Origin of the sequence: Pantoea sp. UBA4549 (genome assembly GCF_002387285.1) — a bacterium.
Classification (GTDB): domain Bacteria; phylum Pseudomonadota; class Gammaproteobacteria; order Enterobacterales; family Enterobacteriaceae; genus Pantoea; species Pantoea borealis.
The window spans coordinates 1-57,478 of record NZ_DGLH01000014.1; the positions used below are offsets into that span (position 1 = coordinate 1).

The 57,478-nt window shown below is 54.5% G+C and carries 56 protein-coding genes, 1 tRNA gene and 1 pseudogene (1 of these 58 cut by a window edge); 21 read left to right on the top strand and 37 right to left on the bottom strand.

The window, feature by feature from the left end; all coding sequences use genetic code 11:
• Positions 1–23 precede the first annotated feature (23 nt).
• Positions 24–443 carry a YhbP family protein gene (locus B3041_RS13640; RefSeq protein WP_065650261.1) on the bottom strand — a complete coding sequence of 140 codons (420 nt, stop codon included), beginning with the start codon at positions 441–443 and terminating at the stop codon, positions 24–26.
• A gap of 74 nt (positions 444–517) precedes the next feature.
• On the opposite strand from B3041_RS13640, the gene B3041_RS13645 reads away from it, so the two are divergent.
• Positions 518–805: a GIY-YIG nuclease family protein gene (locus tag B3041_RS13645; protein ID WP_065650262.1), complete on the top strand. Its 288-nt coding sequence runs from the start codon at positions 518–520 to the stop codon at positions 803–805.
• Here the strand turns inward: B3041_RS13645 and B3041_RS13650 are convergent.
• Both B3041_RS13650 and B3041_RS16930 read right to left on the bottom strand, forming a co-directional pair.
• Positions 789–1,295, bottom strand: a complete 507-nt coding sequence (locus B3041_RS13650; RefSeq protein WP_065650263.1) for a GNAT family N-acetyltransferase — start codon at positions 1,293–1,295, stop codon at positions 789–791. The genes B3041_RS13645 and B3041_RS13650 overlap by 17 nt on opposite strands.
• Before the next feature lie 59 nt (positions 1,296–1,354).
• Positions 1,355–1,602, bottom strand: a pseudogene (locus B3041_RS16930) (SCP2 domain-containing protein); the annotation flags it as partial.
• Positions 1,603–1,903: 301 nt separating this feature from the next.
• Between B3041_RS16930 and B3041_RS13655 the strand changes: the two are divergent.
• Positions 1,904–2,914 (top strand): luciferase-like monooxygenase, encoded by a 1,011-nt coding sequence (locus B3041_RS13655; protein WP_292975680.1) that lies wholly within the window; start codon positions 1,904–1,906, stop codon positions 2,912–2,914.
• A 69-nt stretch (positions 2,915–2,983) separates the two neighbouring features.
• On the opposite strand, the gene B3041_RS13660 is transcribed toward B3041_RS13655, so the two are convergent.
• From B3041_RS13660 to rlmE, 16 genes are all read right to left on the bottom strand, one after another.
• Positions 2,984–4,885 (bottom strand): DEAD/DEAH family ATP-dependent RNA helicase, encoded by a 1,902-nt coding sequence (locus tag B3041_RS13660; RefSeq protein ID WP_065650265.1) that lies wholly within the window; start codon positions 4,883–4,885, stop codon positions 2,984–2,986.
• Positions 4,886–4,901: 16 nt separating this feature from the next.
• Entirely contained in the window at positions 4,902–4,958 is a 57-nt protein-coding gene (yrbN, locus tag B3041_RS16935) for a protein YrbN (RefSeq protein ID WP_100229640.1), read from the bottom strand.
• 105 nt (positions 4,959–5,063) lie between these two features.
• Positions 5,064–5,948 carry a lipoprotein NlpI gene (gene nlpI / locus B3041_RS13665; protein WP_065650266.1) on the bottom strand — a complete coding sequence of 295 codons (885 nt, stop codon included), beginning with the start codon at positions 5,946–5,948 and terminating at the stop codon, positions 5,064–5,066.
• A 185-nt stretch (positions 5,949–6,133) separates the two neighbouring features.
• Complete coding sequence (pnp, locus tag B3041_RS13670) at positions 6,134–8,266, bottom strand: polyribonucleotide nucleotidyltransferase (protein ID WP_065650267.1); 2,133 nt, start codon at positions 8,264–8,266, stop codon at positions 6,134–6,136.
• Positions 8,267–8,573: 307 nt separating this feature from the next.
• Positions 8,574–8,843, bottom strand: a complete 270-nt coding sequence (gene rpsO / locus B3041_RS13675; protein ID WP_010615981.1) for a 30S ribosomal protein S15 — start codon at positions 8,841–8,843, stop codon at positions 8,574–8,576.
• 134 nt (positions 8,844–8,977) lie between these two features.
• Positions 8,978–9,922, bottom strand: a complete 945-nt coding sequence (truB, locus tag B3041_RS13680; RefSeq protein WP_065650268.1) for a tRNA pseudouridine(55) synthase TruB — start codon at positions 9,920–9,922, stop codon at positions 8,978–8,980.
• A complete protein-coding gene (gene rbfA, locus B3041_RS13685) occupies positions 9,922–10,329 on the bottom strand; it encodes a 30S ribosome-binding factor RbfA (protein WP_039382283.1) in 408 nt (135 codons plus the stop codon). Before rbfA ends, truB begins: the two co-directional genes overlap by 1 nt.
• A 66-nt stretch (positions 10,330–10,395) precedes the next feature.
• On the bottom strand, positions 10,396–13,092 hold the full coding sequence (gene infB / locus B3041_RS13690; RefSeq protein ID WP_292975751.1) for a translation initiation factor IF-2: 2,697 nt from the start codon (positions 13,090–13,092) through the stop codon (positions 10,396–10,398).
• A 17-nt stretch (positions 13,093–13,109) separates the two neighbouring features.
• Positions 13,110–14,597 (bottom strand): transcription termination factor NusA, encoded by a 1,488-nt coding sequence (gene nusA / locus B3041_RS13695; RefSeq protein ID WP_065650270.1) that lies wholly within the window; start codon positions 14,595–14,597, stop codon positions 13,110–13,112.
• 24 nt (positions 14,598–14,621) lie between these two features.
• Positions 14,622–15,074, bottom strand: a complete 453-nt coding sequence (rimP, locus tag B3041_RS13700; RefSeq protein ID WP_065650271.1) for a ribosome maturation factor RimP — start codon at positions 15,072–15,074, stop codon at positions 14,622–14,624.
• 322 nt (positions 15,075–15,396) lie between these two features.
• Positions 15,397–15,483 (bottom strand) — tRNA-Leu (locus tag B3041_RS13705).
• 53 nt (positions 15,484–15,536) lie between these two features.
• Positions 15,537–15,872: a preprotein translocase subunit SecG gene (gene secG / locus B3041_RS13710; protein ID WP_292975755.1), complete on the bottom strand. Its 336-nt coding sequence runs from the start codon at positions 15,870–15,872 to the stop codon at positions 15,537–15,539.
• Positions 15,873–16,088: 216 nt separating this feature from the next.
• Complete coding sequence (gene glmM / locus B3041_RS13715; protein WP_065650272.1) at positions 16,089–17,423, bottom strand: phosphoglucosamine mutase; 1,335 nt, start codon at positions 17,421–17,423, stop codon at positions 16,089–16,091.
• Positions 17,424–17,428: 5 nt separating this feature from the next.
• Positions 17,429–18,262: a dihydropteroate synthase gene (gene folP / locus B3041_RS13720; protein ID WP_065650273.1), complete on the bottom strand. Its 834-nt coding sequence runs from the start codon at positions 18,260–18,262 to the stop codon at positions 17,429–17,431.
• Positions 18,263–18,344: 82 nt separating this feature from the next.
• Positions 18,345–20,273: an ATP-dependent zinc metalloprotease FtsH gene (gene ftsH / locus B3041_RS13725; RefSeq protein WP_065650274.1), complete on the bottom strand. Its 1,929-nt coding sequence runs from the start codon at positions 20,271–20,273 to the stop codon at positions 18,345–18,347.
• A gap of 173 nt (positions 20,274–20,446) precedes the next feature.
• Complete coding sequence (gene rlmE, locus B3041_RS13730; protein ID WP_039382266.1) at positions 20,447–21,076, bottom strand: 23S rRNA (uridine(2552)-2'-O)-methyltransferase RlmE; 630 nt, start codon at positions 21,074–21,076, stop codon at positions 20,447–20,449.
• Positions 21,077–21,202: 126 nt separating this feature from the next.
• Here rlmE and yhbY point away from each other — a divergent pair, with 126 nt between their 5' ends.
• Positions 21,203–21,496 carry a ribosome assembly RNA-binding protein YhbY gene (yhbY, locus tag B3041_RS13735; RefSeq protein WP_065650275.1) on the top strand — a complete coding sequence of 98 codons (294 nt, stop codon included), beginning with the start codon at positions 21,203–21,205 and terminating at the stop codon, positions 21,494–21,496.
• 121 nt (positions 21,497–21,617) lie between these two features.
• On the opposite strand, the gene greA is transcribed toward yhbY, so the two are convergent.
• Entirely contained in the window at positions 21,618–22,094 is a 477-nt protein-coding gene (gene greA / locus B3041_RS13740) for a transcription elongation factor GreA (protein WP_039382260.1), read from the bottom strand.
• Positions 22,095–22,340: 246 nt separating this feature from the next.
• Between greA and dacB the strand changes: the two genes are divergently transcribed.
• From dacB to pmrB, 3 genes are read left to right on the top strand one after another with little or no spacing between them, the layout of a single operon-like run.
• Entirely contained in the window at positions 22,341–23,774 is a 1,434-nt protein-coding gene (dacB, locus tag B3041_RS13745) for a serine-type D-Ala-D-Ala carboxypeptidase (RefSeq protein ID WP_065650276.1), read from the top strand.
• The gene (gene pmrA, locus B3041_RS13750; RefSeq protein ID WP_065650277.1) at positions 23,774–24,436 is read left to right on the top strand and encodes a two-component system response regulator PmrA; all 663 of its coding nucleotides are present in this window, start codon (positions 23,774–23,776) and stop codon (positions 24,434–24,436) included. Before dacB ends, pmrA begins: the two co-directional genes overlap by 1 nt.
• Positions 24,433–25,494 (top strand): two-component system sensor histidine kinase PmrB, encoded by a 1,062-nt coding sequence (gene pmrB, locus B3041_RS13755; protein ID WP_065650278.1) that lies wholly within the window; start codon positions 24,433–24,435, stop codon positions 25,492–25,494. The genes pmrA and pmrB overlap by 4 nt, the downstream gene beginning before the upstream one ends.
• Positions 25,495–25,548: 54 nt before the next feature.
• On the opposite strand, the gene cgtA is transcribed toward pmrB, so the two are convergent.
• The 3 genes from cgtA to rplU form a co-directional block, all read right to left on the bottom strand.
• On the bottom strand, positions 25,549–26,724 hold the full coding sequence (gene cgtA / locus B3041_RS13760; RefSeq protein WP_065650279.1) for an Obg family GTPase CgtA: 1,176 nt from the start codon (positions 26,722–26,724) through the stop codon (positions 25,549–25,551).
• A 248-nt stretch (positions 26,725–26,972) separates the two neighbouring features.
• Complete coding sequence (rpmA, locus tag B3041_RS13765; protein WP_006121751.1) at positions 26,973–27,230, bottom strand: 50S ribosomal protein L27; 258 nt, start codon at positions 27,228–27,230, stop codon at positions 26,973–26,975.
• A 15-nt stretch (positions 27,231–27,245) separates the two neighbouring features.
• Positions 27,246–27,557, bottom strand: a complete 312-nt coding sequence (gene rplU / locus B3041_RS13770; RefSeq protein ID WP_039382246.1) for a 50S ribosomal protein L21 — start codon at positions 27,555–27,557, stop codon at positions 27,246–27,248.
• Positions 27,558–27,811: 254 nt separating this feature from the next.
• Here rplU and ispB point away from each other — a divergent pair, with 254 nt between their 5' ends.
• Both ispB and B3041_RS13780 read left to right on the top strand, forming a co-directional pair.
• Entirely contained in the window at positions 27,812–28,783 is a 972-nt protein-coding gene (ispB, locus tag B3041_RS13775; RefSeq protein WP_065650280.1) for an octaprenyl diphosphate synthase, read from the top strand.
• Positions 28,784–29,011: 228 nt separating this feature from the next.
• Entirely contained in the window at positions 29,012–29,305 is a 294-nt protein-coding gene (locus B3041_RS13780) for a helix-turn-helix domain-containing protein (RefSeq protein WP_065650281.1), read from the top strand.
• A gap of 55 nt (positions 29,306–29,360) precedes the next feature.
• Here the strand turns inward: B3041_RS13780 and murA are convergent, their stop codons facing one another.
• From murA to mlaF, 7 genes are all read right to left on the bottom strand, one after another.
• Positions 29,361–30,620, bottom strand: coding sequence for a UDP-N-acetylglucosamine 1-carboxyvinyltransferase (gene murA / locus B3041_RS13785; protein ID WP_065650282.1), 1,260 nt, complete (start codon positions 30,618–30,620; stop codon positions 29,361–29,363).
• Between the two features lie 46 nt (positions 30,621–30,666).
• A complete protein-coding gene (gene ibaG / locus B3041_RS13790; RefSeq protein ID WP_039382236.1) occupies positions 30,667–30,924 on the bottom strand; it encodes a BolA family iron metabolism protein IbaG in 258 nt (85 codons plus the stop codon).
• A gap of 114 nt (positions 30,925–31,038) precedes the next feature.
• Positions 31,039–31,344, bottom strand: coding sequence for a lipid asymmetry maintenance protein MlaB (mlaB, locus tag B3041_RS13795; protein ID WP_065650284.1), 306 nt, complete (start codon positions 31,342–31,344; stop codon positions 31,039–31,041).
• A complete protein-coding gene (gene mlaC, locus B3041_RS13800) occupies positions 31,344–31,982 on the bottom strand; it encodes a phospholipid-binding protein MlaC (RefSeq protein ID WP_065650285.1) in 639 nt (212 codons plus the stop codon). Before mlaC ends, mlaB begins: the two co-directional genes overlap by 1 nt.
• Before the next feature lie 19 nt (positions 31,983–32,001).
• Positions 32,002–32,535, bottom strand: coding sequence for an outer membrane lipid asymmetry maintenance protein MlaD (gene mlaD, locus B3041_RS13805; protein WP_065650286.1), 534 nt, complete (start codon positions 32,533–32,535; stop codon positions 32,002–32,004).
• A gap of 4 nt (positions 32,536–32,539) precedes the next feature.
• Positions 32,540–33,322, bottom strand: a complete 783-nt coding sequence (gene mlaE / locus B3041_RS13810) for a lipid asymmetry maintenance ABC transporter permease subunit MlaE (protein WP_065650287.1) — start codon at positions 33,320–33,322, stop codon at positions 32,540–32,542.
• 4 nt (positions 33,323–33,326) lie between these two features.
• Entirely contained in the window at positions 33,327–34,142 is an 816-nt protein-coding gene (gene mlaF, locus B3041_RS13815; RefSeq protein WP_065650288.1) for a phospholipid ABC transporter ATP-binding protein MlaF, read from the bottom strand.
• 225 nt (positions 34,143–34,367) lie between these two features.
• On the opposite strand from mlaF, the gene B3041_RS13820 reads away from it, so the two are divergent.
• The 11 genes from B3041_RS13820 (at position 34,368) to npr (ending at position 42,339) form a co-directional block, all read left to right on the top strand.
• Positions 34,368–35,351: a calcium/sodium antiporter gene (locus B3041_RS13820; RefSeq protein ID WP_065650289.1), complete on the top strand. Its 984-nt coding sequence runs from the start codon at positions 34,368–34,370 to the stop codon at positions 35,349–35,351.
• A gap of 12 nt (positions 35,352–35,363) precedes the next feature.
• Positions 35,364–36,344: an arabinose-5-phosphate isomerase KdsD gene (gene kdsD / locus B3041_RS13825; RefSeq protein WP_065650290.1), complete on the top strand. Its 981-nt coding sequence runs from the start codon at positions 35,364–35,366 to the stop codon at positions 36,342–36,344.
• Between the two features lie 13 nt (positions 36,345–36,357).
• Positions 36,358–36,924, top strand: a complete 567-nt coding sequence (gene kdsC / locus B3041_RS13830; RefSeq protein WP_065650291.1) for a 3-deoxy-manno-octulosonate-8-phosphatase KdsC — start codon at positions 36,358–36,360, stop codon at positions 36,922–36,924.
• Positions 36,921–37,493 carry an LPS export ABC transporter periplasmic protein LptC gene (gene lptC / locus B3041_RS13835; RefSeq protein WP_065650292.1) on the top strand — a complete coding sequence of 191 codons (573 nt, stop codon included), beginning with the start codon at positions 36,921–36,923 and terminating at the stop codon, positions 37,491–37,493. The genes kdsC and lptC overlap by 4 nt, the downstream gene beginning before the upstream one ends.
• The gene (gene lptA / locus B3041_RS13840) at positions 37,468–38,022 is read left to right on the top strand and encodes a lipopolysaccharide ABC transporter substrate-binding protein LptA (protein ID WP_065650293.1); all 555 of its coding nucleotides are present in this window, start codon (positions 37,468–37,470) and stop codon (positions 38,020–38,022) included. Before lptC ends, lptA begins: the two co-directional genes overlap by 26 nt.
• Before the next feature lie 3 nt (positions 38,023–38,025).
• Positions 38,026–38,751 (top strand): LPS export ABC transporter ATP-binding protein, encoded by a 726-nt coding sequence (gene lptB, locus B3041_RS13845; protein WP_039382204.1) that lies wholly within the window; start codon positions 38,026–38,028, stop codon positions 38,749–38,751.
• Between the two features lie 48 nt (positions 38,752–38,799).
• Entirely contained in the window at positions 38,800–40,233 is a 1,434-nt protein-coding gene (gene rpoN, locus B3041_RS13850) for an RNA polymerase factor sigma-54 (RefSeq protein ID WP_065650294.1), read from the top strand.
• Positions 40,234–40,254: 21 nt separating this feature from the next.
• On the top strand, positions 40,255–40,542 hold the full coding sequence (gene hpf, locus B3041_RS13855) for a ribosome hibernation promoting factor (RefSeq protein ID WP_065650295.1): 288 nt from the start codon (positions 40,255–40,257) through the stop codon (positions 40,540–40,542).
• A 137-nt stretch (positions 40,543–40,679) separates the two neighbouring features.
• Positions 40,680–41,162, top strand: a complete 483-nt coding sequence (gene ptsN / locus B3041_RS13860) for a PTS IIA-like nitrogen regulatory protein PtsN (RefSeq protein WP_039382195.1) — start codon at positions 40,680–40,682, stop codon at positions 41,160–41,162.
• 53 nt (positions 41,163–41,215) lie between these two features.
• Positions 41,216–42,070: an RNase adapter RapZ gene (gene rapZ, locus B3041_RS13865; protein ID WP_039382191.1), complete on the top strand. Its 855-nt coding sequence runs from the start codon at positions 41,216–41,218 to the stop codon at positions 42,068–42,070.
• On the top strand, positions 42,067–42,339 hold the full coding sequence (npr, locus tag B3041_RS13870) for a PTS phosphocarrier protein NPr (RefSeq protein ID WP_292975852.1): 273 nt from the start codon (positions 42,067–42,069) through the stop codon (positions 42,337–42,339). The genes rapZ and npr overlap by 4 nt, the downstream gene beginning before the upstream one ends.
• A gap of 5 nt (positions 42,340–42,344) precedes the next feature.
• Here the strand turns inward: npr and mtgA are convergent, their stop codons facing one another.
• Both mtgA and arcB read right to left on the bottom strand, forming a co-directional pair.
• On the bottom strand, positions 42,345–43,067 hold the full coding sequence (mtgA, locus tag B3041_RS13875) for a monofunctional biosynthetic peptidoglycan transglycosylase (RefSeq protein ID WP_292975855.1): 723 nt from the start codon (positions 43,065–43,067) through the stop codon (positions 42,345–42,347).
• Positions 43,068–43,952: 885 nt separating this feature from the next.
• Positions 43,953–46,295 carry an aerobic respiration two-component sensor histidine kinase ArcB gene (gene arcB, locus B3041_RS13880; RefSeq protein WP_292975858.1) on the bottom strand — a complete coding sequence of 781 codons (2,343 nt, stop codon included), beginning with the start codon at positions 46,293–46,295 and terminating at the stop codon, positions 43,953–43,955.
• 887 nt (positions 46,296–47,182) lie between these two features.
• Here arcB and B3041_RS13885 point away from each other — a divergent pair.
• Positions 47,183–52,714, top strand: a complete 5,532-nt coding sequence (locus B3041_RS13885) for a glutamate synthase-related protein (protein ID WP_292975861.1) — start codon at positions 47,183–47,185, stop codon at positions 52,712–52,714.
• Positions 52,715–52,778: 64 nt separating this feature from the next.
• Positions 52,779–54,533 carry a sulfite reductase subunit alpha gene (locus B3041_RS13890; RefSeq protein ID WP_065650300.1) on the top strand — a complete coding sequence of 585 codons (1,755 nt, stop codon included), beginning with the start codon at positions 52,779–52,781 and terminating at the stop codon, positions 54,531–54,533.
• Positions 54,534–54,585: 52 nt separating this feature from the next.
• Here the strand turns inward: B3041_RS13890 and sspB are convergent, their stop codons facing one another.
• The 5 genes from sspB to zapE all read right to left on the bottom strand — a co-directional run.
• Positions 54,586–55,071, bottom strand: coding sequence for a ClpXP protease specificity-enhancing factor (gene sspB, locus B3041_RS13895; protein WP_065650301.1), 486 nt, complete (start codon positions 55,069–55,071; stop codon positions 54,586–54,588).
• Between the two features lie 2 nt (positions 55,072–55,073).
• Positions 55,074–55,715: a stringent starvation protein SspA gene (gene sspA, locus B3041_RS13900; RefSeq protein ID WP_039382163.1), complete on the bottom strand. Its 642-nt coding sequence runs from the start codon at positions 55,713–55,715 to the stop codon at positions 55,074–55,076.
• 327 nt (positions 55,716–56,042) lie between these two features.
• Positions 56,043–56,435: a 30S ribosomal protein S9 gene (rpsI, locus tag B3041_RS13905; protein WP_039382160.1), complete on the bottom strand. Its 393-nt coding sequence runs from the start codon at positions 56,433–56,435 to the stop codon at positions 56,043–56,045.
• Between the two features lie 15 nt (positions 56,436–56,450).
• Positions 56,451–56,879: a 50S ribosomal protein L13 gene (gene rplM, locus B3041_RS13910; RefSeq protein ID WP_039382157.1), complete on the bottom strand. Its 429-nt coding sequence runs from the start codon at positions 56,877–56,879 to the stop codon at positions 56,451–56,453.
• Positions 56,880–57,117: 238 nt separating this feature from the next.
• A protein-coding gene (gene zapE / locus B3041_RS13915; RefSeq protein ID WP_292975871.1) for a cell division protein ZapE crosses the window boundary here: on the bottom strand, positions 57,118–57,478 show its 3' end. Its footprint extends 767 nt past the window's final position; the window shows 361 of its 1,128 coding nt (coding positions 768–1,128); its start codon lies off the right edge, out of view; its stop codon occupies positions 57,118–57,120.

Genomic DNA, 57,478 nt, shown 5'->3' on the forward strand with positions numbered 1-57,478 from the left:
GGCGCATTCATGCGCCCCTGTCATTATGCGGTACGCTGCCAGCTGATTTTCTTCCCAAAACCCAGCGTGTTATCCGTCATCTTCAGCTCATCTATCGTGAGCTGCCAGAGCGGAGCAATCCTTTTTTTAGCTACCGGAAAACGGCGCTGATAGGCGCTTAATGCCTGCGCGTCCTCGCTGAGTTGCACCCGTCCACGATATTGCACACCTTTAAGCAGCTGAACACTTTTTGGCTGGCCATTGATGGTGCCTGCGACCTGCGGGTTATGCAGCATCATTGCACCATGCCGCGTGGCGGTGTCGCTCATCAGCCAGAATGCCATCTGTGCTTCATCAAACAGATAGTAGCAATTAGCGCACCACAGCTCTTCCGGTGCGCTGGCACAGATCGAAAGCACATGCTGTTTCTTCAGATAACGCAGTAAATGAGACAGATCGGACAAAGGTCGCTCCCTGCACATAGCCGTGAACGCGGCGGCGCGTTACACTGCCGGTGCTTTGTTTTGAGGTCTGAGAAATGGAACAGAACTGGCAGCTTTATATGCTGCAAACCGCTGCCGGGATGATCTATACCGGAATTACTACCGATGTGGCGCGCCGGCTGCAGCAGCATCAGCAGGGACGCGGCGCCCGCTCGCTGCGCGGCAAGGGACCACTGACGCTGATGTTTCACTGCCCCGCCGGGGACCGCGCTGCGGCCTCACGCCTGGAGTATCAGGTCAAGCAACTCGCCCGTACCCATAAACTGCTGCTGATCGCGCAGCAGCCGGCGTGTCTGACGACCTGGTTTACTCAGCGTGGTTGAACGGCGCAGCAAATACGACTAACCCTTCCGCGCCGCTGAACGCATCGTCAGCCAGCTTATAAACCTGAAATGCGCTTTCGCTGTCGGGCCAGCGGCAGTGCAGCCCATGGCGCGCCGCCGGCTCGAAACCCAGCGGCTGGTAAAAAGCGGGATCGCCCAGCACCACGACCGCGCTGTAGCTGAATTCGTTCAGGGAATCGAGACCCTCATAAACCAGCTGCTTTGCAAGACCCTGCCCGCGCAACGAGCTGTCAACAGCCAGCGGGGCCAGCGCCACCCAGTTACGATCTTCACCCTGCAGCGTCACCGGACTGAAAGCAGCGTAGCCCAGCACCTGACCTTCATCGTCGGTCGCCACCACGCCCAGCGTGAGCAATCCATCTTCGCGCAGCTGCTGTACCCGTTCAGCCTCAGCTGTCGTCGCAAAACTGCGTTTTAGCAGGCTATCGATGCCGGCAGCATCAACGCCAATCTCAGTACGAATTAACATGGCATCCCCGTGCGTGACGCATAAGCCTGCGCCTCCTGTTTCCTTTCTGCTTTAGCCAGAGCAGCTACCAGCAGCAAGTCATTGGCTTCGCCGCGAAACCCGGCATCTGCTTCGGCATCGCGTGAAACGGTCAGACGCCGCCTGCAGCGTAGCGATGCGGCAAAACTGACTCGCAGCAATCCCGATCGCCCAGGCCGCGCCCTTGCAGAAAGTCTAACTCACCTTTGACGAAAACATGACGAAATTGCGCGTTTAAGAGTTGTTGCAAAAGACTTTTTTCCGTCCGATTTCCGGTTACGCCCGCAATAAACGCGTAATCAGAATACTTTTTCCGCCAACAGGCAGTGTACAGACGCGAACAGTGTAGCGCAGCGCATTCTGTAAAATGTGATCAATTATGCCACGTCAGTCGCACGGGGTTATGTGCTGAGATCAACAAGGTGGTCACTGCGCATCAGGAAAAGCGGGAGACCCTGCGGGAAATGGTTAATAAAGGCACAATCCGGCTATATCCCTGCCCGTAATAGCAGTTTTAATATGGGTAATGTTGCGTAATACTTATGGCAGCAGGCTGCTCAACGCCTGCGCCATCATTTGCTGGAGTACTCATGTCTGAGAAAAAACCTGTTCGCCTGTCCGTGCTGGATCTGGCTCCTATTCCGCAAGGCGCGTCTGCGCGCGACGCCTTTCACAACTCACTGGCGCTGGCGCGCCAGGCGGAAGCGCTGGATTTCCACCGCTACTGGCTCGCTGAGCATCACAACATGACCGGCATTGCCAGCGCAGCAACTTCGGTACTGATTGGTTATCTCGCAGCAAACACTGAAACTCTGCGGCTTGGCTCCGGCGGGATTATGCTGCCCAATCATGCGCCGCTGGTGATCGCCGAACAGTTTGGTACCCTGGAGTCGCTCTACCCTGGCCGTATCGATCTCGGGCTGGGCCGTGCACCGGGTTCCGATCAGCGCACGATGATGGCGCTGCGCCGTCATCTCTCCAGCGCTCAGGCTGACAGCTTCCCGGAAGATGTCGCTGAACTGCTGCGCTGGTTTGACGCTGAAGAGGGCGAACATCATCCGGTACAGCCTGTGCCGGGACTCGGCCTGAAAATTCCGGTATGGCTGCTCGGTTCAAGCCTCTATAGCGCCCAGCTGGCGGCGAAGCTCGGGCTGCCGTTTGCCTTTGCCTCGCATTTTGCTCCGGATCTTCTGCTGCAGGCGCTGCACCTGTATCGGGAAAAATTCCAGCCTTCAGCGCGGCTGGCAAAGCCATACGCTATGGTGTGTGTGAATATAGTCGCGGCGGATAGCGAACGCGACGCGCGCTTCCTGTTTACCTCTATGCAGCAGCAGTTTATCAACCTGCGCCGCGGTAAACCGGGCCCGCTGCCTGCGCCGGTGGAAAATATGGACAACCTCTGGTCACCGTCAGAGCAGTATGGGGTGCAGCAGGCGCTGAGCATGTCGATAGTGGGCGACAGCGAAAAGGTGCGTCACGGTCTGGCTGCGCTGCAGCGTGAAACGCAGGCGGATGAGATCATGGTTAACGGTCAGATCTTTGATTCCAGCGCGCGGCTGCGCTCCTTTGCACTGGCAATGGAAGCCGCCAGCACGCTGTAACGGCTGAGCCAAAAAGATAAAAAAAGGGACGCCATATGGCGTCCCTTTTTACTGCTTAACGTTTAGCGATTATGCATCACGACGACGTGAGGTGCCTTCGTCGCGACGTGGGCCACGGCCCGCTTCACGGCTAAAGCGTCCGCCTTCGCGGCCACCTTCACGACGCTCTGAGAAGCGACGCGGTGCGCCTTCACCACGTGGTGCACTGTCGCCACGCGGTGCGCTGCTGCGACGCTCGCCACCGAAGTCACGACCGCCACTGCGGCGCTCAGTACGTTCGTGCGGCTGCGCATCACCCAGCAGCTGCATATTCATCGGCTTGTTCAGAATACGCGTGCGGGTAAAGTGCTGCAGAACCTCACCCGGCATGCCTTTTGGCAGCTCGATGGTGGAGTGCGTGCCAAACAGCTTGATGTTACCAATGTAGCGGCTGCTGATATCACCTTCGTTAGCGATAGCACCCACAATGTGGCGAACTTCAACGCCGTCATCGCGGCCCACTTCAATGCGGTAAAGCTGCATTTCGCCAACGTCACGACGCTCACGACGTGGACGATCGCCATCACGGCTCTCACCACGGCTGTCACGGTCACGACGCGGACGATCAGCGCGGTCATCACGATCGCGGAACTCACGACGCTGCGGACGCGGCGCGTCAGCCGGTACGATCAGCGGACGTTCACCCTGAGCCATTTTCAGCAGGGCTGCTGCCAGCGTTTCGATATCCAGCTCTTCTTCCGGCTGCATTTTGCTCAGCAGTGCACGATACTGATCCAGATCGCTGCTTTCCAGCTGCTGCTGAACTTTAGCGGCGAACTTAGCCAGACGACGTTCACCCAGCAGCTCTGCGTTTGGCAGTTCTACTTCCGGAATAGTCAGCTTCATGGTGCGTTCAATGTTGCGCAGCAGACGACGCTCGCGGTTCTCAACGAACAGCAGCGCACGGCCAGCACGACCCGCACGACCGGTACGGCCAATACGGTGAACATATGATTCCGCATCCATCGGGATATCGTAGTTTACGACCAAGCTGATACGCTCTACGTCCAGGCCACGGGCCGCAACGTCGGTAGCAATCAGGATATCGAGACGGCCATCTTTCAGGCGCTCCAGCGTCTGCTCACGCAGTGCCTGGTTCATGTCGCCGTTCAGCGCGGCGCTGTTGTAGCCACTGCGCTCTAAGGCTTCAGCCACTTCCAGCGTTGCGTTTTTAGTCCGCACGAAAATGATCGCTGCATCAAAATCTTCTGCTTCCAGGAAACGCACCAGCGCTTCAGTTTTACGGCCGTAAGCGGTCCAGTAAGACTGTGAAATATCCGGGCGCGTGGTTACGCTTGACTGGATACGCACTTCCTGCGGATCTTTCATGAAGCGTTTGGTAATACGACGAATCGCTTCTGGCATAGTTGCAGAGAACAGTGCGGTCTGATGACCTTCCGGGATCTGCGCCATGATGGTTTCAACGTCTTCGATGAAGCCCATACGCAGCATTTCATCAGCTTCGTCCAGTACCAGACCACGCAGGTTAGAGAGGTCCAGAGTGCCACGTTTCAGGTGGTCCAGCAGGCGACCCGGGGTACCCACAACAATCTGTGGTCCCTGACGCAGGGCGCGCAGCTGTACGTCATAACGCTGGCCGCCATACAGGGCCACGACGTTGACGTTACGCATGTGTTTAGAGAATTCTGTCATTGCTTCAGCCACCTGCACCGCCAGTTCGCGGGTCGGTGCCAGCACCAGGATCTGTGGTGCGCGGACAGAAGGATCAACGTTGTTTAACAGCGGCAGTGAGAACGCCGCGGTTTTACCACTACCGGTCTGCGCCATACCCAGAACATCGCGGCCCGCCAGCAGGTGAGGAATACACTCAGCCTGGATTGGGGAAGGCTTAACGTAGCCCATACCGTTCAGAGATTCGAGGATGTCGGCGTTCAGGCCCAGATCAGCAAAAGTGGTTTGAATATCAGTCATGTAGTACACGTGCCTCTTAGATTGCGGCGGCCAGTCTACATAACTCGTCGTGAAAATTTTCAGTCATTTTCATCAAAAAGTGTGAACCGGCTCAAATTAGAAGTTTTGACGAACAGAAAAGCCCTCACCTCTTAAGGTGATGACTTTACAGGTACAACAGGCAATAAAAGTTCGTCAGCTATTGCTGGTCAGATTCTGATAAATCGTCTTGTGTCTGGCCGAGTTGCGCCAGTTCCAACAATGCGTATCGGTGTTCAACAAAGTTGTTAACGTTGTTAGACACCGCCAGTTTGAACAACGCTTTCGCGTCGTCCTTCTCCCCCAGACTTAGGTAGTACTTACCTAAATAGAAGTTGGTTTCACTGAGATGTTCAGCGAGCGAGGTGTTATCCGTTGCGTCCGCCTTGAGACGTTCCATCAATGTTTTTTCACTGATGTCGCCCAGGTAGAACTCGACAATATTCCATCCCCATTGGTCCTTAGCCGCTTTGTCATAACGCTGTTTCAGCGCTACTTTAGCCTGGTCTTTATCCATCTCGCGTTCAGTGAGATAGAGCCAGAGGCTGCGGAACGGATCGTTAGGATCGTCTTGATAAAACGCCAGCAGATCATCTTGCGCTAACCTGTATCGACCACCGTAGTAGAGAGCGATACCGCGGTTCAAATGCGCATAATTGTAAGTTGGATCAAGCTCAAGTACAGAATCAAACGCTTCGTAGGCGGCATCAAAGTTGCCAGCCTGCGTTAAGTATATACCAAGATAGTTAAACACTTCTGGCATATCTGGTCTTATAGACAGCGCTTGCGAGAAATCGTTCCGCGCCAGTGCCCTCAGACCCAAACTATCATACAACACTCCGCGCTCATATAACAGCTGTGCGCGTTCATCGTCGGTCAGGGCCCGACTGGCAAGAATTTGTTCCATTCGCGCCAGAATGACCTCTTGCTGCAGTGTGGGCTGCAAAGGTACTGCCAGAACTTCGTTCTTACGCCAATTGGAGTTGCTGCATCCTGCCAGCGAAATAGCTGTCGCAACAATACACCAGCGCAAAAAAGGCTTCATTTCCCACTCCCGATACAAACATTGGGATAACCATCCTGTCATCCGCCTGCTATGCACAAGGGTTCCCGCCCTCGCGATGATACCCCGGCGGTGTCAACTTATCGGCACAGCCGCCGAAATCTGACGCTACCAGGGTATACAAACACCCCTTCCCGCCAGGCAGGAAGGGGCTAATCAGGACACGCTTATTCGGCGTCAGAAGCGTCCACAGCAGCAGCGGCGTCTGCCGGCTTCTGCTCAGTGGCTTCTTTGATGCTCAGACGTACACGGCCCTGACGATCAACTTCCATCACTTTAACCGGTACTTCCTGACCCATCTGCAGATAGTCAGTCACTTTCTCTACGCGCTTGTCGGCGATCTGAGAAATATGAACCAGACCTTCTTTACCGCCACCGATAGCCACAAACGCACCGAAATCAACGATACGGGTCACTTTACCGGAGTAGATGCGGCCTACTTCGATTTCAGCGGTGATTTCTTCGATACGACGAATCGCTTCTTTCGCTTTCTGACCGTCGGTCGCAGCGATTTTTACGGTACCGTCATCTTCGATTTCGATGGTAGTGCCGGTCTCTTCGGTCAGCGCACGGATCACTGAGCCGCCTTTACCAATCACATCTTTGATCTTGTCAGAGCTGATTTTGATGGTGTAAATACGCGGTGCGAATTCAGAGATTTCCTGACGCGGCGTGCTGATAGCCTGTTCCATAACGCTCAGGATATGCAGACGCGCACCTTTAGCCTGGTTCAGCGCAACCTGCATGATTTCGCGGGTAATGCCTTCAATTTTGATGTCCATCTGCAGCGCAGTAATACCATCACGGCTACCGGCTACTTTGAAGTCCATATCGCCGAGGTGATCTTCATCGCCCAGGATGTCAGACAGCACGACAAACTTCTCATCTTCTTTCACCAGACCCATAGCAATACCGGCAACGGCTGCTTTGATCGGGACACCTGCATCCATCAGGGCCAGAGAAGCACCGCACACGGAAGCCATAGAAGAAGAACCGTTTGACTCAGTGATTTCTGATACAACACGTACGGTGTACGGGAACTCTTCCTGCTTAGGCATCACTGCCAGCACGCCGCGCTTCGCCAGACGACCGTGACCAATTTCACGACGCTTCGGTGAGCCAACCATGCCGGTTTCGCCCACGGAGTATGGAGGGAAGTTGTAGTGGAACAGGAAGCTGTCGGTACGCTCGCCCATCAGCTCATCCAGGTTCTGCGCATCACGTGCGGTACCCAGTGTGGCAGCAACCAGCGCCTGCGTTTCACCACGGGTGAACAGTGCAGAGCCGTGCGTGCGCGGCAGTACGCCGGTACGGACGTCCAGACCGCGGATCATATCTTTCTCGCGACCATCGATACGCGGTTCACCGCTCAGAATGCGGGTACGAACCACGTTCTTTTCCAGGCTATGCACGATATCGCCGATTTCTGCATCATCCAGCGCAGCATCTTCAGCCAGCAGCGCAGCAACCGTTTCATCTTTGATCACGCCAACCTGCGCGTAACGCTCCTGCTTGTCGGTGATGCGGTAAGCATCAGCGATGCGCGCTTCAGCCAGTGCCGCAACGCGTGCAATCAGCGCATCGTTAGTGGCTTCTGGTTTCCAGTCCCAGCGCGGTTTGCCCGCTTCGGCAACCAGTGCGTTGATGTTTTCGATAACAACCTGCTGCTGGTCGTGGCCAAATACCACAGCGCCCAGCATCTGCTCTTCAGTCAGAATATCGGCTTCAGATTCAACCATCAGTACCGCGTTCTGGGTACCGGCAACCACCAGGTCCAGACGTGACTGTTTGATCTCATCTGCGGTCGGGTTCAGCACGTACTGGTCGTTGATGTAACCAACGCGAGCAGAACCGATTGGGCCGTTGAACGGAATACCTGACAGTGACAGCGCAGCGGAAGCGCCAATCATTGCGACGATGTCCGGGTTAACCTGAGGGTTAACAGAAACCACAGTCGCGATAACCTGCACTTCGTTAACGAAGCCTTCCGGGAACAGCGGACGCACCGGGCGGTCAATCAGACGCGCAATCAGGGTTTCGCCTTCGCTTGGACGGCCTTCACGGCGGAAGAAGCTGCCCGGGATACGACCAGCAGCGTAGGTACGCTCCTGATAGTTAACGGTCAGCGGGAAAAAGTCCTGGCCTGGTTTCGCTTTCTTCTGGCCAACCACGGTAACAAATACCGCGGTGTCGTCCATGCTTACCATCACTGCTGCGGTAGCCTGACGTGCCATCATGCCGGTTTCCAGCGTGACAGTATGCTGACCATATTGGAATTTGCGTACGATCGGATTCAGCAAAATTAACATCCTTAAATTCAGGGCAGAGCCATTGCGGCCCGCCAGTAGTAACCGATCTTTGTCGCATCCTCGCGACTAATGACAACCCTCAACCGCCCCTGCGGCAAAGCCTCTCATTAGCCGCGCGAACCTCTGCAAACAAAGATCACACTCAGCAACAATACATGACTTTGGTCTGGATTGCTGCGGATTGCTCGAAAAAAGGGGCCTTAAAGGCCCCCTTTTCGCGAAACTCGCATAAATCTGATCGTCAGATGCGTTTTTTTGCATAATGCATGTAATACATCCTTGATCAGATTCTTCAGATTTAGCGACGCAGACCCAGGCTTTCGATCAGGCTGGTGTAGCGAGCAACGTCTTTACGCTTCAGGTAGTCCAGCAGCTTACGACGCTGAGATACCATGCGCAGCAGACCGCGACGGCTGTGGTGGTCTTTCTTGTGCTCAGAGAAGTGACCCTGCAGGTGGTTAATCTGAGCAGTCAGCAGAGCAACCTGAACTTCAGTTGAACCGCTGTCGTTAGCGCCACGACCATATTTAGCAACGATCTCTGCTTTAGCTTCTACGCTTAGAGACATAATAAACTCCAGTAAAAAAATGAATGTATGGGTGCCGATCTCTAATTCAGCAGCCCGCTTTTAAAGCCGAACTATTCTACTCTGCGCCCGCAGGCAACGCAAATGCGCTGTTGCAGCGAAGCTGAGCAGCGCGGTCAGCCAGGAAACTCCACCACCAGACGGCGGGGCGCGACCCGTCCATCGGCGGCTATTTCAGCCATGCCGATAAATTTTTGTGTTTCGCCTTCCGTTACCCGTACCAGTCCTGTTGCCGGCGCGTTTGCAGCCTGAACGGGCATACCCTGCTTAAAGCAGGCAGCAACGGCTACAGGCAGATTGACTACCGGAAAGTCTTCTGCCGGGCTGTCCATAGGCAACAGCAGCGCATCAAGTGCACTGTAGTCAGGCGTTTCAGCCGCTGTCGCGTCTGCTGCCACCGCCTGCAGCTGCTCCAGCGTCATCATTCGTGCAATCGGGTAGCGTGCGACCTGCAGGCGACGCAGCATAATGACATGCGCACCACAGCCCAGCTTCTCGCCCAAATCGTCGATGATGGTACGAATATAGGTGCCTTTGGAGACGTGGATCTCCAGCTCCAGCTCATCACCTTCCCAGCGAATAAACTGCAGCTCAAATACGGTAATTGGCCGGGCTTCACGCGGTACGGTTACGCCTTCGCGCGCATACTCATACAGTTTACGCCCCTGATATTTCAGGGCCGAAAACATGGTCGGCACCTGCATCGTATCACCGCGAAAACTCTCCAGCGCTGCATCCAGCTCAGGCTGGCTGAAGGTCACCGGACGCGTTTCCACAATGTTGCCATCTGCGTCGGAGGTATCCGTACGCTCGCCCAGCCGGGCGATAACGCGATAGCGCTTATCAGAGTCGAGCAGATATTGCGAAAACTTAGTGGCTTCGCCCAGGCAAACCGGCAGCATGCCGGTGGCAAGCGGGTCCAGCGCACCGGTATGACCCGCTTTGTTGGCATTAAACAGGCGCTTAACTTTTTGCAGCACATCGTTAGACGACGCGCCCTGATGCTTATCGAGCAGGAATACACCGTGTACGTCGCGGCCGCGACGACGAGGACGACTCATCAGTCCTCCTTGTCATCTTCCGCCGGGGTTTCACCGCGCCGCTCTGCATCGTTTCTGATCACGTTAGAGACCAGATTCGACATGCGCATCCCTTCAATCAGTGAATTGTCATAGAAGAAGGTCAGCTCCGGCACGATGCGCAGACGCATCGCCTTGCCCAGCAGAATGCGGATATAGCCTGACGCCTCTTTCAGCGCTTTCAGACCATTTTTTACCGCTTCCTCATCCTGATCGTTCAGGAAGGTCACAAATACTTTGGCATAGGCCAGATCGCGCGACACTTCAACGCCAGAGACCGTCACCATCATGCCCAGACGCGGATCTTTGATTTCGCGCTGCAGAATAATCGCGATCTCTTTTTGCAGCTCCTGAGAAACCCGCTGCGGGCGACCAAATTCTTTCGCCATAATGATATCTCCCAAATAATTCGGGAGGCCAGTGGCCTCCCAAATTGCAGTACATCGATAATAGAATTATGCGATGGTGCGTTTAATTTCAATGATTTCGAACACTTCGATCATATCGCCAACGCGAACGTCGTTGTAGTTCTTCACACCGATACCACACTCCATGCCGTTACGCACTTCGTTGACATCATCTTTGAAGCGACGCAGGGATTCCAGCTCGCCTTCATAGATAACCACGTTGTCACGCAGAACACGGATTGGGTTGTGACGCTTGATGTTGCCTTCGGTAACCATACAGCCCGCGATCGCGCCAAATTTCGGTGATTTAAACACATCACGTACTTCGGCCAGACCGATGATCTGCTGTTTGAATTCCGGCGCCAGCATACCGCTCATCGCAGCTTTCACTTCGTCAATCAGATTATAGATGACAGAGTAGTAACGCAGGTCGACGTTTTCAGAATCAATCACGCGACGCGCAGATGCGTCAGCACGGACGTTAAAGCCGAGGATAATTGCGTTGGAAGCAGCCGCCAGCGTAGCGTCGGTTTCGGTGATACCGCCCACGCCAGAACCGATAATCTTCACCTTCACTTCGTCGGTGGAGAGTTTCAGCAGCGAGTCGGAGATCGCTTCTACCGAACCCTGTACGTCAGACTTCAGTACGATGTTCAGCTCGGAAACTTCGCCTTCAGTCATGTTCGCAAACATGTTTTCCAGCTTGGACTTCTGCTGACGCGCCAGTTTCACTTCGCGGAATTTGCCCTGACGATAGAGTGCGACTTCACGCGCTTTCTTCTCGTCACGCACCACGGTCGCTTCATCACCCGCTGCCGGCACGCCAGACAGACCGAGGATTTCGACCGGAATGGATGGGCCTGCTTCCTGTACTTCACGTCCCAGCTCATCACGCATCGCACGTACACGGCCATACTCGAAGCCGCACAGAACGATATCGCCCTTATTCAGCGTACCTTCGCGTACCAGCACGGTAGCAACCGGACCACGACCTTTGTCGAGGAAGGATTCGATAACTACGCCGCTCGCCATACCTTCACGAATTGCGGTCAGCTCCAGCACTTCCGCCTGCAGCAGAATGGCATTCAGCAGATCGTCGATACCGGTACCTGCTTTCGCAGAAACGTTAACGAACATGTTTTCGCCGCCCCACTCTTCCGGAATGATTCCGTACTGAGTCAGCTCATTCTTCACGCGATCCGGATCGGCTTCTGGCTTATCACACTTGTTCACGGCAACCACAACCGGTACGCCGGCCGCTTTTGCGTGTTGAATCGCTTCGACGGTCTGTGGCATCACGCCATCGTCCGCTGCAACGACCAGGATAACGATATCCGTTGCCTGCGCACCACGAGCACGCATAGCGGTAAACGCGGCGTGTCCCGGGGTATCCAGGAAGGTGACCATGCCGTTTTCAGTTTCAACGTGATAGGCACCAATGTGCTGGGTGATACCACCCGCTTCGCCAGAGGCGACTTTCGTTGAGCGGATGTAATCCAGCAGGGAGGTTTTACCGTGGTCAACGTGACCCATGATGGTCACGACCGGCGCACGGCTTTCCTGCGCTGCATCGGTATCACGATCGTCCATTACCGCTTCTTCCAGCTCGTTCTCGCGGCGCAGGATCACTTTATGACCCATCTCTTCCGCGACCAGCTGTGCAGTTTCCTGGTCGATAACCTGGTTGATAGTCGCCATCGCGCCCATCTTCATCATCGCTTTGATGACCAGTGAACCTTTCACTGCCATCTTGTTCGCCAGTTCAGCTACGGTGATGGTTTCGCCGATAATCACGTCGCGGTTAACGGCCTGAGCGGGCTTGTTAAAGCCCTGCTGCAGCGCGCTAGGTTTGCGATGCTTACCGCCTTTACCGCCGCGAACCTGCGCACGCGCTTCTTCACGGTCTGTTTTAGCTTCTGAATGCTTGTTGCCTTTTTTCGCAGGACGCGTGGCTTTAGCGGTGGTACGTGCACGTGCACGGCCCGCTTCAACCTGACGATCGTTTTCGTCTTCTGCCTGACGGGCATGAGTTGAAGTTGTGACGTGGTAGTCACCCTTATCTTCTTCCTCAGGTTTGTCCCACTCAGCGCCTTTCTCTTCTGCCAGGCGGCGCGCTTCTTCTGCTACGCGGCGTGCACTCTCTTCAAGCTTACGGCGAGCTTCTTCTTCGGCTTTACGCTTCAGTTCAGCCGCTTCAGCTTCGCGACGGGCTTTATCAGACTGCGTAGCCTTGGTCACTTCATCGGTAGGTTGGTTTGTCACTTTATCTTTTTCCGCTGCTTCACGCTTGGCCTTGTCAGCGGCTTCGCGCCTGGCTTTATCTTCGGCTTCACGTTGCGCTTTTAATTCAGCCTCGAGACGGGCTTGTTCTTCCGCCTCGCGACGCGCCTGCTCTTCCGCTACGCGCTGTGCCTCGGCTTCCGCTTCTGCCTGAGCCTGCTGCTCAGCTTCTGCATCACCCTTCACGTATGTGCGCTTTTTGCGAACTTCAATTTGCACCGATTTACTTTTACCCCCGGTGCCCGGAATATTCAAGGTGCTGCGCGTTTTGCGCTGCAACGTCAGTTTACCTGAACTGGTTTGACCGTGCTCACGGTTCAGGTGGGACAGTAATGTCTCTTTCTCTTGCTGGGACACCGCGTCGTTTTCAGACTTAGGGATCCCCGCATCAGCAAATTGCTGTACCAGGCGATCGACCGGAGTCTGAATTTCGGCGGCCAGCGATTTTACGGTTACATCTGTCATGCTGTTCCTTCCTGTTATTACGCGTCATCGCCGAACCAGCAGATATTACGTGCAGCCATAATCAGCGCACCGGCCTTCTCATCATCCAGCCCTTCAATATCTGTCAGATCGTCAACACCTTGCTCAGCGAGATCTTCCAGCGTGCAAACGCCTTTTGACGCCAGGCGATAGGCAAGCGCACGATCCAGGCCTTCAAGATTCAGCAAGTCCTCAGCGGGCTCCTGATTACCAAGGCTTTCTTCTTTCGCTAATGCCAGGGTGGTTAACGCATTTTTGGCTCGTTCACGCAGGGCTTCAATGGTCTCTTCGTCGAGGCCGTCAATTTCCAGCAGCTCGTTCATTGGCACATAGGCCAGTTCTTCCAGCGAAGAGAAGCCCTCTTCCACCAGTATGGTGGCGAACTCTTCGTCGATGTCGAGATGTTTCGTGAACATATCGATTGCTGCATGGGCTTCAGCCTGATGCTTCGCCTGCAGATCGTCGACGGTCATCACGTTCAGCTCCCAGCCGCTCAGCTGGGAAGCCAGACGCACGTTTTGGCCATTACGGCCGATCGCCTGAGCCAGATTACCGGCCTCAACAGCGATATCCATGGTGTGATTATCTTCATCCACCACGATTGACGCCACATCGGCAGGCGCCATGGCGTTAATTACAAACTGTGCCGGGTTATCATCCCACAGCACGATATCGATACGCTCGCCGCCCAGCTCACTGGAAACAGCCTGTACGCGCGCACCGCGCATACCGACGCAGGCACCTACCGGATCGATACGCTTATCGTTGGTTTTTACCGCGATTTTAGCGCGTGAGCCCGGATCGCGGGCGGCTGCTTTAATCTCGATAACTTCTTCGCCAATTTCCGGTACCTCAATGCGGAACAGTTCGATCAGCATCTCAGGTTTGGAGCGGGTAACAAACAGCTGAGCACCGCGCGCTTCAGGACGCACAGCATACAGCACGCCGCGAATACGGTCGCCCGGACGGAAGTTCTCACGTGGCAGCATATCTTCGCGGACGATTACCGCTTCGGCATTGCTGCCCAGATCCAGCGTGATGTTGTCGCGATTCACTTTCTTCACCTGACCGGTGATGATGTCGCCTTCCTGCTCGCGGAACTGATCCACAACCATCGCGCGTTCAGCTTCACGTACTTTCTGAACGATAACCTGCTTCGCAGTCTGTGTGGTGATACGGTCAAAGGTGACAGATTCAATCTGATCTTCAACGTAATCGCCCAGATTGAGCGCTTCATCTTCGAAGCGAGCCGCGTCCAGCGTAATTTCACGCGTAGGCTGAGTAACTTCGTCAACGATTACCCAACGACGGAACGTATCGAAATCGCCGCTGCGACGGTCAATACTGACGCGCACGTCGATCTCCTGCTCATACTTCTTTTTGGTCGCAGTGGCCAAAGCGCTTTCCAGCGCTTCGAAGATTTTCTCACGCGGCAGAGCTTTTTCATTAGAAACGGCTTCTACTACAGCTAAGATTTCTTTATTCATCCTGGTTAGCCTCAATCCGGACTTTTAAAAGTGGGGGACCAGGTTCGCTTTCTGAATGTTGCTCAGCGCGAACACTTCATCGTTACCCTCGACGGTCACTGTGATCATCTCGCCTTCCACCGACTTGATGATGCCCTGCCATTTGCGACGATTCTGTACCGCCATCCGCAGGACCAGGCTGACTTCCTCACCCGCAAAGCGCGCGTAGTGTGCTGCGGTGAAAAGTGGACGATCGAGACCCGGCGAGGAAACTTCAAGGTTGTAAGCCACCGTAATTGGATCTTCCACATCCATTACAGCGCTCACCTGGTGGCTAACATCGGCGCAATCATCAACATTGATACCCTCTTCGCTATCAATATAGATGCGCAAGGTTGATGTGCGACCACGAACGAATTCAATACCGACCAGTTCGTAGCCAAGCGCTTCTACCGGAGCAGAGATCAACTCTGTCAATTTTTGCTCTAATGTGGACAAGCCCACCCCCAAGACATAAAAAAAGGGCCTAAAGCCCAGTGTTACGATTTCCTGATAACAAAAAACCCCGAAAAATCGGGGCTTTTTATGACTGGACCCTGTATGCCGCAGTGCGGCTTCGGCGCACAATCCAGAAGAATTTTTTTCAAAAACTCACTGATAGTGCGTCCGTCGATGCATACAGTATATTTGAAAAAGAACTCTAAGGGAAAGTGGTTGCGGGGGCCGGATTTGAACCGACGACNNGGCTGCTCCACCCCGCGTCCGAAAACGTGGCGAATATTACGCCGATCTTGCGAAAATAGCAAGTTTTACTGAGAATTGGTACCGAGGACGGGACTTGAACCCGTAAGCCCTTTCGAGCACTACCACCTCAAGGTAGCGTGTCTACCAATTTCACCACCTCGGTACTGCACTGACTGCGACGATAGTATGGTCGCTTAAGCGTTGACGATTTACTGCTTACTGCGGGATGTCATTGCCCGGGGTTGCCGGTTTAGCTGGCTGAGTCTGCTGTTCAGACTGAGCTGGCGCAGTGAGGTTTTCCCACTCGCTTCCTTTGGAAGTCTTGTTGCTGTTCAGGTTACCCAGAACCAGACTGATAATGAAGAACAGCGAAGCCAGTATCGCGGTCATACGTGTCATAAAGTTACCTGACCCGTTTGAACCAAACAGCGTACCGGAAGCGCCTGCACCGAATGAGGCTCCCATATCAGCGCCTTTGCCTTGCTGCAGCATGATCAGACCAACCAGGCCAATCGCCACAATAAGGAAAACAACTAACAGAGCTTCGTACATAATCAACCTGTTTCCTTGCGCGTAACCGCACAGTTAAAGCTTCAACCAATACAGACGGGTAGTCTCGTCATTACCCATCAGAAGCGGGTGTGAATACTAACCAAAGGCGCCTGGCTCTGCAAGTGCAATTTTAGCCATAAAATTTAATTGCAGAAAAAAGCGCCAGCATGATGATTTACCAGGCGAAAAGGCGACAGACCTGCCGCCTGGCCGGCTTTAAGCCGCTTTTACCGCTGCGGCAATATTATGCGCCAGCGCGGTGACCTGCGCCTCATCTTCGCCTTCTACCATCACACGGATCAGCGGCTCTGTGCCTGATTTACGCAGCAGTACCCGCCCGCGTCCAGCCAGCGCGCGCTCCGCTTCGGCAGCTGCGGCTTTAACGCTTTCACTCTCCAGCGGATCGTGGCTGCCGGTAAAGCGCACGTTAACCAGAATTTGCGGCAGCATTTTCATGCCGCTGCACAGATCGTGCAGGCTCATGTGGTTACGTACTATCGCAGTAAGCACTTGCAAACTTGCTACAATGCCGTCGCCGGTACTGATTTTATCCAGCAGAATGACGTGCCCGGAGTTCTCAGCCCCCATGCGCCAGCCTTTTTCCTGCATCTTTTCCAGTACATAGCGATCGCCTACTTTAGCGCGGGTAAACGGAATACCCAGCTGCTTCAGCGCCAGCTCCAGACCCATGTTACTCATCAGCGTTCCGACCACGCCACCGCGCAGCTGACCCTGACGCAGTGCTTCGCGCGCAATGATGTAGAGGATCTGGTCACCATCCACTTTCTGACCCAGATGATCCACCATCATGATGCGATCGCCGTCCCCGTCATAGGCAAGGCCAAGATCGGCCTGCTCTTCCACAACCCGCTGCTGCAGCTGACGCAGGTCAGTTGCCCCGCACGCCTTGTTGATGTTCATGCCATCGGGCTGCACGCCAATTGCTATTACCTGTGCCCCCAGTTCACGCAGCACGTTAGGAGCGATGTGATAGGTGGCACCATTTGCGCAATCCACCACGATTTTCAGGCCGTTGAGGCTCAGTTCACCGGGGAACGTGCCTTTGCAGAACTCAATATAGCGACCCGCGGCATCAACAATGCGGCTGGCACGCCCCAGTTCGGCAGACTCCACGCAGGTCAGGGGCTTTTCCAGCTCACGCTCAATCGCTTCTTCCACATCATCCGGCAGCTTGGTGCCCTCAGCGGAGAAGAATTTGATGCCGTTATCGTCAAACGGATTGTGAGAGGCGGAAATAACGATCCCTGCTTCTGCGCGGAACGTTCGGGTCAGGTAGGCGATTGCCGGGGTTGGCATCGGTCCGGTAAACGCTGCAGAGAGACCGGCGGCTGCCAGCCCGGCTTCCAGCGCCGACTCCAGCATATAGCCAGAAATACGCGTGTCTTTACCGATTAATACCTTTCTGGAACCTGAACGCGCCAGCACTTTGCCTGCTGCAAAACCCAGCTTCAGTACAAAATCGGGCGTAATCGGCGCTTCGCCTACTTTGCCGCGGATGCCATCTGTACCAAAATATTTACGCTCACTCATGCCTTTTATCCTTTTGCTCTCTGGGTCGCTTCCACGATGCGCATCGCTTCAACCGTCTCTTTCACATCATGCACGCGAATAATCTGCGCGCCCTGCATCGCAGCAATCACTGCGCAGCTCAGGCTGCCGGTAAGTCGCTGTGCCGGGCCGACATTAAGCAGCTGGCCAATCATCGATTTACGCGACATTCCCACCAGCAGCGGTAAGCCGTAATGGTGAAAATGGCTCAGGTGGGCCAGCAGCTCATAATTGTGGCTGAGATTCTTACCGAAACCAAAGCCCGGGTCGAGTAACAGTTGCGCTTTTTTAATACCTGCCGCTTCACAACGCGCAATTTGGGCAGCGAAGTAAGCGTCCACTTCGCTGATGACATTTTTATATGTGGGGGTCTGCTGCATGGTACGGGGTTCACCCTGCATATGCATCAGGCAAACCGGTAAACCGGTCTCTGCCGCCGCATCAAGCGCCCCTGGCGCCGAAAGCGAGCGAATATCATTGATGATGTGAGCACCCGCTTTCGCGGCTTCACGGATTACCTCAGGCTTGGAAGTGTCAACGGAGATCCAGACCTCAAACCGCTGCGCAATGGCCTCCACGACCGGAATAACCCGCTCCAGTTCCTCTTCAACGCTGACCTCCTCCGCTCCGGGCCGGGTCGACTCACCACCGACATCAATGATGGTTGCGCCGGCGTTCACCATCTCATTGGTGTGCGTCAGCGCGTTTACCAGAGAGTTATGCGCACCGCCATCAGAAAAGGAGTCGGGGGTCACATTCAGAATACCCATTACGTGGGGGAAGGAGAGATCGAGAAAGGCATCACGTGCGTGGAGTTTCATGGCAGGTCTTGTCCTGAAGTGGTCAAATGTTAAATGTAAAAAACCCCGGACTGGCCGGGGTTTTTGCTGAGGTGATGGCCTCTTATTTATTGAACTGCTCAGACATGGTGTTACCCGGGTTCGGCGTACGCGGTTCATCAACCGGACGTGGCGCCTTTGGCGTACCGTTACTGTCAGAGTTGCTGCTGCCGGGATCTTCCCAGCCCGCTGGTGGTCGCACATCGCGGCGCGCCATCAGGTCATCAATCTGCGGAGCATCAATGGTTTCATACTTCATCAGCGCATCTTTCATCGCATGAAGAATATCCATGTTCTCACCCAGAATACGACGTGCACGCTGGTAGTTGCTGTCGATCAGGTGTTTAACTTCCTGATCAATAATGCGCGCAGTCTCATCTGACATATGCTTGGCTTTCGCTACGGAACGGCCAAGGAACACTTCACCTTCTTCTTCCGCATAAAGCAACGGACCCAGCTTCTCTGAGAAGCCCCACTGCGTCACCATGTTGCGTGCCAGATTGGTCGCCACTTTGATGTCGTTAGAGGCACCGGTAGAGACATGCTCAGCACCGTAGATGATCTCTTCTGCCAGACGACCGCCATAAAGCGTGGAAATCTGACTTTCCAGCTTCTGACGACTGGCGCTGATAGCATCACCTTCCGGCAGGAAGAACGTCACACCCAGCGCGCGACCGCGCGGAATGATCGTTACTTTATGGACCGGATCGTGTTCTGGCACCAGACGACCAATGATCGCATGCCCGGCTTCATGATAAGCCGTTGACTCTTTCTGCGCTTCCGTCATCACCATGGAGCGGCGCTCTGCACCCATCATGATTTTGTCTTTGGCTTTCTCAAACTCAACCATCGACACCACACGCTTGTTACCGCGGGCAGCAAAAAGTGCAGCTTCGTTGACCAGGTTTGCCAAATCGGCGCCTGAGAAGCCCGGCGTTCCGCGTGCGATAATACCGGCATCAATATCTGTTGCCAGCGGCACACGGCGCATATGCACTTTCAGGATCTGTTCACGACCGCGCACATCCGGCAGGCCAACCACAACCTGACGGTCGAAACGGCCTGGACGCAGCAGCGCCGGATCCAGTACGTCCGGACGGTTTGTGGCAGCAATAACGATAATGCCTTCATTACCTTCAAAACCATCCATCTCAACCAGCATCTGGTTCAGCGTCTGCTCACGCTCATCGTGACCACCGCCTAAACCAGCACCACGCTGACGTCCTACTGCATCGATCTCATCGATAAAGATGATGCACGGCGCCGCTTTTTTCGCCTGTTCGAACATGTCACGCACACGAGATGCACCGACACCAACAAACATTTCTACGAAGTCTGAACCGGAAATGGTAAAGAAAGGAACTTTTGCTTCACCGGCAATCGCTTTAGCCAGCAGCGTTTTACCTGTACCCGGCGGGCCCACCATCAGGACGCCTTTCGGGATTTTACCGCCCAGCTTCTGGAAGCGGCTTGGTTCACGCAGATACTCTACCAGCTCACCCACCTCTTCTTTCGCTTCATCGCAACCAGCGACATCGGCAAAGGTGGTTTTGATCTGGTCTTCCGTCAGCATGCGGGCTTTGCTTTTGCCGAAGGACATCGCGCCCTTTCCGCCGCCGCCCTGCATCTGACGCATAAAGAAGATCCATACGCCAATCAGCAGCAGCATCGGGAACCAGGAAATGAAGATAGAAGCCAGCAGGCTTGGCTCTTCAGGTGGTTCACCCACTACTTTGACGTTTTTGGTCAGCAGGTTATCGAGTAACTTGGGATCGTTGACAGGAATGTAGGTGGTATATTTATTACTGTCTTTTTTGGTTACGTTAATTTCACGCCCGTTAATACGTGCCTCGCGGACCTGATCCTGGTTCACTTCCGACAGGAAGGTTGAATAATCAACCCTACGGCCATTCGACTCGCTGGGCCCAAAGCTCTGGAATACTGACATCAGCACGACCGCGATGACTAACCAGAGAATCAGGTTTTTCGCCATGTCACTCAAGGGATTAACCTCATATTACAACGGTGTTAACAGACAGCGTAGGGTACTATATATCCTTCATACCTGGAATCGCAGCATGGATGAATTTACTGGTTTATCCTGAAACTCAGAATCAGGCCGGGATAAACGCAGTATTCAGCTTGCTTTGACGCCGGTAATCGGGCCTACAGTTTGCGCCCTGTCGCCACAATATACACTTCACGTGAACGTAACCGCGAAGCGTCTGGCTTACGAATTTTCACTTTCGTAAATAGGGAGCGAATTTCCCGGAGGTATTCATCGAAGCCATCTCCCTGAAACACTTTCACAACAAAACTGCCGCCGGGAGCCAATACATCCCGACACATTTCCAGCGCCAGTTCAACTAAATACATTGAACGTGGAATATCCACAGCCGGCGTGCCGCTCATGTTAGGTGCCATATCTGACATCACTACCTGAACTTTCTGGTCCCCTACCCGCTCAAGCAGCGCTTTCAGCACAGCCTCGTCGCGGAAGTCACCCTGCATAAAATCAACGCCGACAATCGGATCCATGGGTAGCAGATCGCAGGCAATAACCCGCCCGCTGTTGCCAATCTGTTGTACCACATATTGTGACCAGCCACCGGGCGCCGCGCCTAAATCCACTACGGTCATACCGGGTTTAAACAGCTTGTCACCCTGCTGAATTTCATCAAGTTTAAACCAGGCACGCGAACGCAGCCCTTTTTTCTGTGCCTGAAGCACATATTTATCGCTAAAGTGTTCCTGAAGCCAGCGACTGGAACTGGCCGAACGCTTTTTACCCGTCATAATTTTTCCAGTTAAATCGTCATCGTAGCGATAAATCAGCGCGCAATGGGTAGCGATGATTTGGCGATATACCCGAGATGGCGGTAGAATGACCCGTTTTCAATCCCTGAGTAAGCAAAAAATACGATGAATCTGAGTACCAAACAAAAACAGCACCTGAAAGGCCTGGCCCACCCACTGAAGCCAGTAGTCATGCTGGGCGGCAACGGCCTTACTGAAGGCGTGCTCGCCGAAATCGAACAGGCGCTTGAGCATCACGAACTGATTAAGGTGAAAATTGCCTCAGAAGATCGCGAAACCAAGCAGCTGATCGTTGAAGCTATTGTGCGTGAAACCAACGCCAGCAATGTGCAGGTTATCGGCAATGTGCTGGTGCTGTACCGCCCGGCGAAAGAGCGTAAAATCACGCTGCCTCGTTAAGCTACACACTACGCGCGGCGCTGCGGGCAGAGAAAGTGCCACGCTCACGCATGCGATAAAAGGCCGCCATGCGGCCTTTTTCCTTTCTTTACAATCTGCCCTGCGTCACCACAGCGGGTGCTTACAGATATTCAACCTTCAGCACTTCATACTCCACATCACCGCCTGGCGTTTTCACAATAGCTACGTCATCGGCCTCTTTACCTACCAGACCCCGCGCCATTGGAGAGTTAACCGAGATCAGATTTTGTTTAAAATCTGCTTCATCGTCACCCACAATGCGGTAAGTAAACTCTTCGTCTGTATCAACATTCAGCACAGTTACCGTGGCACCGAAAATGACGCGACCGGTTTTTGGCATAGATGTGATGTCGATCACCTGCGCATTAGAAAGTTTAGCTTCAATCTCCTGAATACGCCCTTCGCAAAACCCCTGCTCTTCACGCGCAGCATGGTACTCGGCGTTTTCTTTCAGGTCGCCATGCTCACGAGCTTCAGCGATGGAGGCGATGATGCGCGGACGCTTTACGGTTTTCAGTTCGTTCAGCTCTTCACGCAGCTTCTCAGCGCCTTGTAACGTCATCGGAATCTGATTCATTTTGGCTCCTCGTCTCTATCCTGGTTAACGGTGTCATCCTGACTGGTGACAGCAGAAAAATCGCTTCTGCGGCACACGGCCCCTTTTCAAAAGCAAAAGAACCCTGACCCGGAAAGCTTTCCGGGTCAGGGATCGGTTTTGCATTTTGATACGTATTTTACCCCAGAGTTCCCTGTGGGTCATCGTTTACTTTGCCCTGTCCGGGGACGTAGTATTGACGCCCCATCCGTCAGTTACCGCGAGATTATGCGATTTTCACGACTTGTTACCGGACTAACCTGCGCGGTAATGCTGCAGGCACAAGCGGCCCCCGTTGAAGAATACATGCAGTATTTACCTGACGGCGCGAACCTGGCGCTGATGGTACAGAAAGTGGGCGCATCAACCCCTATTATCGACTATCACGGAAAACAGATGGCTTTACCGGCCAGCACCATGAAAGTGATCACGGCGCTGGCGGCACTTCTGGAGCTGGGACCCGACTTCCGCTTTCAGACTACGCTTGAGACACGCGGTGCCATTACCGACGGCACGCTGAATGGCGATCTGGTGGCGCGCTTTGGCGGCGATCCTACGCTGAGCAGGCAGAATCTGCGCAATATGGTCGCTGCGCTGAAGCAGCAGGGCATCACCCATATTAAAGGCAATCTGGTGATTGATACCTCTGTTTTTGCCAGCCATGATATGGCTCCCGGCTGGCCATGGAACGATCTGACCCAGTGCTTCAGCGCACCACCCGGCGCGGCGATTGTCGACAAAAACTGTTTCTCGGTGTCGCTTTACAGTGGCAAAACCGCCGGCGAAACAGCCTTTGTGCGTATCGCTTCTTATTATCCGGCCCATATGTTCAGCCAGGTCCGGACGCTTGCTCCTAACAGTGGCGAAGGCCAGTACTGCGAGCTGGATGTGGTGCCGGGTGAACTCAACCGCTATACGCTGACAGGCTGTATGCGCCAGCGTGCAGAGCCGCTGCCGCTCGCCTTTGCGGTTCAGGATGATGCCGCCTGGTCAGGTGAGATCCTGAAAGGGATGCTGCGTGCGGCTGATATTGATTATAGCGGTCATCTGGTACGCCAGACGCAGGTTACGTCACCGGGTACGGTGCTCGCCTCGACCCAATCCGCGCCGCTGCATACGCTGCTGCGCATGATGCTGAAAAAGTCGGACAACATGATTGCGGACACCGTGTTCCGCACCATCGGCCATCACTACTTTAACGTGCCGGGTACGTTTCGTGCCGCCTCTGATGCCGTGCGGCGAATTCTGCGTGAAAAAGCCGGTATCGATATGGGTAACAGCATTCAGGTCGATGGTTCCGGCCTCTCGCGTCACGATTTGATCTCTCCGGAAACAATGATGCAGGTGCTGCAGTACATCGCTAAAAACGATGCCACGCTTAACTACATCTCCATGCTGCCGCTGGCCGGCTACGATGGCACGCTTCAGTATCGTGGTGGTCTGCATGAAGCGGGGCTTGATGGCAAAGTCTCAGCAAAAACCGGTTCTCTGCAGGGCGTCTATAATCTGGCTGGGTTCATCACCACGTCCAGCGGTGCGCGGGTTGCCTTTGTGCAATTCCTGTCAGGCTATGCTGTACCGCCGGAAAATCAGAAAACGCGGCGCATTCCGCTGGTACGCTTTGAAAGCCGCCTCTACACGGACATTAACAAAAACAACTAATGAAATTGTTGATTGTTGAAGATGATGCACTGCTGCAGTCGGGTCTGGCACAGGCACTGAGCGCTAAGGGCTATGCGGTCGACTGCGCCGGCAGCGCTGCAGAGAGTAACGCGCTGTTGCGCAGCGGTCAGTATACGCTGATCGTACTGGATCTTGGTCTGCCGGATCGCGACGGCGCCTCGCTGCTGCGCCAGTGGCGGCGCGAAGGCCTTACGATCCCGGTGCTGATCCTGACGGCGCGTGATGCGCTGGAGGATCGCGTTGAAGGTCTTGATGCCGGCGCGGATGATTATCTGATCAAACCTTTCGCGCTTGCAGAGCTGCAGGCGCGGGTGCGGGCGCTGATCCGCCGCTATCAGGGTCACAGCGATAACCAGCTGCAGCAGGGCGATCTGACACTCAATCTCAGTTCTCAGCAGGTACTGCTTGAAAATCAGTCAGTGGATATTACGCCCAAAGAGTTTGCGCTGCTGACGCGTCTGCTGATGCGCATCGGACAAAATGTGCATCGTGAAACGCTGCAGCAGGATCTTTACAGCTGGAACGACGATCCCGGATCCAACACGCTGGAAGTGCATATTCACAACCTGCGCCGCAAGCTGGGTAAAGATCGTATTAAAACGGTGCGCGGGGTGGGTTACCGGCTGGAACTGCGCGAATGAACAGTATGCGGCAGCGTTTACTGATCATGCTGGCGCTGATCCTGCTGATCTGTCAGGTGATGAGCGTGATCTGGCTCTGGCACGAGAGCCGGGAGCAGATCAGCTTTCTTGTCAATGAAACACTCTCAGCGCAGGCGCGCAATCAGCGGGTAGAAAATGAGATCCGCGAAGCGATCGCTTCGCTTTTGCTGCCCTCACTGGTCATGGTATGCCTGACGCTGCTGCTCTCATTCTGGGCGATCAACTGGATTATTCGTCCGCTCAAACTGCTGCAGGACAGCCTGGCGCATCGCTCCGCCGATAATCTCACTCCTCTGCCGGTGTATGCTGACATGGATGAAATTGTTGCCGTCACCGGCGCGATCAATCAGCTGTTCTCCCGTCTGGACCATACGCTGCAGCAGGAGCGGCTGTTTACCGCCGACGCAGCGCATGAACTGCGTACGCCACTGGCAGGACTGCGGCTGCATCTGGAACTGCTGCAGCAGCAGCACGTGCCGCAGAGTGAGATGCTGATTAGCCGGATTGATCAGCTGATGCACACCGTAGAGCAGCTACTCATGCTGTCCCGTGCCGGTCAGGCGCTGGCGGGCGGCCACTATCAGCAGCTGTGGTGGCAGCAGGATATTATGCAGCCGCTGAAACCCGAGATGGACGAGCTGTTGCTACAACGTCAGCAGCAACTGTACTGGCCAGAGGGCCATGATATCCCGCAGCAGGGAGAAGCCGTGCTGTTGCGTCTGATGCTGCGCAATTTGCTGGAGAACGCCTCGCGCTATAGCCCGGAAAACAGCGAAGTACGGGTTAAGCTGTACCAGGATGCACAGCAGGTAAAAGTCGAAATATGGGATGAAGGGCCAGGTATTGACGCCGGCGCCGCAGAGGAGTTAACCCAAGCCTTTCGCCGTCGCGATCAGCGCTATGGCGGCAGCGGACTGGGCCTGAATATCGTACTGCGTATTGTGCAAATGCATCGCGGTACCCTGACGCTGGAAAATCGTGAAGATCGCAGCGGACTGATTGCCCGCTGTACGCTGCCACATCAGCTCAACGGCTAAACACCCCGATTATCCGATAAAAAAAGCGGCCCGGAGGCCGCTTTTTAGCTGCGATTAGCGCTGATAGATAATTTCGACGCCTTCGTCGTCTTCATCATCCCAGTCCTCATCCCAGTCATCATCTTCTTCCACTTCCTGAGCGGTCTCCAGCGCTTCACGGTGATAGTCATCCCACATGAACGCGACCTTCTCAGGCTGCTTCTCTTCTTCTTCCGCTTCTTTCGGATTGGCGATGATAAAGCTCATCACATCCCAGCAGAGCTCATTAACACCGGTACGGCTGGCTGCGGAGATCAGATAATATTTTTCATCCCAGCCGAGAGCTTCTGCAATCGCTTTAGCGCGGCTTTCCGCTTCTTCCTGACTCAGCAGGTCAGTTTTGTTGAACACCAGCCAGCGCGGCTTCTGATAGAGCTTATCGCTGTATTTTTCCAGCTCGCCAAGAATGATACGGGCGTTTTCTACCGGATCGGTTTCGTCGATAGGCGCAATGTCGATCAGGTGTAGCAGAACGCGACAGCGCTCAAGATGCTTCAGGAAGCGAATGCCCAGACCAGCACCTTCCGCTGCGCCTTCGATCAGCCCCGGAATATCTGCCACGACAAAGCTTTTTTCACTGTCCATGCGCACAACGCCGAGGCTGGGAACCAGGGTGGTAAACGGATAGTCCGCCACTTTTGGTTTTGCCGCAGACACAGCGCGGATAAAGGTCGATTTACCGGCATTTGGCAGACCCAGCATGCCAACATCGGCCAGCAGCATCAGTTCCAGCTGCAGATCGCGTTTCTCGCCTGGCGTACCCATGGTTTTCTGGCGCGGAGTACGGTTAACCGAGGACTTGAAACGTGTGTTACCAAGCCCGTGCCAGCCGCCTTTCGCCACCATGAGTTTTTGCTCATGGCGCGTCATATCGCCCAGCGTTTCACCGGTGCCCTGATCGATAATGCGCGTACCGACCGGCACTTTGATGGTGACATCTTTACCGCGTTTGCCGGTACAGTCGCGGCTCTGACCATTCTGACCGCGCTCAGCGCGAAACGCTTTTTCAAAGCGATAGTCAATCAGGGTATTAAGGTTTTCATCTGCCAGCAGATAGACGTCACCGCCGTCACCGCCGTCGCCGCCGTCCGGGCCGCCTTTAGGGATATATTTTTCACGGCGGAAGCTAACGCAACCGTTGCCGCCATCACCTGCGACCACAAGGATCGTTGCTTCATCAACAAACTTCATTCTATTTCTCCGTCACACTGTCGTCTGTCGCTGTACCCAGCGGCAGACGGGTCCGCCAGGGTCTTCTGTGCTGACCGGCGGCGGATAATGCAAATCTGGTAATATGACCTGTACAGAAAGTGTACAACAAACTGCGCAGCTCAGTTAGCGGTGAATCGATAACCGGCGGCAGAATGTAAAAAGCCCCGCAAAGCTGCGGGGCCTTTCCTTCGTGTGTTCAGACGATGAACGTCTGCAGCACGACAACTTTACTCAGCAACGATGCTGATATATTTACGGTTGTTCGGGCCTTTCACTTCGAATTTAACTTTGCCGTCTGCGGTAGCAAACAGGGTGTGGTCACGACCACAGCCTACGTTGTTACCGGCGTGGAACTTGGTGCCACGCTGACGAACGATGATGCTACCTGCCAGAACAGATTCACCACCGAAACGCTTAACACCCAGACGTTTTGCGTTGGAGTCGCGACCGTTACGGGTCGAGCCACCAGCCTTTTTATGTGCCATTTGTCAGATCTCCTCTTACGCGCTGATCGTCGTGATTTTCACATCAGTGAACCACTGACGGTGACCAGCTTGCTTACGGTAGTGTTTACGACGACGAAACTTAACAATCTTGATTTTTTCGCCGCGACCGTGAGCAACAACTTCTGCTTTGATCATACCGCCTGAAACCAGTGGCGCGCCGATTTTCACGTCTTCGCCATTTGCAATCATCAGAACCTGGTCGAACTCAATGGTTTCGCCGGTTGCGATGTCCAGCTTTTCCAGGCGAACGGTCTGACCTTCGCTTACTCGGTGTTGTTTACCACCACTTTGGAAAACCGCGTACATATAAAACTCCGCTTCTGCGCTTGCCTTTCTGTGTAATCAGGCGGCGCGATAATATTCACAATAGGGCGCGAATTCTACGCAAATATCCAGCAGAAAACAAGCGCACTTTGCACTCTCCTGCAGAAAAAAAGCGCAGAGTGAATGCAACCGTTTCTCATCCTGAATTTTCAAGTACAATCAGTAACAGATTACCTGAACTCACGCTGGGTAAAAGCGCCTACCATGCAAAAAACCAGTCAAAGCTGAACAGACGAATGAACCTAGAACAAATTAACGAACTAACCGCGCAGGATATGGCGGCCGTCAACCAGACCATCCTCGACCAGCTGAATTCAGATGTCTCACTGATCAACCAGCTGGGCTACTACATTGTCAGCGGCGGAGGAAAACGCATTCGTCCTATGATTGCCGTGCTTTCAGCGCGTGCGCTCAACTATCAGGGTTCGCTGCATATCACCAACGCAGCGCTGATTGAATTTATCCACACGGCAACGCTGCTGCATGATGACGTGGTAGATGAGTCAGACATGCGTCGCGGGAAAGCCACTGCCAATGCAGCGTTTGGTAATGCCGCCAGCGTGCTGGTGGGTGATTTTATTTATACGCGCGCTTTTCAGATGATGACCAGTCTGGGATCCCTGAAGATCCTGGCGCTGATGTCAGAAGCGGTGAATGTGATCGCAGAAGGCGAAGTGCTGCAGCTGATGAACTGTAACGATCCCGATATCACTGAAGAGAGCTACATGCGCGTGATCTACAGTAAAACGGCGCGTCTGTTTGAGGCCGCTTCCCAGGCCTCAGCGATCCTGGCAGAGGCTTCGCCTGCGCAGGAGAAAGCGCTGCAGGATTATGGTCGCTACCTTGGCACAGCTTTCCAGTTAATTGACGATCTGCTCGACTACAGTGCCGATGGCGAGACGCTGGGTAAAAATACCGGTGATGACCTCAGCGAAGGTAAACCGACGCTGCCTCTGCTGCACGCCATGCATCATGGCACCCCAGAGCAGGCCACGATGATCCGCAGCGCTATTGAGGAAGGTAACGGGCGGCATTTGCTGGAGCCGGTGCTGGCTGCTATGCAGCAGACGGGGTCCCTGGAATGGACGCGTAAACGCGCTGAAGAAGAAGCAGATAAAGCGATTGCTGCGCTACAGCTGCTACCTGAGAGTCCATGGCGTACTGCGCTTGAAGCGCTGGCGCATATGTCAGTGCAGCGCGACTTTTAATCTCTGACGGGGCCACCCGGCTCCGTTTTTTATTCTCTCCGTACTTTCCTGCCCCCGTTTGCACAAGTTTGCACACTTTTTGAGAATACCAGCCGGGTTTTGCAACCAGGGTATAACAATTACTGGAAATTAATGGAACCTTTTTGCTATATAGAGCCGTTAATTTCCAGTTTTACCCTTCACTGCCGTGGCAGCGATTACGCATTACATGGATATGGAGAACAAGTTATGCAGACAAGGAAAGAGGATTGGCATCCTGCAGATATTATCGCAGCGCTACGTAAACGTGGCACTTCACTGGCGGCACTGTCACGTGCCTCAGGGCTTTGCTCCTCAACGCTCGCAAATGCGCTGTCTCGTCCCTGGCCTAAAGGTGAGTGGCTGATCGCAACAGCGCTTGAGGTACACCCGGCAGAGATCTGGCCTAGCCGCTATTACGATCCTGACACCCTGCTTCTGCTGGATCGCAAAAAACGGATCCGATCGCCCGATAGCCTGAAAAAGATCCCGCCTAAGAAATAACAAAAAAAACCAGCCACACTGCTGTGACTGGTTCTATTACATCGTCGTATCTGGCTTATTCGCCGCTGATACGCTCGATGTTTGCACCCATCGCTTTCAGCTTATCTTCGATATGCTCATAACCGCGATCGATATGGTAAATCCGGTCAACAACCGTGGTGCCTTCAGCAATACAGCCGGCCAGCACCAGGCTTGCAGAAGCGCGCAGATCTGTCGCCATAACCTGTGCACCCGAAAGCGTCTCCACACCGTGACAAATCGCTGTGTTGCTCTCGATTTCCGCATGTGCACCCATACGGATCAGTTCCGGGATGTGCATAAAGCGGTTTTCGAAGATCGTTTCCGTGATCACACCCGTACCTTCTGCCAGCAGGTTCAGCAGCGTAAACTGCGCCTGCATGTCCGTTGGAAAACCCGGATGCGGTGCGGTGCGAATATTCACTGCTTTTGGCCGCTTGCCGTGCATATCCAGGCTGATCCAGTCTGCACCGGTTTCAATCTCAGCACCCGCGTCGCGCAGTTTAGCCAGCACCGCATCCAGCGTATCCGGCTGTGCGTTACGGCAGAGTACTTTACCGCGCGAGATAGCCGCAGCCACAAGGAAAGTGCCGGTTTCAATACGATCCGGCAGCACGCGATAGACACCGCCGCCCAGACGTTCCACACCTTCAATCGTGATTTTATCCGTGCCTGCGCCCGAGATTTTTGCGCCCAGCGTATTCAGGAAGTTTGCTGTATCGACAATCTCCGGCTCGCGCGCCGCGTTCTCAATTACCGTGGTGCCGGTTGCCAGCGTGGCCGCACTCATAATGGTCACGGTAGCGCCGACGCTGACTTTGTCCATGACAATATGCGCGCCCTTCAGGCGACCATTGACAGAGGCTTTAACATAGCCCTCTTCCAGCTTAATCTCCGCGCCGAGCTGTTCCAGACCGGTGATATGCAGATCGACCGGACGGGCGCCAATTGCGCAACCACCCGGCAGTGATACCTGACCCTGACCAAAACGTGCCACCAGCGGTCCGAGCGCCCAGATAGAGGCACGCATCGTTTTCACCAGATCGTACGGAGCGCTGAAGACGTTCACATCGCGCGCATCAACATGTACTGAACCATTACGCTCTGTGCGTGCACCCAGCAGGCTCAGCAGCTTCATGGTGGTGTCAATATCACGCAGCTGCGGCACGTTCTGAATTTCTACCGGCTCTTCTGCCAGCAGCGCGGCAAACAGAATCGGCAGCGCTGCGTTTTTTGCGCCGGAAATGGTCACTTCACCACTTAAGCGGGTGGGGCCTTGCACACGAAATTTGTCCATTAACACGGCTCTCAATTATCTATCAACAAAACAACCAGACGGGTACTCAGAATCCGTTAAGTTTACGGTCGCGAGCCCACTCGGCGGGAGTATAAGTTTTGATGGAAACGGCATGAATACGATTATCCGCAATGTATTCCATCAGCGGCGCATAGACAGCCTGCTGTTTTTTTACCCGGCTTAGTTCACCAAACATTTCGCCCACGGCGATCACCTGGAAATGGCTGCCGTCGTTGCTCATCACGTGGACTTCATCTAATGACAGCGCCTGCATCAGGACTGCCTGAACTTCACTATTTTCCATGGTTTATAACTTCACTTGATAATAATAAGGCGGATATCTTAGAGGAAAGCGGCTGAGTCTTAAATATGCAAAAGCCCCTGAGCGCATCAGGGGCCTGGTTTTTCAGCCGTCAGATCAGACGCTTTTTCCCGCAGAAACAATAATCTGCTGAAGATTATAAAGCGTGATAAGAGAATGGAGTTTATCTGTCACCCCCGAGAACAGCGGCGTACTTCCCTGCGCGCGTACCATCTCGCGCAGATGCACCAGCAGCGCCAGCCCGGCAGAGTCGACTCGCTCCAGAGCCGCGACATCAATGACGTTTATGTTCTGCATGACCGTTTCGCGCTGCTGCCATAGCGTCAGCAGCGTATCCCGATCAAGCTTGCCGCTCAGTACCAGCGTATCCGTACTGCGCTGCCAGCGTAACGATTCACTCATTATTGCTGTTTATCCAGTGTAATAGGTTGTGCCGCAGAGGTTTTCAGCTGGGCAGTGAGGCCATCAATGCCTTTAGTGCGCAGCAGATCGCTCCACTCATTCTGCTTGGTGGTGATCATACTGATCCCTTCTGCAATCATATCGTAGGCCTGCCATTTTCCGCTCTGGCTGTTTTTACGCCACTGAAAATCGAGACGCACCGGCGGGCGACCGTTAGGGTCAATAATGGTAACGCGAATAGCCACGATGTTGGCATCACCCAGCGGTTTCTCCGGCTGGATTTGATATGTCTGCCCATGATAAAGCGCCAGCGCCTGTCCATATGCCTGCGCCAGATAGTCACCGAATGCGGCAAAGTAGGCGTTGCGCTGTGCCGGCGTCGCTTCACGATAATAACGACCTAAAACCAGCGCGCCGGCATATTTAATCTGTACATAGGGCAGCAGCTCCTGACGCACAATCTCACGCAGATAATTGGGATCCTGCTTGATCTTTGGTTGTTCATTCTTTAGCCGGGTGAAGGTTTTGGCTGCAGCTTCATTCATTAGCGTGTATGGGTTACTTTGGTCCGTGTCCGCTGCTGTGGCTGCCAGGGGAGCGATTGCCAGCAAGGCAACCATCAGAAAACGTTTCAACATCGTGTTTTACCTCTCTGGATTATTCCGTTGTGGCAGGCGCAGGTGCACGCTCACCATCCTGTGACTGATTCTCTTTGCTGCCGTCGCCGCTTTTATACAGGAACTGACCAATCAGATCCTCAAGCACCAGGGCAGATTTAGTATCACGCAACGTTCCGCCATCTTTGAGCATAGCTGACCCGAGATCCGGGTCGTCAAAACCCAGATTCAGCGCCAGAAACTGTTCGCCCAGCAGCCCCTGCGTGCGAATGGCCAGTGAACTGGTATCCGGGATTTTATCCGCGTACTGTTCGCTGATATCCATGGTCACGCGCGGCGACAGGCTTTTATCATCCAGCGAAATATCTGTGACGCGGCCAATGACAACGCCGCCAATTTTTACCGGTGAACTGATTTTCAGCCCGCCAATATTGTCGAAGGTGGCGTACAGCTTCCATGTCGGTTCAGTGCCCAGCGATTTGAGATCGGCCACGCGCAGACTGAGAAACAGCAGCGCCACCAGCGCCGCCAGCATAAACACCCCTACCCAAATTTCATTTTTCTTGCTTTGCATTGCATCAGTTCCCAAACATCAGTGCGGTCAGCACAAAATCAAGCCCAAGCACCGCCAGTGAAGCGTGTACGACGGTACGCGTTGTTGCCCGGCTGATGCCTTCCGACGTCGGAATCGCATCGTAGCCGTTAAACAGCGCAATCCAGGTTACCGTGATGGCAAAAACTGCGCTCTTGATCAGGCAGTTAAGGACATCATTATGAAAATCTACCGCGCTTTGCATCGCGGACCAGAAAAAGCCGGGATCGATACCTTTCCAGCCCACGCCAACCAGCGCGCCACCGGCAATACCGACCGCAGTGAAAATCAGCGTCAGCAGCGGCATACTGATAAAACCCGCCCAGAAACGTGGCGAGACCACGCGCCGCAACGGATCAACCGCCATCATCTCCATGCTGGAAAGCTGCTCTGTGGCTTTCATCAGCCCAATCTCTGCCGTCAGCGCTGAGCCAGCGCGCCCCGCAAACAGCAGCGCCGTGACAACCGGTCCCAGTTCACGCAGCAGCGACAGCGCCACCAGCATGCCAAGACTGGTCTCTGCGCTGTAAGTGGTCAGCACTAAATACCCCTGCAGTCCCAGCACCATGCCAATAAACAGCCCGGACACCACAATAATCAGCAGCGAGAGTACGCCAACGCTGTAGAGTTGCTTGATCAGTAATGGCGCATGGCGACGAAAAGCGGGTTTTCCCACCAGCGCATGAAACAGCATCAGACCGGCCCGGCCAAAGGTCGCACAGCTGTTTATTCCCCGACGCCCGAACGACGCCAGTGCCTGTAACACCATGAGTTTACTCTCTCCCTGTCCGGGTCAAATCACTAAGATAGTCGCCGGCGGCGAAACGAAACGGCACCGGACCATCAGCATGCCCATCAATGAACTGGCGTACCCGCGGATCGGCATTCTCCTTCAGCTCCCGGGTGCTGCCTTCGGCAATGATTTTTTGCCCGGCAACAATATAGGCGTGATCGGCGATGCTCAGTACTTCAGGCACATCGTGTGACACCACAATACAGGTCACGCCCAGCGAGTGGTTCAGCTCATCAATCAGCTTAACCAGCACGCCCATGGTTATCGGATCCTGTCCGACAAACGGCTCATCGAACATAATAAGTTCGGGTTCCAGCGCAATGGCTCGCGCCAGCGCAGCGCGGCGTGCCATCCCGCCGGAGAGTTCTGCCGGCATAAGCTTCGCCGCGCCGCGCAGCCCTACGGCTTCAAGCTTCATCATTACCGTGCTGTGCAGCAGTTCCGGCGGCAACTGCGTGTGCTCGCGCAGTGGCCAGGCGACGTTTTCATAGACGTTAAGATCGGTAAACAGCGCGCCTGACTGAAACAGCATGCTCATTTTCTTACGGGCTTCATAGAGCCTGCGCCGTGACAGGCTGGGGATATTCTGTCCCTGAAACCAGATTTCGCCTTTGTCAGGCTGCAACTGACCGCCAATCAGGCGTAACAGCGTTGTTTTTCCGATACCGGAAGGCCCCATAATCGCGGTAACTTTGCCCGCCGGAACCGTAAGTGAAATATCATCGAATATCGTGCGATCGCCGCGGGTGAAACTCACTCCGCGCACCTCGACCAGATTCGTTTGCTGCTGAGTCATTATTACCTCGTTAAGCGGGTCGGGCGTAATAAATGGGGTGGATGGTAGCCTGGTACTCCGCAATTCACGATAGTTTTACAGAAACTTACCGGTTCAGTGTGGCGAAAACGGTCATTAAATTTACTTTTGTCGCTCAGAGAGTCAAAATCAGCGGCTGACTCCCCCGCGTCTCAGGTTTTTTTGCCGGCCAGGGTCCGCCGGCACCGTATCCACCAAGGATTTTTCATGTTTGTAGCTACCGCCCTGCTGTTTATCGGATTGCTGTTACTGGTTTACGGGGCCGATCGACTGGTCTTCAGCGCCGCCATTTTATGCCGATCGTTTGGTATTCCGCCGCTGATTATTGGCATGACGGTAGTGAGTATCGGCACATCTCTCCCGGAGCTGATTATCTCATTTTCAGCTGCGCAACATGGACAGATGGATTTAGCCGTGGGCACCGCGCTGGGCTCAAATATTACGAATATCCTGTTAATTCTGGGTGGCGCAGCGTTACTTCATCCTTTAACCGTACACTCCAATTTGATTCGGCGCGAACTTCCGCTACTGCTGCTGGTGTCTTTACTGAGCGGCATTATGCTGTTTGATAATTACCTGAGCCGGCTGGATGGAGTGGCGCTGCTGCTAATGGCGCTGTTCTATCTGCTGACGGTTATACGCATTGCCCGCCGCGCCGGGCATGACAACAGCGATACGCTCACCCGGGAGCAGCTGGCAGAGCTGCCGCGCGATGAAGCAGGTAACACGGTGGCTTTTCTCTGGCTGGCAGTCGCGCTGATTATATTGCCGATGTCGACCCGCATGGTCATCGACAATGCCACGGTTTTTGCTGACTATTTTGGCGTGAGCGAGCTGGTGATGGGCCTGACGCTTATCGCTGTAGGGACCAGTTTGCCGGAGCTGGCCACGGTGGTCGCAGGCGCACTGAAAGGTGAAGATGATATAGCAATTGGCAATCTGATCGGCGCCAATATTTTCAACCTGGCGATTGTTCTTGGCCTGCCCGCGCTGTTTCATCCGGGTGAGGTCAATCCGCTCGCGTTCAGCCGTGATTACTGGGTGATGCTGGGCGTCAGCGTGCTGTTTGCCCTGTTTTGTCTGCTGCGTAAACGGCGCGTAGGCCGGTTAGCAGGCACGCTGTTACTGAGCGGATTTCTTCTCTGGGTGCTATGGCTGTGGCTCAGCCCCACCCTTCTTACTGGCTATTAAGGATGCACTGATATGTCACAGCAGCAGGCAGAGTTTGATTTTCAGCAGGCGGGTAAAAAGGTTCTGCGCATCGAACGTGAAGGACTCGAACAGCTCGATCAGTATATTAATGACGATTTCAGCCGCGCCTGCCAGCTGCTTTATGCCTGCGCGGGTAAAGTTGTGGTGATGGGCATGGGCAAGTCAGGGCATATCGGTAAGAAAATGGCCGCGACCTTTGCCAGCACCGGCACCGCCTCCTTTTTTGTACATCCGGGCGAGGCGAGCCATGGCGACCTGGGTATGGTGAGCGCCAGCGATGTGGTCATTGCCATCTCAAACAGTGGCGAATCTGCCGAAATCCTGGCGCTGATCCCGGTGCTGAAGCGACAGAAAGTTCAGCTGATTTGTATGACCAGCCGGCCGGACAGCGCCATGGGCCGCGCGGCAGATGTTCATCTGTGTGTGAAAGTGCCCCAGGAAGCGTGTCCGCTTGGGCTGGCACCGACATCCAGCACCACGGCAACGCTGGTGATGGGCGATGCGCTGGCGGTGGCACTGCTTGAAGCGCGCGGTTTTACGCCAGAGGATTTTGCCCTGTCGCACCCTGGCGGCGCGCTGGGGCGTAAACTGCTGCTGCACGTCAGCGACATCATGCACAGCGGCGATGAAATTCCGCACGTTACGCGCGAGGCGTCCCTGCGTGATGCCCTGCTGGAGATCACGCGTAAAAACCTCGGTCTCACGGTAATTGTTGATGATTTAATGAAAATTGAAGGGATTTTTACCGATGGCGATCTGCGCCGTATCTTTGATATGGGCGTCGATTTTCAGTCAGCCCGTATTCAGGATGTTATGACGCGCGGCGGGATCCGCGTACGGCCTAATATGCTGGCGGTAGACGCTTTAAATCTGATGCAAAATAAAAACATCACCGCCGTACTGGTTGCCGATGAAGACCGGCTGCTGGGCGTCGTCCACATGCATGACATGCTGCGCGCTGGCGTAGTCTGAACAGGAAATGTAAATGAACGCTGAAAATGCGATGGTCGCCACCTGCTATGGCCCGGTCTCTGCTGAGGTTATGGCACGAGCAGCGCAAATTCGCCTGCTGATTTGTGATGTCGATGGCGTCATGTCAGACGGCCTGATCTATATGGGAAACAGCGGCGAAGAGCTGAAGGCGTTTAACGTACGCGACGGCTACGGTATACGCTGCCTGCTGACCTCCGGCATCGAAGTCGCTATTATAACCGGCCGTCGCGCGAAGCTGCTGGAAGATCGCTGTGAGACGCTGGGCATTACGCATCTTTACCAGGGACAATCAGATAAGCTTTTGGCGTGGCGTGAACTTCTGGATAAACTGTCACTGGACAGCACACAGGTGGCCTACATTGGTGACGATCTGATCGACTGGCCGGTTATGGCGCAGGCGGGTCTGAGTGTTGCCGTAGCGGATGCGCACCCGGTGTTGCTGCCGCGTGCCGACTATGTCACACGTATCAGCGGCGGACGCGGCGCGGTACGCGAAATATGCGACCTGATATTGCTGGCGCAGAATAAATTTGAGGATGCCAGAGGGCAATCAGTATGAGTAAAAGCAGGCGTTGGATAACGCTGATTCTGGCTCTGGTCGCGCTGATATTGATCGGCTGGAACCTGACGAATCAGGATGAGAGCGCCACGCCGTTGGCTTCAAACGATCAGGAGCCAACCTATACCAGCGCGAACTCTAATACCGTGGTATACAACCCAACGGGTGCACTGGCCTACAAGCTTGTCTCCGACAAAGTCACCTACTTTTCAGCGGATGAAGTCAGCTGGTTTGATCGTCCCGTCATGACGACCTTTGATGAAAACAAAGTGCCAACCTGGTCAGTACGGGCGGACAAAGCAAAGCTAACGAAAGATCGTATGCTTTACCTGTATGGCCATGTTGAAGTGCATACGCTGACGCAGGATTCTCAGCTGGAACGCATTATCACCGATAACGCGCAGGTCAACCTGGTGACCCAGGATGTGATGTCTGACGACCAGGTGACGTTATTTGGCCGCAGTTTTAACTCCACGGGCATGAAGATGCGCGGCAATTTGCGGACAAAAAACGCCGAACTGCTTGAAAAGGTCAAAACCTCTTATGAAATTCAAAATGAACAAAAATAGTGTTAATGCGCTGCTGCTCGGATCGCTGTTGATTGGCAGCCTGCCCGCCCTGGCTGTCACCGGCGATTCAGAGAAACCGGTCAATATCGACTCGGTTAATCAGGCGCTGGATCTGCAGGGCAACGTGGCGACCTTTACCGGCAACGTTATCGTCACGCAGGGTACGATTAAAATCACGGCCGATAAAGTGGTGGTGACCCGTCCCGGCGGCGACAGCAACAAAACGATTGTCGATGCCTATGGTAACCCGGCCACGTTTTATCAGATGCAGGACAACGGCAAGCCGGTTAAAGGCCATGCCGCTAAGCTGCACTATGAGCTGGCCAACGATTTTGTCGAGCTGACCGGCAACGCTTTCATTGAGCAGCAGGACAGCAATATCAAAGGCGATCGCATCACGTATCTGGTGAAAGAGCAGAAAATGCAGGCCTATAGTCAGGGTCAGAGCAAACGCGTCACTACGGTGCTGGTCCCTTCACAGCTGCAGGATAAAAACGGTTCCGCTGCAAACCCTAAAAAGAGTAACTGACCGATGGCAACTTTAGTCGCTGAAAATCTGGCCAAAGCGTATAAAGGCCGCCGCGTAGTGGAAGATGTCAGCCTGCAGGTTAAATCGGGCGAGATTGTCGGACTGCTGGGTCCCAACGGTGCCGGTAAGACCACGACGTTTTATATGGTGGTTGGCATTGTACCGCGCGATGCGGGCCGCATTATTATCGACGATGAAGATATCAGTATTCTGCCCCTGCATGCGCGGGCGCGGCGTGGTATCGGGTATCTGCCACAGGAAGCCTCTATTTTCCGTCGGCTGAGCGTCTACGACAATCTGATGGGCGTGCTGCAGATCCGTGACGATCTGACTGAAGAGCAGCGCCAGGATCGCGCCAATGAGCTGATGGAAGAGTTCCATATTGAACATCTGCGCAACAGCCTGGGCCAGGCGCTCTCCGGTGGCGAACGTCGCCGTGTGGAAATTGCACGCGCGCTGGCGGCCAATCCAAAATTTATTCTGCTGGATGAGCCGTTCGCCGGGGTTGACCCCATCTCCGTTATCGATATCAAAAAGATCATTGAGCATTTGCGTGACAGCGGCCTCGGTGTCCTGATCACCGATCACAACGTGCGTGAAACGCTGGCCGTCTGCGAGCGCGCCTATATTGTCAGCCAGGGCAATCTGATTGCACACGGTACGCCAGATGAAATTCTGGCAGATGAGCAGGTTAAGCGGGTTTATTTGGGCGAAGAGTTCAGACTCTGATAAGGTGTCGATCAACCCGATATTCGCTTAGGACATTCAAGCCGGATTATGAAGCAAGGTTTGCAACTCAGGTTCAGCCAACAGCTGGCGATGACCCCCCAGCTGCAACAGGCCATTCGCCTGCTGCAGCTCTCTACGCTTGAACTCCAGCAGGAGCTCCAGCTGGCGCTGGAGAGCAATCCGCTGCTTGAGCAGACCGATATTCATGATGAAGTGGACGCACGCGAAACGCAGGAAAGCGATACGTTAGATACCCGTGAGGCGCTGGAACAGAAAGAGATGCCTGACGAACTGCCGCTGGATGCGTCATGGGATGAAATTTACACCGCCGGTACCCCTTCCGGCACCGGAACTGATTATCAGGATGATGAGCTGCCGGTGTACCAGGGAGAAACCACGCAGTCGCTGCAGGATTACCTGATGTGGCAGGTGGAGCTGACACCGTTTACCGATACCGACCGCGCTATTGCGACATCCATTGTTGATGCGATCGACACCACCGGTTATCTCACCGTGACGCTGCAGGACATTTGCGACAGTATCGGCGACGATGAGCTGACGCTGGATGAAGTGGAAGCGGTGCTCAAACGCGTCCAGCGGTTTGACCCGGTTGGTGTAGGCGCGCGCGATCTGCGTGACTGTCTGCTGGTTCAGCTATCGCAATATGCGGCGGACGCTCCTATGCTAAAAGAGGCGCGCCTGATTGTCAGTGAACATCTTGATCTGCTGGCTAATCATGACTTCCGCAGCCTGATGCGGGTGACCCGCCTGAAGGAAGAGGTGCTGAAAGAGGCGATGCTGCTGATCCAGTCGCTCGATCCGCGCCCCGGGCAATCAATTAATACAGGTGAACCGGAATACGTTATTCCGGATGTGCTGGTACGCAAAGCGGGTGCACGCTGGGTGGTGGAACTGAACGCTGAAAGCCTGCCGCGCCTGAGAATTAATCAGCACTATGCCGCCATGGGCGGTTCAGCGCGCAGCGACAGCGACAGCCAGTTTATTCGGAATAACCTGCAGGAAGCGCGCTGGCTTATCAAAAGCCTGGAGAGTCGTAATGACACGCTGCTCAAAGTTACCCGCTGCATCGTTGCTCAGCAGCAGGCGTTTTTCGAGCAGGGCGAAGAGTATATGCGCCCGATGGTGCTGGCAGATATCGCGCAACAGGTCGATATGCATGAGTCCACCATCTCACGCGTGACCACGCAAAAATATCTGCACAGTCCGCGTGGCATTTTTGAGCTGAAATATTTTTTTTCCAGCCATGTCAGCACGGAAGGCGGCGGCGAAGCCTCTTCCACGGCCATTCGTGCGCTGGTAAAAAAACTGGTCGCGGCAGAAAATCCCGCAAAACCCTTGAGCGACAGCAAACTGACCGCCATGTTATCTGAACAGGGTATTATGGTAGCGCGACGTACGGTTGCGAAGTATCGCGAGTCTTTATCTATACCGCCATCAAACCAGCGTAAACAGCTGGTCTGACTGAACTAAGAAGGAAGACCTATGCAGCTAAACCTTACCGGACTCAATGTCGAAATCACTGACCCGCTGCGTGAATTTGTGAACAGCAAATTTGCCAAACTTGAACACTATTACGATCGTATTAATCAGGTTTATATTGTTCTGAAAGTGGAGAAAGTGACTCAGATTGCAGAGGCAACTCTGCATGTTAACGGCGGTGAGCTGCACGCCACAGCAGAAGCGGAAGATATGTACGCGGCCATTGACGGGCTGGTTGATAAGCTGGCACGTCAGCTGACCAAACACAAAGACAAACTGAAAAAACACTAACCTTCACGTTTGCAGAGCGCTGACCCGTTCAGTGCTCAGGGAAAAATGGGGCGGAAGAGCGCCCCGTTTTATCATCTGCGCAAACGCCAGCAGGGCCTTTCGCTCTGTGGCTATGTGAACTCGCAAGTGAAACCACGATGAACAACGATCTGACACTGGAATTGAGCTCGGTTCTGACGCCTGACTGCACCCGCAGCGGCGTACACTGCCAGAGTAAAAAACGCGCGCTGGAGATAATCAGCGAACTGGCGGCTAAGCAGCTCAATCTGCCGCACCAGACGCTTTTCGAAGCGATTCTGACCCGGGAGCGTATGGGCAGTACCGGCATTGGCAATGGCATTGCTATTCCGCATGGCAAACTGGAAGAGGATACGCTGCGGGCGGTTGGTGTGTTTATCAGCCTCGATCAGCCCATTGCCTTTGATGCGGTGGACAATCAGCCGGTCGACCTGCTGTTCGCTCTGCTGGTGCCCGCCGATCAGTGTAAGACGCACCTCCATACCCTGTCGCTGGTCGCAAAACGTCTGGCAGATAAGACGGTCTGCCGCCGCCTGCGCGCGGCGCAAAGCGATCAGGAGCTCTACGCCATTATCACAGAAGCTCAGGAAGCGCATTCGTAATCAGTACATAGCGTTACCGGTCTGCGAACCGGATAAAACAGGGGAGAATTGTGATGGTGCTGATGATCGTCAGTGGTCGATCAGGCTCAGGTAAATCAGTTGCGCTGCGTGCTCTGGAAGATATGGGCTTTTACTGTGTCGATAATCTGCCAGTAGTCCTGCTGCCGGAACTGGCTAATACGCTGACGGAGCGTAATATTTCAGCGGCGGTGAGTATTGATGTCCGTAATATGCCGGAGTCGCAGGAAGTCTTTGAGCTGGCGTTAAATAATCTGCCTGACTCTTTCTCTCCTCAGCTGCTGTTTCTGGATGCCGATCGCAATACGCTGATCCGGCGCTACAGCGATACCCGTCGTCTGCATCCGCTTTCCAGCAAAAACCTGTCGCTGGAAAGCGCCATTGATGAAGAGAACGATCTGCTGGAGCCGCTGCGCTCGCGTGCCGATCTGATTATTGATACCTCAGAGATGTCTGTGCATGAGCTGGCTGAGATGCTGCGTACGCGCCTGCTGGGCAAGCGCGAACGCGAACTCACGATGGTGTTTGAATCGTTTGGCTTTAAACACGGTATTCCGATTGACGCCGACTACGTGTTTGACGTGCGCTTTCTGCCTAATCCGCACTGGGATCCTAAGCTGCGTCCGATGACGGGCCTCGATCGACCGGTGGCGGCGTTTCTGGATCGGCATACGGAAGTGCACAATTTTATCTACCAGACGCGCAGCTATCTTGAGCTGTGGCTGCCGATGCTGGAAACCAACAACCGCAGCTATCTGACCGTCGCGATAGGCTGTACCGGCGGTAAACATCGCTCTGTGTATATTGCTGAGCAGCTGGCTGACTATTTCCGTTCGCGCGGTAAAAATGTGCAGTCGCGTCATCGCACACTGGAAAAGCGTAAATCATGACCGTAAAGCAAACTGTCGAAATCCGTAACAAGCTGGGCATGCACGCCCGCCCGGCGATGAAGCTGTTTGAGCTGGTGCAGAGTTTCGACGCTGATGTTCTGCTGCGCAATGAAGCGGGCACCGAGGCTGAGGCCAGCAGCGTCATTGCGCTGCTGATGCTGGATTCCGCGAAAGGCGGTCATATCGAAATTGAAGCCAACGGACCGCAGGAAACAGCGGCGCTGGCCGCCGTCATTGAACTGTTTGAAGCCGGTTTTGACGAAGAATAAATGCCTTAGTGCAGCTGGTAGCGATTCAGGAACCCCTCTCCTCCCAGCTGGCGCATCTGACGCATAATCCACTGCTGACGCTGACGGACATAGCCTGAAGGCGCATCCGCACGAAAGCGGATCGGGTTAGGCAATACCGCGGCCAGCAGGGCAGCCTCTGCAATCGTCAGGCGGCTGGCGGGCTTATGGAAATAGCGCTGCGCGGCAGCTTCAGCGCCAAAAATACCGGGGCCAAATTCAGCAATATTGAGGTAGACCGTAAGTATACGACGCTTGGTCCAGACGGTCTCAATGCCAACCGTCATGCCCGCTTCCAGCCCTTTACGCAGCCAGCTACGCCCGTCCCACAAAAAGAGATTTTTTGCCGTCTGCTGAGAAAGCGTTGACGCACCGCGCATACGCTCACCGCTATTGTTGTCCAGCACCTGCTGAATGGCACCGACGTCAAATCCCCAGTGTTCCGGGAATTTCTGGTCTTCGGCGGCAATTACTGCCAGCGCCATCCACGGAGAGATCTTATCCATGCTGGTCCAGTCTGAATGCGCTACATAATCCGTTTTTCCCTGCAGCCATGCGCCTGCCTGCCGTTCTGCCATAACAGCGGAAAAGGGCACGGGTAAGAAAGCGAAAATAACAATCCCCCCTATCCAGAGGGCTGCCCATACCAGCAGGCATCTGGCGATCAGTGATGTAAACCGGCTGAACCGCTTTCGTTTGTTTTTTTTCATAGTCTCTTCCTGTATCCCTTCCCTGTATTAATTAATCACTCTGGTCATGATTGCGCCCTGTGCTCATCGTTATACCCGCTTTCATACTGCCAGCCGGTTTCGGAAGATAAAAAAGCGTTCAGAGCGGGCCGAGGTTCTTCTGCTGATACCCTGAAACATCAATGACTTCCATTTATAAGGAATCGGTTCCATGCATAAAAAACACTCAACCTGATCTTCAGGAGGCAGTTAACCTGTACTAATAGTCATGTAAATCAGACTTTCATTTATCTTAACATTGGCGGGAAATAGCTTAGGCTTTTTTGACTATCGTCTGTTATGAGATCGGTTTCAGACACATTTTATGCTGCCCGACGCCGCAATCCCCCGCTAATTCTCCGTAAATCAAATTTTACAGTCTGGCTGGCGTATTTTTCAAAATAGCCGATCTGGAAGTTTACTAACCTGCTTTCCAAAACGTTTCGGATAAACAGAACATCTGTAGGCTATTTTTATTACAAAACAAAGGCATAAACATTATTTACTCTAAAACAATCGGCTATCTTCTCGCTATCAGTGCTTTCACAGACTCACCTGATTGAGCTGGCGAAAAAACAGTCAAAACGGCTTCATATTGGTTAAATAGCAAACAAATCAGCAGGGAAATTGATTCCCTGCTTGACAGTGTTATCAAATTAATGTTTTCTGTAGCGGAACGTTGTTCAACATCACACAATTTAATGAATCTTGTCGCGCAGGCTGGCAAATTTGCTAAGGTGATTTTGTAACGTTAACCAATACCTGACAGCTGCTTTTTACTTCAACTAACCATAACAGCAGCAGTCGCTTTTTCCCTGGTGTTGGCGCAGTATTCGCGCACCCCGGTTTCGACCGGGGTCATTTTTTTTAGTGCTTCTGCTTTTCCCGCTCAGCAACCCATTCGCGCAGAACAGCCACATCCTGGCGCCACTCCTGCCTGAGTTCATCGATCCACTCCTGCACGTTGTCCCACCATGCCGGCAATTCCGGCGACTGAATCTGTTTTGCCAGCGCCTGCAGATGCAACAAGCCTACCGAGCCTGCAGCACCTTTAATTTTATGCCCTTCTTCAGCAATACCTTTTTGATCGCGCGCCATCATGTTGGAATCAAGAACATCAAGATAACCCGGCATCATCTGCTCAAACATCGTCAGGCTTTGCGTAATTAAGTCAGGCCCTACCAGCTCGATATACTGCTCCAGCATCGCTACATCCAGCAGCATGCGCGACTGCGTATCAGCGACAGGCATATCTGTCTCTTGTGCCTCGCCCTGATAATCCCAGAACTTTTTGATCACTGCCGTCAGCGCCGGTACCGCCAGTGGTTTACTTAATACGTCATCCATGCCGGCATCGAGATACTCTTTTTTATCTTTGAGCACGTTAGCCGTCAGCGCGACCAGCGGCGGCAGCTGCACGCCGTTGTGCTGCTGATGAATAGCGCGCGCAACGTCCAGCCCGGTCATATCCGGCAGCTGGATATCCAGCAGTACCAGGTCAAACTCCTGCGGATCAAACAGGCTCAGTGCATCATGCCCATTCATTGCGACCTCAACGCTGCAGCCAAGCTTCTCCAGCACTGAGCGGGCAACAATCACGTTAAGTTCAATATCCTCCACCAGCAGGACGTGCAGCGCCGGCAGCGGCAGGCTGTCATCCAGATCGGCATCTTCCACTTCGTCAGCCACGCGCGGGGCGTTAACTTCAACCACAAAACAGGAGCCCTTACCCGGCGCGCTGCTGACGGTGATATCACCGCCCATTGCCTGCGCCAGGCGACGCGATACCGCCAGCCCGATACCGGTGCCGGTTGCGGGCTTACCGCCGTGCTGATCTTTAACCTGATAATACATGGCAAAGATTTTGTCCTGCTCCTCCTGCGGGATGCCCATTCCTGAGTCCTGAACTTCAAAACGCAGCGTTTCATTCGCGCTATACGCGACCCGCACGACAATTTCTCCCTCGCGGGTGAATTTCACGGCGTTGCCAATCAGGTTCCACAGGATCTGCCGTAAACGGGTGCCGTCAGCCAGAATTTTATGCGGCAGCGGCAGCGCAGGCTGCATAACAAATTTCAGATCTTTCGGCTGGGCCAGCAGGCCGGATAAGTTTTCGAGATCGGCAAGGAAACCGGTGAAATCAAGCGGCTGGTTATCCAGCTGGACTTTGCGCCGCTCAATTTTGTCCACCTCAATCACATCGTTAAAAATATTGCCCAGCGTAATAGCAGAAACGTGGATGGTTTTCAGGTACTTCAGCTGCTCCTGGCTAAGCTCCGTATCCAGCAGGATACGGCTCAGGCCCACAATGCCGTTCAGCGGCGTGCGCAGCTCGTGACTGATGGTCGAAATAAAGGTGGTTTTCTCCCGGCTGGCGTTCTCCAGCGCGTCCTGATAGCGCTTACGTTCAGTGATATCGCGCCCGAACCCCATCAGCCCGCTGCGTTTGCCCACCCGATCGTAATAGGGCACTTTGCGGATCTCAAAACAGGCTTTGCGCCCATCCGGGTATTGCAGCCACTGCTCGTAGGTGAGTGATACATTATGGCGAAACACTTTTTCATCTGTTTCCAGCACTTTAGTTGCTGCTTCATCGTCATAAATATCGCGCGGCGTCAGTCCGATAAGTTGTTTTTCACTTAACCCGGTCAGCAGCTCCATGGCGCGGTTGCAGCCGGAAAACTGTTTGTCGATATTGCGGTAGAAGACCAGATCGGGCGACGCATCCAGAAATGAGCGCAGGAACGAGGATTGCTGCTCCAGCTCAATCTGCGCCTGCTCGCGGCGCGCCATCTCTTCACGCAGCTTATCCATCACCTGTTTACGCGCCTCTTCAGCGCTGATGCGATCGCTGATCTCCTGATTCAGCTGCGTGATGGTCTGTTTCATCTGCTGGTTAAGTTCGAGATCGCGCGTGCGCATCTCTTCCAGCTTATCAACCAGCTTTGACAGCCGCTGACGCGAATCCTCAAGCTGATCGACCACAACCGACAGGAAATAGACCGCCCAGGGGGTAATAAGCAGGCCGAAGAAGACCGAGCGCACCACGTCGATACTTTCCACATGCCCGCGCAGTACCATGGTTACCGCCATCTGGACAATCATCGCCAGCACCACCAGCGCTGATGCCAGGAGCAGTGAAAAGCGTACCAGACCGAGTTTGACCATCAGGTCGACATAATATTGAGCTAACAGACGAATTTGTTTCATGGCAGATCCCCTGAACGAATGGCGCCATCATAACGTAATTAGCCTGTAACTGCCCGGGCTGACCGGGATATTGCGCCTGTTTCACGCCCCATAATAGTGCATCTGCGTCCGGTTTCTGCCGCATCTGGCGCACACTGAGTAAAGCACTTGACTAATTTGCACAGGTGAATAATCTGAAAGGCCGTCTGTGCGCAGCTAAGCGTCAGACCTGATTGCTTTCTTTATCTTGTGGCAGCTGATTCCTCAGCATAGTGCCACCCTCCTTCATTGCATATCAATTCATATTTAATGAACTTTTACTCAATCAATTTCTGATTAATTTTACTTATACAGATGTGAATTTAATTCAAAACAGACGCCATAAGAAAAACAGATACATGAAATGCCAGCTTGCACAGTTACGATATTTTATGCTGCCATAAGCGATTGTACCAGCAGGGAGAGGTAATATCGCCGCCTGCAGATAGTGAGACGGCTCACACTTAGCAGGGGTTTAATTTAGCGATTATTGACATAAATTTACTCTTAAAATCAATAAAATTCATGCAGTTATGCCATTTTTACTGCAGATATATGGCTCAGCGCTGGCTATTTGACCTCTGTGCGCTTTCCCGATAAGTTGAAATTCCGCTGGATGCTTTCCAGTCGGGACTGTGTCTCGACATATCTATGCAGCAAGAAGACTCCCTCTGGATGCAAGTTATCTCCCGTTAGAGACCGGATTGAAGAGCAACTCATCAAGGACGTTATACCCGGATCCTGAGAGTCATTGCTCGGTGTTGCGACGCCCGCGCTTAATGCGGAAAAAACCAGTGATACAGCACGCGTCAGCGCTCTGTGCCTGAAACAGAACAGGCAATGTCTAAAGCAGTTTAAGGAGACTCTCAATGTCCACGCAAAAACCTCATTCCTATGGTTTGTACGATCCGGCCGCAGGCAGCGATAGTTGTGGTGTAGGTTTTATTACCCGCAAGGACGGCGAGCAGACACATGACATTCTGCAGATGGCGCATAGCGCACTCTGTACCGTGCCGCATCGCGGCGGGATGTCCGCAGAGGGTGTCGGTGATGGTGCCGGCATTAACGTCGATCTTTCGCTTAACTTTTTCCGTAAATTAACCGGTCAGGCGCTGGAAGCTGGCCAGTTTGGCGTCGGCAACTTTTTTGTGCCGAAAGATGCCACGCTGCGGGCTAATGCGGAACGCCTGGTTGAAGAGACCCTGGCCGCATGGAATTTCCCGGTGCTGCTAAAGCGCGACATGCCGCTGGATAACAGCGTGACACGCCCTGCCGCCGTGGCTTTTCAGCTGCCGATTGTGCAGTGGGTTTTTGCCGCACCGCCTGCGTTAACGAATCAGACTGAATTTGAACGGCAGATCTACCGGGCGCTGCTGGATATCGAAGCGCGCGCGTTTACCGAAAGTGAGTTTGGCGGCCTCTATCCGCTCTCACTCTCTTCACGCACGCAGGTGTTTAAAGCGCGTCTGAACTCCAACGAAGTGATCCCCTACTTCAAAGATCTTACCGACAGCGATCACCAGGTGCGCGGGCTCTTTTTCCATACCCGCTTCTCTACCAATACCGATCCCCACACCACTATGGCACAGCCGTTCCGCCTGATGGCGCATAACGGAGAGCTGAATACCGATCGTAAAAACCGCATTGCGGAAGCCGCACTGATGCTGGCGCGGGGTAAAAAAATTGTCCGTCCTAAAGGCCAGTCTGACAGCTCGCGTCTTGACCAGAGCATTCACAGCCGCCTGATGGAAGATGATCTCGACCTGATCACCGCCGTGGTCTCTATGATGCCTCCGGCGTGGGAGAATGACAGTTCACTCTCCGCTGACGTGCGTGCGATGCTGGAGTACTTTTCACTGTATGAAGAGAAAAATGATGGCCCGGCCGCGCTGATTTTTGGCAACGGCGAGGTGATTGGTGCACGTCTGGACCGCCTGGGCCTGCGTCCGCTGCGTTCAGTGGAAACCGCTGATTATATCGGCGCCATGTCAGAAGCGGGCCAGATTGCGTTTCCGCCAGAAAGCGTGCTGCGTCGCGGCCGCATCGAAGCGGGCGGCATGCTCTATTACGATCACAAAGAAAAGCGCGCCTATACCACGACTGAAGCGCTGGAAAAACTGGCGGCTGCAAAAGATTACCGTGCCCTGCTGCAGGCGGCACGCGTTGAGCTGCACGAGCTGCCGGAAATTCCGGCCGAGAAGCTTGGCTCTCCGCTGCGCTATCGCGGCGATCTCAAAACCTATCAGCGTTTTGTTGCTTACTACTACAACCAGGAAAGCTTCAAGTTCATGATGGATCCGATGCTGCAAACCGGTGCTGAAAAGATCTCAGCAATGGGTTACGGCAACGCCATCAACGGCCTTTCCGATCATGAAGGCGGCATGGCGCACTACTTCTCGCAGCGTTTTGCGCAGGTGACTAACCCGCCGCTCGACTCTATCCGTGAAGCGGATGGCATGACGCTGCGCGTGGCGCTGGGGGCTAAACCGCACCTTGGCCGCAGCAAAGGCCAGCAGATTATTGTTCCCAGTCCGATCCTGACCCACCTTGATATGCTGCGCCTGCGCGAGCAGAACGTGGCACCCTATGCGCGTTTTGAAATGCTCTATGAGCCGGTGACAGGCAAAGATATCGTCAGCCGCGCCGCTAACGCCAGCGCGCTGGAAAAAGCGATCGACAATCTGGCTCAGCAGGTGGTGGATTTCGCCCGCGCGCAGGGCGGCATTGCCGTTATCACCGATCGTCATGTTTCAACCACGCATGCCGCCATGCCGATGCTGCTGGTGATCTCCGCCATTAACCAGCGTCTGGTGCAGGAAGGGCTGCGTCTGGATGTCTCTCTGGTGGTCGAGAGCGGTCAGAGCATCTCATCGCACCATATCGCCGCCACGCTGGGCTTTGGTGCTTCTGCCGTCTACCCGCTGGGCGTGCAGATGCGCGCAGAAGAGAAATTTGGTGAAGGCGAAGAGGGTAACAAGGCGTTCAGGCGCTATGCCAAAGCCGCTGAAAAAGCATTGATGAAAACCATGGGCAAAGTGGGCCTCTGCACCGTTGAGAGCTACAGCTGCGGTGAGTTCTTTGAGCCGAATTTTCTCGATACTGAAGATCCGGTGCTGAAAAAATATTTCCCGAATATTAAAACCCCGGTGGGGGGTGCAGGCTTCCCGGCCATCGCCCAGATGGCGGTAGACTGGCATCAAAGCGCGCTGAAAATTCAGGGTGAAGCGGAAGTGCCGCTGCTTGGCCTGTTCAAAGAGCGGGCGGAAGGTGCTGGTCACTCCTATGGCACCATCGCCGTGCGGACCTTCATCGATATGACGGAACAGCCGATCCGCTTTACCGATAAAGCGCGCGAAGAGGATAATTTTATCCGTCTGATGACGCTCGCCAGACTGGAGAACGCGTTTGGCATTAAAGCGGACAGCTTTAAAGAGAGCAGCTTTGAGCGCATCCCGAATGCGGTCATCGATACTTTTGCCATCACGCCGGATTACCGCCAGTTCTCCAGCCTGATGCATGCCGAGCGTAAACGCCGTCCGGCCGCCCTGCGCGACATTCTTGCCCTGCCCTGCGATCTGACTCACGTGGACAGTGAAGCGGAGTTTGGCCGCAAGCTGGGCCGCTATTCACTGGTTAACAATGGCTTCGCCATCCGTGGCCTGCAGTGTCAGGCCGTCGCGGGCAGCCTGAACCAGTTTGAGCTGCGCCTGATCGACGCGATTGCCGGTCTGAAGCCAGAGCAGGAGCGTCTGGCAGCGCTGGCGCGCGCGCTCAGCACCCGTTTCCGGGATGACATTGAGAGCAGCAGAGTAGAAGAGAATGTGCTGCACATTACCGCCTATGGTAAGGCCGCAGAGTATCTGGCAAAAATCTTCACGGCGCTGCCTTCGCTGCCGCTGGAGGAGATCCAGCCGGCACACGAAATCACCCGCACCTTCGCCTCCGGTGCGATGAGCCACGGTGCGCTGGTGGCGCCCGCGCATGAAGCCGTCGCGCACGGCACCAACATGGTGGGCGGCATGAGTAACTGTGGTGAAGGCGGTGAGCACTATTCGCGTCACGGTACGATTCGCGCTTCACGCATCAAACAGCTGGCATCAGGACGTTTTGGCGTCTGGGCGGCCTATCTGGCCGATCCAATGCTGGAAGAGCTGGAGATCAAAATTGGTCAGGGTGCAAAACCTGGTGAGGGCGGTCAGCTGCCGGCGCCTAAGGTCACGGTAGAGATTGCTGCCGCCCGCGGCGGTACGCCGGGTGTAGAGCTGGTGTCGCCTCCGCCTCATCATGACACCTACTCTATTGAAGATCTGGCACAGCTGATCCACGACTGCAAAGCTGCGCGCGTGCGCGTTATTGTCAAACTGGTCTCCTCAGAGGGCATCGGCACCATTGCCGTTGGCGTGGCCAAAGCCGGCGCCGACGTGATTAACGTGGCAGGTAATACTGGCGGAACCGGTGCGGCATCGGTAACCAGCCTGAAATATACCGGCCGCGTGGCGGAAATCGGTATTGCTGAGGTGCATCAGGCGCTGTGCGCCAATGGCCTGCGCGACAAAGTACAGCTGCGCTGCTCCGGCGCGCAGCAGACCGGCAGCGACGTTATCAAGTCTGCGCTGCTGGGCGGCGACAGCTTTGAGTTTGGTACCACGGCCCTGATGATGCTGAAGTGTGTCATGGCGAAGAACTGCAATGTGAAATGCCCGGCAGGCCTGACCACTAATGCTGAAGCTTTTGATGGCGATCCGCGTCAGCTGGCACAGTACTTCATTAACGTGGCTCAGGAAGTGCGTGAGTTTCTTGCCCGCCTCGGCCTGCGCTCGCTGCGTGAAGCGCGTGGCCGTGCGGATCTGCTGCACCTGATGGATCACCCGCTGGAAGTGGGCAAACTCGATCTGCGCGCCATGCTGACGGTGGTACCGGAACAGAAAATCGCGCATCCGGTCTATCTGGAAAAAGATTTCACGCTCGACGATGGCTGGGTCACAGAAGTGACGTCGCAGCTGATTGAACAGGCAGGCCGTGAGGTTACCCTGGGCAACGGCGTGACGCTGAACAACCGCAACAAAAGCGTCGGCGGACAGCTGGCTATCGATATTGAGCGGCTGCTGAACCATACGCTGCCTGCTGAGCAGCGTGCCGTGCTGCCGGCAGTACTGAAAGACGACCGCGGGCGTCACTACCTGGCGCCACGCACCGTGCACATCCATACCCAGGGCGCAGCCGGACAGTCATTCGGAGCGTTCTGCAACGACGGTATGCTGATGCAGCACTATGGCACCTGCAACGATGGCGTAGGCAAAGGCCAGTGCGGCGGTGAACTGGTGGTCATGTCACCCGGCGGCGGCGCGCAGGATAGCGACGGCAACGTGCTGATCGGCAACTTTGCGCTGTTTGGCGCAACCGGTGGCCGGCTGTTTGTGCAGGGCCAGGCAGGCGATCGCTTCGCGGTACGCAACTCCGGCGCCACTGCCGTAGTGGAAGGCGTGGGCGATTTCTGCTGCGAATATATGACCAACGGCGCCATCCTTAACCTCGGCACGTTTGGCAAAGGCTTTGGCAACGGCATGAGTGGCGGTTTCGCTTACCAGTATGATCCGTATGGCAACCTTGCCGGCCATGCGGCGGGAGACTCCGTACTGTTTGGTTCCATTGCGGATGACAACGAGATGGCGCGCGTGCATAAGCAGGCGGTACTGACCATGCTGAACTGGCATCTGGAAGCGACGCGTTCACCGCGCGCGGCCTGGCTGCTGGCGAACTGGGAGAGCGAATGCCAGCACTTTGTTTACGTCATGCCGCGTTCGCTGCTGCTCTACCAGGATGGCGGCGAGATCCTGAAAGCAAAATCACGCAAAGACCTGCTGGAAGAGCTGTCAACCTCGCTGGCTGCGCATCAGGTAGCCAAATTCAAAGCGGCGTGGCGCAGCGGCAAAACCATTGCTGACGGGGCCGTGCCCGCCTACGGTGCAACCGATACACAGGAGATGTTTGTCCTGCTTAACAACTACACCGTGCTGAGTTTTGCGCAGCAGCTGGCGCTGGGCAAGCTGCCGAAAGGCACCGCAGTGGAAGATCCGGCAGTTGAAAAAGCCGTACGCAACCTGCTGATGACTGAGGACTTCTCGCTGGTCAGCAAGCTGCAGCGGCACGCCCGTGCGGCGATTGAGAGCTACAGCGATGATGAGCTGGCAAGCCTGATCGCGGCAAAACGCATGGCGGATTACAAAGCGGCTTTAACGCAGCGTAATATCCGTTCCATGGATAGTCTGGCGACCTATGGCTGGATCATTTATCAGGATGCGCGCCATCGCGATGTGCTGGGTCACCTGCCGGACTTTGAAGAGCTGTTTGCCCGTGCGGCGCTCCCGGAGATTGCGGCGGCGGTCGGAAAACTTTCCTGATCGCGTCAGCCCGGCATTTGAGCCTTAAGAGTGAACATTACTAACAGGATTGAGTACCCGTATCATGAAGATTCCTTACATTCCTGAAGATGCACCGTTTAACGGTGAGCAGAAATACTGGCTGGCGGGCTTTCTCGCCGGTCTCCACTCGCGCCTGTTAGTGCTGGACGATAAGCAGACAGCACCTTCCGCCGGCGCCGGCGCGACCACGCAGCTGCATATTCTGTTCGGCTCTCAGACCGGCAATGCCGAAGCGCTGGCCCAGACTGCAGCCAAAGCAGCGCGTGCCAAAGGTCTGGTACCGGTGGTGCAGGCGCTGGGCGAGGTGGATCTTGAAGTCTTCACGACCATGCGTCATGTGCTGATTGTGACCTCAACCTATGGTGAAGGGGAAATGCCTGACAACGCGCAGCTGTTCTGGCAGGCAATTTCAGCCAGCACCGCGCCGCGTCTGGAGCAGATGCACTTTGCCGTACTGGCAATTGGTGATACCGGCTACGACGGTTTCTGCCAGGCGGGTAAATTTATCGATATGCGTCTTGAACAGCTGGGGGCCCGCCGGGTGGTGGATCGCATCGACTGCGATATCGATTTTGAAGAGCCGTCCGATGCCTGGATTGGCAGCGCGATGCCACAGTTTGCGGCCAGCGCCGGCAGCAGCGGTACCGTGCTGGAAAGCGCACCGGAAGCACCGGTTATTCCCGGCAGCAATAAACAGAACCCGTTTGCGGCTGCACTGATCACCAATAAACGCCTTTCTGGCGAACAGTCGGCTAAAGATATCCGCCACTTTGAGTTTGACCTCAGCGGCAGTGGCCTGAAATATGAAGCGGGCGATGCGCTGGGTATTATCCCGGTCAACGACGCTGCCCTGGTCTCGCTGCTGCTGACTGAGCTGAAAGCAGATTATGAAACGCCGGTGCCGGGCTTTGATCGCAATCTGGGCGATCTGCTGACCTATCAGTTTGAGATCTCCGAGCCGTCACGCAAGCTGATCGAGTGGATTGGCCAGCACACCGCCAACCAGGAGCTGCTGCATGTACTGCAGCACGATGATAAAGATACGCTGGCCAACTGGCTGTGGGGCAAAGACAGCCTCGATCTGCTGCAGCTGGAGCTGAAGCGCAGCCTGTCGGTGCCGGAATTTGTGGCCATGCTGCGTCCGCTGCAGCACCGCGCTTACTCCATCTCATCCAGCGCCAAAGCGCATCCCGATCAGGTGCACCTGACCATCGCTTCTGTGCGCTATCACAGCGGCGGACGCGAGCGTAAAGGCGTCTGTTCTACCTATCTGGCTGAGCGCGTACGTCGCGGCGAGAAACCGGCAATCTTTATTTCGCCCAACAAAGCGTTCCGCGTGCCAGCTGATGGCAATGCGCCGCTGATTATGGTCGGGCCTGGCACCGGTATTGCACCGTTTCGCGCGTTTCTGCAGGAACGTCAGGCAACGGAAGCGAAAGGTAAAAACTGGCTGTTTTTCGGCGATCAGCATCAGGAACATGATTATATCTACAATGATGAGCTGCATGGCTGGCAGCAGAGCGGTCTGCTGACGCACCTCGATCTCGCCTTCTCGCGCGATCAGGAAGAGAAAATTTATGTGCAGAACCGGATGCTGGAGAAAGGCGCCGAGCTTTACGCCTGGCTGCAGGAAGGCGCGTACTTTTACGTCTGCGGTGATGCATCGCGTATGGCGAAAGATGTCGACGCCGCGCTGTATGAAGTGGTACGTCAATGCGGCGGTCTGTCCGGAGAGCGTGCCGCAGCGTATATCGATCAGCTGAAGAAAGATAAACGCTATCTGCGTGACGTCTACTGAGTCACAGCATAAAAAAACGGGCCATCAGGCCCGTTTTTTTTACGCAGAGAGATTACTTAACGACGCGCAGTGAAGGACGGCCGCCGCGCGGCGGTGGTTCGTCGTCAGGAGAATGATCCTCATCCGGAGCATCATCCGGGCGATCGCCATCGATAACCGACATCACCGTCTCTTCGTGACCCGCTTCCTGATCGTCCATCGCCTGGTCGTAGACCGGTTCCGGTTCGAACATGGTACCCGCGCCATTTTCACGCGCATAGATAGCCATGACCGCTGCCATCGGCACGGAAACCTGACGCGGCACGCCGCCAAAGCGCGCGTTAAAGCGCACTTCGTCATTAGAAAGATCGAGATTGCCTACCGCACGCGGCGCAATATTCAGCACGATCTGTCCGTCGCGCGCATACTCCAGCGGCACCTGTACACCAGGCAGATTGATATCCACTACCAGATGCGGCGTCAGCTGGTTATCCAGCAGCCAGTCGTAAAATGCCCGCAGCAGGTAGGGGCGACGCGCGGTGAGTTGCGACATTTCCATACTTAGCCCCGAGCCTGCAGGCGCATTTCCCGTTCAGCTTCCGTCAGCGAGGCGAGGAAGGAGTCACGTTCAAATACGCGTGTCATATAACCTTTCAGCTCTTTAGAGCCGGCACCGCTCAGATCAACGCCCATCTGCGGCAGACGCCACAGCAGCGGCGCCAGGTAGCAATCCACCAGGCTGAACTCTTCGCTCATAAAGAACGGCGTGCGGGCAAACAGCGGCGCAATCGCCAGCAGCTCTTCGCGCAGCTGTTTGCGCGCAGCATCTGCCTCAGCACCGCTGGTGGTTTCAATAGTGCGCAGCAGGCTATACCAGTCCTGCTCGATGCGGTGCATCATCAGACGGCTTTCGCCACGTGCAACCGGATAAACCGGCATCAGCGGAGGATGCGGAAAACGCTCATCCAGATACTCCATGATGATGCGTGATTCATACAGCGTCAGTTCACGGTCGACCAGCGTAGGTACAGTGCGATACGGGTTGAGGTCAATCAGATCCTGCGGCAGATTATCTGGTTCAACCTGCTCGATCTCCACGCTGACGCCCTTTTCAGCCAGTACGATACGTACCTGATGGCTGAAAATGTCAGTCGGACCAGAAAACAGCGTCATTACCGAACGTTTGTTGGCAGCGACAGCCATGAAAACCTCCAAGTTTGTTCACAAAAATATACTGCGAATAGCCAACCACACGGCGACTCACCTGCTCATCGGACTCGCACACGGCAGGGCAGCACTGATAGCCTGCTCATGTCCGGAGCGGAGCGTCAGTTCAGGCCGCGGCTCGCGGGCGCAAAGTGTCAGTGAGTTTACCAGATTTTAAGCAGCTTGTGGGGCGGGGTTACGTATTTGCGGGCAAATAGCCGGGAAAGCTCGCGTTTTTACACTGCTTTACCAGCGTAACGGCCAATAAAAAACCCGCCGAAGCGGGTTTTTTGAGCCAATTGACACTGCCGAAGCAGTAAGCAATTAACGCTTGGAGAACTGAGGACGACGACGTGCTTTACGCAGGCCGACTTTCTTACGTTCAACCTGACGAGCATCACGGGTAACAAAGCCCGCTTTGCGCAGTTCTGCACGCAGAGATTCGTCGTATTCCATCAGAGCGCGGGTGATACCGTGACGGATCGCACCAGCCTGACCAGAAATACCACCACCTTTAACGGTGATGTACAGATCCAGTTTACCAACCATATCAACCAGCTCCAGCGGCTGACGCACGACCATGCGTGCAGTCTCGCGACCGAAGTACTGCTCCAGAGAGCGCTGGTTAATTACGATGTTACCGCTACCCGGCTTGATAAAGACGCGAGCGGCAGAGCTTTTGCGGCGACCAGTGCCGTAGTTTTGAGTTTCAGCCATTGCCTATAATCCCGATTAAATGTCAAGAACTTGCGGTTGCTGCGCCGCGTGGTTGTGCTCGTTGCCTGCGTAAACTTTCAGTTTACGGTACATAGCACGACCCAGTGGGCCTTTTGGCAGCATGCCTTTAACCGCGATTTCAATCACACGCTCAGGACGGCGGGCAATCATCTCTTCGAAGGTCGCCTGCTTGATACCACCGATGTGACCAGTGTGGTGATAGTAAATCTTGTCGGTACGTTTGTTGCCGGTTACAGCAACTTTGTCCGCGTTCAGAACGATGATGTAATCACCGGTGTCAACGTGCGGAGTGTATTCCGCTTTGTGCTTACCACGCAGACGGCGCGCCAGTTCAGTCGCCAGGCGACCCAAGGTTTTGCCAGTTGCGTCAACAACATACCAGTCACGCTGTACGGTTTCTGGTTTAGCTGTAAAAGTTTTCATTGAAAAGCTTACCCAAATAAAAGTTACACGTTGGTGAAATCCCAAACGCTAAGTTAACGATTGAGGCTCACGCGACCATTTCGCCCAGCAAGCCCACCCCCTCAGGTAGAGTTACCGGATCACACAGCTTTCCGGGAAAAGAAATGCTGTGCTGTAACGTGGGGTCGCAAGATTATAGAGAAGTCAGATTTAAAAATCGAACCTTTTTGCGACAAAATTCACGATTTCTGGCCAGGCGTTACGGCAGATGCGGCAGCCGAAGATACTCCTCGCTCTGCATCTCCTGCAGGCGTGACAGACAGCGCTGATACTCAAACTTCAGCCGGGTTCCCTGATAAATTTCAAACAGCGAGGTTTCTGCTGCTACCACCAGCTTGACATGGCGTTCGTAAAACTCATCCACCAGCGCCAGAAAGCGGCGCGCCTGATCTTCGGTTTTATAAATCATTACCGGCACATCAAACAGCAGTACGCTATGGAAGCGCCGCGACAGCTCGATATAGTCATGCTGGCTGCGCCCCGCCCCGCACAGCGTCAGAAAATCGATCGCGAGCACGCCTTCATGTACCCCGCGGGTAGGCATCTCCCGATGGTTAATC

Bases quoted from the DNA above. Each gene is read 5' to 3' on its own strand.
- murA (WP_065650282.1), bottom strand. From the start codon at position 30,620: ATGGACAAATTTCGTGTGCAAGGCCCCACCCGCTTAAGTGGTGAAGTG.
- nusA (WP_065650270.1), bottom strand. From the start codon at position 14,597: ATGAATAAAGAAATCTTAGCTGTAGTAGAAGCCGTTTCTAATGAAAAA.
- lptA (WP_065650293.1), top strand. From the start codon at position 37,468: ATGAAATTCAAAATGAACAAAAATAGTGTTAATGCGCTGCTGCTCGGA.
- B3041_RS13890 (WP_065650300.1), top strand. From the start codon at position 52,779: ATGAAGATTCCTTACATTCCTGAAGATGCACCGTTTAACGGTGAGCAG.
- kdsC (WP_065650291.1), top strand. From the start codon at position 36,358: ATGAACGCTGAAAATGCGATGGTCGCCACCTGCTATGGCCCGGTCTCT.
- ispB (WP_065650280.1), top strand. From the start codon at position 27,812: ATGAACCTAGAACAAATTAACGAACTAACCGCGCAGGATATGGCGGCC.
- glmM (WP_065650272.1), bottom strand. From the start codon at position 17,423: ATGAGTGAGCGTAAATATTTTGGTACAGATGGCATCCGCGGCAAAGTA.
- mlaB (WP_065650284.1), bottom strand. From the start codon at position 31,344: ATGAGTGAATCGTTACGCTGGCAGCGCAGTACGGATACGCTGGTACTG.
- yhbY (WP_065650275.1), top strand. From the start codon at position 21,203: ATGAATCTGAGTACCAAACAAAAACAGCACCTGAAAGGCCTGGCCCAC.
- lptB (WP_039382204.1), top strand. From the start codon at position 38,026: ATGGCAACTTTAGTCGCTGAAAATCTGGCCAAAGCGTATAAAGGCCGC.
- dacB (WP_065650276.1), top strand. From the start codon at position 22,341: ATGCGATTTTCACGACTTGTTACCGGACTAACCTGCGCGGTAATGCTG.
- B3041_RS13820 (WP_065650289.1), top strand. From the start codon at position 34,368: ATGTTTGTAGCTACCGCCCTGCTGTTTATCGGATTGCTGTTACTGGTT.
- secG (WP_292975755.1), bottom strand. From the start codon at position 15,872: ATGTACGAAGCTCTGTTAGTTGTTTTCCTTATTGTGGCGATTGGCCTG.
- ibaG (WP_039382236.1), bottom strand. From the start codon at position 30,924: ATGGAAAATAGTGAAGTTCAGGCAGTCCTGATGCAGGCGCTGTCATTA.
- rplU (WP_039382246.1), bottom strand. From the start codon at position 27,557: ATGTACGCGGTTTTCCAAAGTGGTGGTAAACAACACCGAGTAAGCGAA.
- B3041_RS13885 (WP_292975861.1), top strand. From the start codon at position 47,183: ATGTCCACGCAAAAACCTCATTCCTATGGTTTGTACGATCCGGCCGCA.
- rpsO (WP_010615981.1), bottom strand. From the start codon at position 8,843: ATGTCTCTAAGCGTAGAAGCTAAAGCAGAGATCGTTGCTAAATATGGT.
- mlaF (WP_065650288.1), bottom strand. From the start codon at position 34,142: ATGACTCAGCAGCAAACGAATCTGGTCGAGGTGCGCGGAGTGAGTTTC.
- infB (WP_292975751.1), bottom strand. From the start codon at position 13,092: ATGACAGATGTAACCGTAAAATCGCTGGCCGCCGAAATTCAGACTCCG.
- rpmA (WP_006121751.1), bottom strand. From the start codon at position 27,230: ATGGCACATAAAAAGGCTGGTGGCTCGACCCGTAACGGTCGCGACTCC.
- rapZ (WP_039382191.1), top strand. From the start codon at position 41,216: ATGGTGCTGATGATCGTCAGTGGTCGATCAGGCTCAGGTAAATCAGTT.
- mlaC (WP_065650285.1), bottom strand. From the start codon at position 31,982: ATGTTGAAACGTTTTCTGATGGTTGCCTTGCTGGCAATCGCTCCCCTG.
- B3041_RS13780 (WP_065650281.1), top strand. From the start codon at position 29,012: ATGCAGACAAGGAAAGAGGATTGGCATCCTGCAGATATTATCGCAGCG.
- mlaE (WP_065650287.1), bottom strand. From the start codon at position 33,322: ATGGTGTTACAGGCACTGGCGTCGTTCGGGCGTCGGGGAATAAACAGC.
- B3041_RS13650 (WP_065650263.1), bottom strand. From the start codon at position 1,295: ATGTTAATTCGTACTGAGATTGGCGTTGATGCTGCCGGCATCGATAGC.
- sspA (WP_039382163.1), bottom strand. From the start codon at position 55,715: ATGGCTGTCGCTGCCAACAAACGTTCGGTAATGACGCTGTTTTCTGGT.
- pmrB (WP_065650278.1), top strand. From the start codon at position 24,433: ATGAACAGTATGCGGCAGCGTTTACTGATCATGCTGGCGCTGATCCTG.
- lptC (WP_065650292.1), top strand. From the start codon at position 36,921: ATGAGTAAAAGCAGGCGTTGGATAACGCTGATTCTGGCTCTGGTCGCG.
- rplM (WP_039382157.1), bottom strand. From the start codon at position 56,879: ATGAAAACTTTTACAGCTAAACCAGAAACCGTACAGCGTGACTGGTAT.
- npr (WP_292975852.1), top strand. From the start codon at position 42,067: ATGACCGTAAAGCAAACTGTCGAAATCCGTAACAAGCTGGGCATGCAC.
- sspB (WP_065650301.1), bottom strand. From the start codon at position 55,071: ATGGAAATGTCGCAACTCACCGCGCGTCGCCCCTACCTGCTGCGGGCA.
- greA (WP_039382260.1), bottom strand. From the start codon at position 22,094: ATGAATCAGATTCCGATGACGTTACAAGGCGCTGAGAAGCTGCGTGAA.
- pmrA (WP_065650277.1), top strand. From the start codon at position 23,774: ATGAAATTGTTGATTGTTGAAGATGATGCACTGCTGCAGTCGGGTCTG.
- folP (WP_065650273.1), bottom strand. From the start codon at position 18,262: ATGAAACTCCACGCACGTGATGCCTTTCTCGATCTCTCCTTCCCCCAC.
- rpoN (WP_065650294.1), top strand. From the start codon at position 38,800: ATGAAGCAAGGTTTGCAACTCAGGTTCAGCCAACAGCTGGCGATGACC.
- hpf (WP_065650295.1), top strand. From the start codon at position 40,255: ATGCAGCTAAACCTTACCGGACTCAATGTCGAAATCACTGACCCGCTG.
- mtgA (WP_292975855.1), bottom strand. From the start codon at position 43,067: ATGAAAAAAAACAAACGAAAGCGGTTCAGCCGGTTTACATCACTGATC.
- kdsD (WP_065650290.1), top strand. From the start codon at position 35,364: ATGTCACAGCAGCAGGCAGAGTTTGATTTTCAGCAGGCGGGTAAAAAG.
- ftsH (WP_065650274.1), bottom strand. From the start codon at position 20,273: ATGGCGAAAAACCTGATTCTCTGGTTAGTCATCGCGGTCGTGCTGATG.
- B3041_RS13655 (WP_292975680.1), top strand. From the start codon at position 1,904: ATGTCTGAGAAAAAACCTGTTCGCCTGTCCGTGCTGGATCTGGCTCCT.
- arcB (WP_292975858.1), bottom strand. From the start codon at position 46,295: ATGAAACAAATTCGTCTGTTAGCTCAATATTATGTCGACCTGATGGTC.
- ptsN (WP_039382195.1), top strand. From the start codon at position 40,680: ATGAACAACGATCTGACACTGGAATTGAGCTCGGTTCTGACGCCTGAC.
- nlpI (WP_065650266.1), bottom strand. From the start codon at position 5,948: ATGAAGCCTTTTTTGCGCTGGTGTATTGTTGCGACAGCTATTTCGCTG.
- B3041_RS13645 (WP_065650262.1), top strand. From the start codon at position 518: ATGGAACAGAACTGGCAGCTTTATATGCTGCAAACCGCTGCCGGGATG.
- truB (WP_065650268.1), bottom strand. From the start codon at position 9,922: ATGAGTCGTCCTCGTCGTCGCGGCCGCGACGTACACGGTGTATTCCTG.
- rpsI (WP_039382160.1), bottom strand. From the start codon at position 56,435: ATGGCTGAAACTCAAAACTACGGCACTGGTCGCCGCAAAAGCTCTGCC.
- mlaD (WP_065650286.1), bottom strand. From the start codon at position 32,535: ATGCAAAGCAAGAAAAATGAAATTTGGGTAGGGGTGTTTATGCTGGCG.
- rbfA (WP_039382283.1), bottom strand. From the start codon at position 10,329: ATGGCGAAAGAATTTGGTCGCCCGCAGCGGGTTTCTCAGGAGCTGCAA.
- cgtA (WP_065650279.1), bottom strand. From the start codon at position 26,724: ATGAAGTTTGTTGATGAAGCAACGATCCTTGTGGTCGCAGGTGATGGC.
- rlmE (WP_039382266.1), bottom strand. From the start codon at position 21,076: ATGACGGGTAAAAAGCGTTCGGCCAGTTCCAGTCGCTGGCTTCAGGAA.
- B3041_RS13660 (WP_065650265.1), bottom strand. From the start codon at position 4,885: ATGACTGATATTCAAACCACTTTTGCTGATCTGGGCCTGAACGCCGAC.